General features: G+C 64.4%; 48 protein-coding genes and 1 tRNA gene (1 of these 49 cut by a window edge). 27 read left to right on the top strand and 22 right to left on the bottom strand.

Translation table 11 applies throughout. The features are described 5' to 3' along the window. Positions 1-506 precede the first annotated feature (506 nt). Positions 507-929, bottom strand: a complete 423-nt coding sequence (locus tag TSA1_RS29520) for a response regulator (RefSeq protein ID WP_174719346.1) — start codon at positions 927-929, stop codon at positions 507-509. Between the two features lie 499 nt (positions 930-1,428). Here TSA1_RS29520 and TSA1_RS29515 point away from each other — a divergent pair, with 499 nt between their 5' ends. The 4 genes from TSA1_RS29515 (at position 1,429) to TSA1_RS29500 (ending at position 4,003) form a co-directional block, all read left to right on the top strand. Next, positions 1,429-2,139 carry a Crp/Fnr family transcriptional regulator gene (locus tag TSA1_RS29515; RefSeq protein ID WP_100179395.1) on the top strand — a complete coding sequence of 237 codons (711 nt, stop codon included), beginning with the start codon at positions 1,429-1,431 and terminating at the stop codon, positions 2,137-2,139. Between the two features lie 190 nt (positions 2,140-2,329). Further along, the gene (locus tag TSA1_RS29510; RefSeq protein WP_174719124.1) at positions 2,330-3,028 is read left to right on the top strand and encodes a Crp/Fnr family transcriptional regulator; all 699 of its coding nucleotides are present in this window, start codon (positions 2,330-2,332) and stop codon (positions 3,026-3,028) included. A gap of 130 nt (positions 3,029-3,158) precedes the next feature. Beyond that, entirely contained in the window at positions 3,159-3,563 is a 405-nt protein-coding gene (locus TSA1_RS29505) for an Hpt domain-containing protein (protein ID WP_100179393.1), read from the top strand. A gap of 191 nt (positions 3,564-3,754) precedes the next feature. Further along, positions 3,755-4,003, top strand: coding sequence for a hypothetical protein (locus TSA1_RS29500; protein ID WP_100179392.1), 249 nt, complete (start codon positions 3,755-3,757; stop codon positions 4,001-4,003). A 50-nt stretch (positions 4,004-4,053) separates the two neighbouring features. On the opposite strand, the gene TSA1_RS29495 is transcribed toward TSA1_RS29500, so the two are convergent. Next, a complete protein-coding gene (locus TSA1_RS29495; RefSeq protein WP_100179391.1) occupies positions 4,054-4,677 on the bottom strand; it encodes a helix-turn-helix domain-containing protein in 624 nt (207 codons plus the stop codon). Between the two features lie 335 nt (positions 4,678-5,012). Here TSA1_RS29495 and TSA1_RS29490 point away from each other — a divergent pair, with 335 nt between their 5' ends. Next, positions 5,013-6,176: a hypothetical protein gene (locus TSA1_RS29490; RefSeq protein ID WP_100179390.1), complete on the top strand. Its 1,164-nt coding sequence runs from the start codon at positions 5,013-5,015 to the stop codon at positions 6,174-6,176. Between the two features lie 753 nt (positions 6,177-6,929). Beyond that, positions 6,930-8,135 (top strand): EAL domain-containing response regulator, encoded by a 1,206-nt coding sequence (locus TSA1_RS29485; RefSeq protein ID WP_100179389.1) that lies wholly within the window; start codon positions 6,930-6,932, stop codon positions 8,133-8,135. A gap of 16 nt (positions 8,136-8,151) precedes the next feature. On the opposite strand, the gene TSA1_RS29480 is transcribed toward TSA1_RS29485, so the two are convergent. Further along, a complete protein-coding gene (locus TSA1_RS29480) occupies positions 8,152-9,012 on the bottom strand; it encodes a DMT family transporter (RefSeq protein WP_100179388.1) in 861 nt (286 codons plus the stop codon). Between the two features lie 164 nt (positions 9,013-9,176). Between TSA1_RS29480 and TSA1_RS29475 the strand changes: the two genes are divergently transcribed. The 3 genes from TSA1_RS29475 to TSA1_RS29465 all read left to right on the top strand — a co-directional run bounded on the left by TSA1_RS29475 (position 9,177) and on the right by TSA1_RS29465 (position 12,972). Next, the gene (locus TSA1_RS29475; protein WP_174719123.1) at positions 9,177-10,541 is read left to right on the top strand and encodes an aminotransferase-like domain-containing protein; all 1,365 of its coding nucleotides are present in this window, start codon (positions 9,177-9,179) and stop codon (positions 10,539-10,541) included. 127 nt (positions 10,542-10,668) lie between these two features. Next, on the top strand, positions 10,669-11,334 hold the full coding sequence (locus tag TSA1_RS29470; RefSeq protein ID WP_100179386.1) for a hypothetical protein: 666 nt from the start codon (positions 10,669-10,671) through the stop codon (positions 11,332-11,334). Positions 11,335-11,370: 36 nt separating this feature from the next. Beyond that, positions 11,371-12,972, top strand: coding sequence for an SEC-C metal-binding domain-containing protein (locus tag TSA1_RS29465; protein ID WP_100179385.1), 1,602 nt, complete (start codon positions 11,371-11,373; stop codon positions 12,970-12,972). A 57-nt stretch (positions 12,973-13,029) separates the two neighbouring features. Here the strand turns inward: TSA1_RS29465 and TSA1_RS29460 are convergent, their stop codons facing one another. From TSA1_RS29460 to TSA1_RS29415, 10 genes are all read right to left on the bottom strand, one after another. Continuing rightward, a complete protein-coding gene (locus tag TSA1_RS29460) occupies positions 13,030-13,635 on the bottom strand; it encodes a GDYXXLXY domain-containing protein (protein WP_100179384.1) in 606 nt (201 codons plus the stop codon). After that, positions 13,632-14,903, bottom strand: a complete 1,272-nt coding sequence (locus tag TSA1_RS29455; protein WP_100179383.1) for a DUF2157 domain-containing protein — start codon at positions 14,901-14,903, stop codon at positions 13,632-13,634. The genes TSA1_RS29460 and TSA1_RS29455 overlap by 4 nt, the downstream gene beginning before the upstream one ends. 411 nt (positions 14,904-15,314) lie before the next feature. Continuing rightward, a complete protein-coding gene (locus tag TSA1_RS29450) occupies positions 15,315-18,311 on the bottom strand; it encodes a type I restriction endonuclease subunit R (protein WP_100179382.1) in 2,997 nt (998 codons plus the stop codon). Beyond that, complete coding sequence (darG, locus tag TSA1_RS29445; protein WP_100179381.1) at positions 18,308-19,342, bottom strand: type II toxin-antitoxin system antitoxin DNA ADP-ribosyl glycohydrolase DarG; 1,035 nt, start codon at positions 19,340-19,342, stop codon at positions 18,308-18,310. The genes TSA1_RS29450 and darG overlap by 4 nt, the downstream gene beginning before the upstream one ends. Before the next feature lie 11 nt (positions 19,343-19,353). Further along, positions 19,354-19,998: a type II toxin-antitoxin system toxin DNA ADP-ribosyl transferase DarT gene (gene darT / locus TSA1_RS29440; protein WP_100179380.1), complete on the bottom strand. Its 645-nt coding sequence runs from the start codon at positions 19,996-19,998 to the stop codon at positions 19,354-19,356. Positions 19,999-20,000: 2 nt separating this feature from the next. Next, entirely contained in the window at positions 20,001-21,422 is a 1,422-nt protein-coding gene (locus TSA1_RS29435) for a restriction endonuclease subunit S (protein WP_100179379.1), read from the bottom strand. Beyond that, entirely contained in the window at positions 21,419-23,401 is a 1,983-nt protein-coding gene (locus TSA1_RS29430) for a type I restriction-modification system subunit M (protein ID WP_100179378.1), read from the bottom strand. Before TSA1_RS29430 ends, TSA1_RS29435 begins: the two co-directional genes overlap by 4 nt. Then, complete coding sequence (locus TSA1_RS29425; RefSeq protein WP_245448443.1) at positions 23,398-23,649, bottom strand: type II toxin-antitoxin system Phd/YefM family antitoxin; 252 nt, start codon at positions 23,647-23,649, stop codon at positions 23,398-23,400. The genes TSA1_RS29430 and TSA1_RS29425 overlap by 4 nt, the downstream gene beginning before the upstream one ends. 125 nt (positions 23,650-23,774) lie before the next feature. Next, positions 23,775-23,864 (bottom strand) — tRNA-Ser (locus TSA1_RS29420). Positions 23,865-24,441: 577 nt separating this feature from the next. Then, positions 24,442-25,578 carry an ROK family protein gene (locus tag TSA1_RS29415; protein ID WP_100179377.1) on the bottom strand — a complete coding sequence of 379 codons (1,137 nt, stop codon included), beginning with the start codon at positions 25,576-25,578 and terminating at the stop codon, positions 24,442-24,444. A gap of 331 nt (positions 25,579-25,909) precedes the next feature. Here TSA1_RS29415 and rplU point away from each other — a divergent pair, with 331 nt between their 5' ends. The 3 genes from rplU to TSA1_RS29400 all read left to right on the top strand — a co-directional run bounded on the left by rplU (position 25,910) and on the right by TSA1_RS29400 (position 27,415). After that, positions 25,910-26,296, top strand: a complete 387-nt coding sequence (gene rplU / locus TSA1_RS29410; RefSeq protein WP_100179376.1) for a 50S ribosomal protein L21 — start codon at positions 25,910-25,912, stop codon at positions 26,294-26,296. Positions 26,297-26,399: 103 nt separating this feature from the next. Further along, positions 26,400-26,669 carry a 50S ribosomal protein L27 gene (rpmA, locus tag TSA1_RS29405; RefSeq protein WP_100179375.1) on the top strand — a complete coding sequence of 90 codons (270 nt, stop codon included), beginning with the start codon at positions 26,400-26,402 and terminating at the stop codon, positions 26,667-26,669. Between the two features lie 152 nt (positions 26,670-26,821). Beyond that, positions 26,822-27,415, top strand: coding sequence for a GNAT family N-acetyltransferase (locus tag TSA1_RS29400; RefSeq protein WP_174719122.1), 594 nt, complete (start codon positions 26,822-26,824; stop codon positions 27,413-27,415). A 167-nt stretch (positions 27,416-27,582) separates the two neighbouring features. Here TSA1_RS29400 and TSA1_RS29395 read toward each other — a convergent pair whose 3' ends face one another. Continuing rightward, a complete protein-coding gene (locus TSA1_RS29395; protein WP_100179373.1) occupies positions 27,583-28,497 on the bottom strand; it encodes a DMT family transporter in 915 nt (304 codons plus the stop codon). Between the two features lie 121 nt (positions 28,498-28,618). On the opposite strand from TSA1_RS29395, the gene TSA1_RS29390 reads away from it, so the two are divergent. The 4 genes from TSA1_RS29390 (at position 28,619) to TSA1_RS29375 (ending at position 32,824) form a co-directional block, all read left to right on the top strand. Further along, entirely contained in the window at positions 28,619-29,098 is a 480-nt protein-coding gene (locus tag TSA1_RS29390) for a MaoC family dehydratase (RefSeq protein WP_100181408.1), read from the top strand. 102 nt (positions 29,099-29,200) lie between these two features. Beyond that, positions 29,201-29,899, top strand: a complete 699-nt coding sequence (locus TSA1_RS39045) for an ATP-dependent Clp protease adaptor ClpS (protein ID WP_145984388.1) — start codon at positions 29,201-29,203, stop codon at positions 29,897-29,899. A gap of 164 nt (positions 29,900-30,063) precedes the next feature. Next, the gene (gene obgE, locus TSA1_RS29380) at positions 30,064-31,104 is read left to right on the top strand and encodes a GTPase ObgE (RefSeq protein ID WP_100179372.1); all 1,041 of its coding nucleotides are present in this window, start codon (positions 30,064-30,066) and stop codon (positions 31,102-31,104) included. A gap of 85 nt (positions 31,105-31,189) precedes the next feature. Then, the gene (locus TSA1_RS29375; RefSeq protein ID WP_100179371.1) at positions 31,190-32,824 is read left to right on the top strand and encodes an alkaline phosphatase family protein; all 1,635 of its coding nucleotides are present in this window, start codon (positions 31,190-31,192) and stop codon (positions 32,822-32,824) included. A 137-nt stretch (positions 32,825-32,961) separates the two neighbouring features. Here TSA1_RS29375 and TSA1_RS29370 read toward each other — a convergent pair whose 3' ends face one another. Further along, entirely contained in the window at positions 32,962-33,927 is a 966-nt protein-coding gene (locus tag TSA1_RS29370; protein ID WP_100179370.1) for a Bug family tripartite tricarboxylate transporter substrate binding protein, read from the bottom strand. Between the two features lie 202 nt (positions 33,928-34,129). Between TSA1_RS29370 and proB the strand changes: the two genes are divergently transcribed. Further along, positions 34,130-35,251 (top strand): glutamate 5-kinase, encoded by a 1,122-nt coding sequence (gene proB, locus TSA1_RS29365; protein ID WP_100179369.1) that lies wholly within the window; start codon positions 34,130-34,132, stop codon positions 35,249-35,251. 31 nt (positions 35,252-35,282) lie between these two features. Here the strand turns inward: proB and TSA1_RS29360 are convergent, their stop codons facing one another. Further along, complete coding sequence (locus TSA1_RS29360) at positions 35,283-38,894, bottom strand: autotransporter domain-containing protein (RefSeq protein WP_100179368.1); 3,612 nt, start codon at positions 38,892-38,894, stop codon at positions 35,283-35,285. Between the two features lie 320 nt (positions 38,895-39,214). Between TSA1_RS29360 and TSA1_RS29355 the strand changes: the two genes are divergently transcribed. The 10 genes from TSA1_RS29355 (at position 39,215) to TSA1_RS29310 (ending at position 48,825) form a co-directional block, all read left to right on the top strand. Next, on the top strand, positions 39,215-40,246 hold the full coding sequence (locus TSA1_RS29355) for a helix-turn-helix domain-containing protein (RefSeq protein WP_100179367.1): 1,032 nt from the start codon (positions 39,215-39,217) through the stop codon (positions 40,244-40,246). Positions 40,247-40,388: 142 nt separating this feature from the next. Continuing rightward, positions 40,389-41,696 carry a glutamate-5-semialdehyde dehydrogenase gene (locus tag TSA1_RS29350; RefSeq protein WP_100179366.1) on the top strand — a complete coding sequence of 436 codons (1,308 nt, stop codon included), beginning with the start codon at positions 40,389-40,391 and terminating at the stop codon, positions 41,694-41,696. A 23-nt stretch (positions 41,697-41,719) separates the two neighbouring features. Continuing rightward, positions 41,720-42,364 carry a nicotinate-nucleotide adenylyltransferase gene (locus TSA1_RS29345; protein WP_174719121.1) on the top strand — a complete coding sequence of 215 codons (645 nt, stop codon included), beginning with the start codon at positions 41,720-41,722 and terminating at the stop codon, positions 42,362-42,364. A 195-nt stretch (positions 42,365-42,559) separates the two neighbouring features. Then, positions 42,560-42,916 carry a ribosome silencing factor gene (rsfS, locus tag TSA1_RS29340; protein ID WP_100179365.1) on the top strand — a complete coding sequence of 119 codons (357 nt, stop codon included), beginning with the start codon at positions 42,560-42,562 and terminating at the stop codon, positions 42,914-42,916. A 96-nt stretch (positions 42,917-43,012) separates the two neighbouring features. Beyond that, positions 43,013-43,495 carry a 23S rRNA (pseudouridine(1915)-N(3))-methyltransferase RlmH gene (rlmH, locus tag TSA1_RS29335; protein ID WP_100179364.1) on the top strand — a complete coding sequence of 161 codons (483 nt, stop codon included), beginning with the start codon at positions 43,013-43,015 and terminating at the stop codon, positions 43,493-43,495. A gap of 32 nt (positions 43,496-43,527) precedes the next feature. Next, positions 43,528-44,898 (top strand): murein hydrolase activator EnvC family protein, encoded by a 1,371-nt coding sequence (locus tag TSA1_RS29330; protein WP_100181405.1) that lies wholly within the window; start codon positions 43,528-43,530, stop codon positions 44,896-44,898. Beyond that, the gene (locus TSA1_RS29325) at positions 44,895-46,253 is read left to right on the top strand and encodes a S41 family peptidase (protein WP_100179363.1); all 1,359 of its coding nucleotides are present in this window, start codon (positions 44,895-44,897) and stop codon (positions 46,251-46,253) included. Before TSA1_RS29330 ends, TSA1_RS29325 begins: the two co-directional genes overlap by 4 nt. A gap of 180 nt (positions 46,254-46,433) precedes the next feature. Then, entirely contained in the window at positions 46,434-47,669 is a 1,236-nt protein-coding gene (locus TSA1_RS29320; RefSeq protein WP_100179362.1) for a divergent polysaccharide deacetylase family protein, read from the top strand. Between the two features lie 78 nt (positions 47,670-47,747). Then, positions 47,748-48,254 (top strand): RNA pyrophosphohydrolase, encoded by a 507-nt coding sequence (locus tag TSA1_RS29315; RefSeq protein ID WP_100179361.1) that lies wholly within the window; start codon positions 47,748-47,750, stop codon positions 48,252-48,254. A 61-nt stretch (positions 48,255-48,315) separates the two neighbouring features. After that, positions 48,316-48,825 (top strand): RNA pyrophosphohydrolase, encoded by a 510-nt coding sequence (locus TSA1_RS29310; RefSeq protein WP_100181404.1) that lies wholly within the window; start codon positions 48,316-48,318, stop codon positions 48,823-48,825. Between the two features lie 39 nt (positions 48,826-48,864). Here the strand turns inward: TSA1_RS29310 and TSA1_RS29305 are convergent, their stop codons facing one another. The 6 genes from TSA1_RS29305 to TSA1_RS29280 form a co-directional block, all read right to left on the bottom strand. Further along, complete coding sequence (locus tag TSA1_RS29305; protein ID WP_100179360.1) at positions 48,865-50,139, bottom strand: hypothetical protein; 1,275 nt, start codon at positions 50,137-50,139, stop codon at positions 48,865-48,867. A 16-nt stretch (positions 50,140-50,155) separates the two neighbouring features. Continuing rightward, complete coding sequence (locus TSA1_RS29300; RefSeq protein ID WP_100179359.1) at positions 50,156-50,458, bottom strand: hypothetical protein; 303 nt, start codon at positions 50,456-50,458, stop codon at positions 50,156-50,158. Between the two features lie 510 nt (positions 50,459-50,968). Then, positions 50,969-52,636, bottom strand: a complete 1,668-nt coding sequence (locus TSA1_RS29295) for an adenylate/guanylate cyclase domain-containing protein (RefSeq protein ID WP_100179358.1) — start codon at positions 52,634-52,636, stop codon at positions 50,969-50,971. A gap of 150 nt (positions 52,637-52,786) precedes the next feature. Then, positions 52,787-53,194: a F0F1 ATP synthase subunit epsilon gene (locus TSA1_RS29290; protein WP_100179357.1), complete on the bottom strand. Its 408-nt coding sequence runs from the start codon at positions 53,192-53,194 to the stop codon at positions 52,787-52,789. 137 nt (positions 53,195-53,331) lie between these two features. Continuing rightward, positions 53,332-54,765, bottom strand: a complete 1,434-nt coding sequence (gene atpD, locus TSA1_RS29285; protein WP_100179356.1) for a F0F1 ATP synthase subunit beta — start codon at positions 54,763-54,765, stop codon at positions 53,332-53,334. An 86-nt stretch (positions 54,766-54,851) separates the two neighbouring features. After that, positions 54,852-55,556, bottom strand: partial view of a F0F1 ATP synthase subunit gamma gene (locus tag TSA1_RS29280; RefSeq protein ID WP_100179355.1) — the 3' portion only. It continues 168 nt past the right edge of the window; the window shows 705 of its 873 coding nt (coding positions 169-873); the start codon falls outside the window, past its right edge; its stop codon occupies positions 54,852-54,854.

Genomic DNA, 55,556 nt, shown 5'->3' with positions numbered 1-55,556 from the left:
TCGAACTTCACCAATTGATTGTCCACGGTGTCCAGGCTCTCGCTGGTCTCCGTCAGAAACTCCCGCAACAGATCATCCATGAGCTACGCCTTACTGACCTGAACCTGGACTTCGACGCCTGAGCCAGCCTTGGCACGGACGGAAGTCCCTCCCTGGATCGTTAGACAACCCCTTTCACAGTCCCGTTAATTTCATCCTCCGTGCTAATACGGATATTGAAGAGAGGTTTGCGGTTTGACGGCATGCAGCAGCGCTTTTCGGCAAGACCGGCTCCGCGCGACGGCAGCGGGGAGGCGTAAGGTGAACGGGCCGATAACAACGGGGACGACGCGTGGGAAAGTCTCGCTCGTGAAGCACGATAGACGCGGCACGCGGGACATTGAACCGAGCCGTCCGCAACCGGAGGCGCACTCGCGTCCCTCGTTTCACATTGTCGTTGCGACCTTCAGGGTCTGCGCATTCGGTAAACGAACGGTTACCCCGTCGCCAGGGCGGCGCGCGGCGCGCTAACCCAATCGTGCGGCCGGGCTCATGTCGCCATCGGGACGATGCTCCGCCAGGCAATCGTTGATGGCGGCGAGCAGCGCGTGCGGCGTGAACGGCTTGCGCAGGCAGCGCGCGGCACCGAGCTCCAGCGCCATCCGCAGGAAATCGGGTGCAGGCGAATTCAGGTTGGCAAAAGCGTAGCCGGACATCGCGATCAGCGGAACGACAGGCGCCCGCTCGTGGAAGATCCGAATCGATTCGAATCCGCGCATGTGCGGCATGAAGATGTCGATGATCATCAAATCGAACTGTCCATGCTCGAGGGCGCGCAGCCCGGCTTCACCTCCCTCGGCAATCGTCACCCGAAAGTTGTTGCGCTGAAGATAGACATCGATGGCCATGCACACCATCGGGTCGTCGTCGACGACGAGAATGTGGCGCAGGCTTTTGGTCCCCGTATGAGCTTCCCGTTTCGGCGATTCAATCATCGAACCGTGGGACACGCCGTTCTCCTTTGCTTTCAATCAAGAGAGGGATGGTCACAAACGTCATTGGCGGGACGAGAGAAACGGAGACGGCGGAAGCGAGATCCGCGGTCATCGGGCGCCAAGTTTCAGAGCAATATTGGATACCTGTAAGCGCTCGCCCAATCGACGAGGCGGCGCCGGTCAACCGGCGTCCGATGGCAGCACGGATGCAATGCTTCCGGCTCATGAAGGCCCCCTTACCGCTTTTTCCTGCATGCCCTTGCAGGACAGGCGCCGCTCAAAAGCGAATCAACGCGCCGTTCTTATTTCCGCCGCAAATGAGACAGCCTGTCTGCCCTCCAACGGGTATATGGACGACACTACAACCTTTACAATAGAATTTGTTCGCCGTGCAACTGAACGACGAACCGGGCCCCGCGCCGATCGTCCCATCGAACCCGCCGGATTGACCTGCATGAACGCGAGCGCCCGCCCGCCCAATCAACTGCTGCAGTTGCTCGATACTGCGGACTTCGATCTGCTGCGTCCGCATCTCGCGACGGTCGAAATGGTCAGCAAGTCTGTCTTGGGCGAGGCGGGTGCGGCGCTGAGATATGTCCACTTCCCGCATGGCGGATCGGTTTCGATCACGGTGGGCCTGTCCGAAGGACAGATGATCGAGGTTGCGATGCTGGGCCGCGACAGCGCCATAGGCGGCGGCGCGGCGCTGGCCGACGGCATCGCGCCGTCAGACGTGGTCGTGCTATTCCCCGGCGCTGCTTCCGTGCTTGAAATTGCGGCTTTCCGTGCCGTCGCTGCCGCAAGCGCACCGTTTCGCAAGCTGATGATCCGCCATGAGCAGGTCTTGCTGGCGCATGCGCAGCAGTCGCTGCTCTGCAATACGATCCACCCTGTGGAGGCGCGGCTCGCGCGCTGGCTCTTGCGCGCCAGCGACCTGTCCGACAGTGGAATCCTGCCGCTGACTCAGGAGGCGCTGGCGCAGATGATCGGGGTCCGGCGAAACGCCATCTCGCTGGTCGCGCACGAGCTCCAGCGCGCCGGCATCATCCACTACAGCCGGGGCCACATCGAAATCCTCGATCTGCGGGCGCTGCAGACGACGGCTTGCGAGTGCTATGCCACGGTGAAAGCCTACCATGTCCGCCTGGTGGGGACGGCGCCGTGACGACGGTGCGAGGGCCTCGACTGTGTGCCGGCTTGAATGCTGTATTCCAGGAACGGTCGCCGGGGCGGACATCTTGTCCCAATTGCCAATATATCCCGACATGAACATGATGGAACCTGACCTGCGCCGGACGTGGATCTCGCACATGGCGATTTGATCGCGCAGGAAACGGGAGGCAGCTTTGGAAACGATGGTGCGCCCATCCAACGGTTTCCTGTCCGCATTGCCGGCAGACGATTATGAATTGATCCGCCCGCACCTGCGAACGGTCGATCTGCCCCACGACGCCGTGCTGGTCGAGACCGGCGAGACGCTGAAGCGCGCCTATTTTCCCCACCGCGGCGTCATCTCGCTGGTGGTGAAACTCGCCAAGGGCGAACATGTGCAGGTCGCCATGATCGGCCGCGACAGCCTGCTCGGGGCGTTCTCGACCATGGGCGATGCATGCGCGCTGAATACGGCCATCGTGCTGGTTCCAGGCCTTGCATCGGTGGTAGATCTCGACCGGCTCCGGAGCGCCGCCGACCAGAGCAGCACGGTGCGCACCTCGCTGACGCGCCATGGGCTGGCGGTCTACGCCCAGCTCCAGCAGACCGCGGGCTGCAATGCCGCCCATCCGGTGGAGTCGCGGCTGTCGCGCTGCCTGTTGCACACTCATGACCTGTCGGGCGACTGCCGGCTGCTGCTGACCCAGGAGGCCATGGCGCAGATGATCGGGGCACGACGCAACAGCGTCTCGCTGGTCGCCAATACGTTGCAACAGGCAAATTTCATTCACTACAGCCGCGGACACATCCAGATCCTCAATCTCGACGGCCTGCGTCAGACGGCGTGCGAATGCTACGCCACCGTGAAGGCCCAGTACGACCGGCTGCTCGGCGCGCGCTGACCGCCGCGCTCGCATGGTAAACCGCCGGCTAAGGCCGACGCGCAAACACAGGATGTCCTGCTACCGGAACTGAAATTCGAATGCCGTAGACACGGACCATGCCCTCGCGCCGGAACGTTCCGCGCGACAGATGACCCGCGATCAAGGCAGCAAGACCATGTTTGACGTCACCGTCGCGCCCGCGCAGAAGGCGCTCGATGCCGAACCCGCACGCGAGCCGCGCGCCTACGAAGCGCTGGTGCGCGAGATCGGCGAGGACGGCGCAAGTGAAGTGCGCGACGTGTTCTGGAGCGAGACCTGTGCGCGCCTGGAGCTGTTCCGCACGCTCTCGCTCGCACAGCACGCCGGCAAGATCGCACGCGAAGCGCATTCGCTGAAGAGCGCGGCCGGGACGTTCGGCTATGTCAGGCTCGCGGTGCTGGCGCTGACGCTGGAGAAAGCCGCGGAGATGCTCGACGACGTCGAATTCCGCGATCTCCTGGATCGCATGGATGCAGCTTATGCCGCCGCGCGTGCGCAGGAACCGCAGGCCTGAGACGCGATGCATTTGAGACGAAACGTCGTCACGCTTCGGATACCCTTTCAGGCATAGTGTTTTTCGGAGGACCGCCGCGCAAGGCGCACCGGCCCGGGCCGCGCGAAACCCGCCGTACTTCTACGGCTTGGGATTTTTAGAGATGGCTAATCATAGGTGGTGATAGTCGCGGGAAACCAGGAGGGTTTTCCATGTTCACCTACGAGACCGCGGACCAGAAAGAGGTTCGCCGCTTCCGCATCGCACAGTTCAACGGCCGGATGGCGACGGTGAAGGCCGGAGAATCGACGGTGACCGGCTTCGTTCGTTCGGTGCTGGAGCAGGAATCGACCATGCCGCCCCGCTGGACCATCACGATCATCCCGAACGGGCCGAAGGAAGAGATCAAGCCGCTGCGTCCCGCCTCGCGCGCGCGTCCCTTCGCCGAAGATTATTTCTGAACGCTATCGGTTTTCGGCAAGCGCGCGCCGCCAGCAGCGGCGCCAAGTCCTCAATCGATTGAATGCAGCAGCGCCGCACGGACGAGGTCCGCGGTGTTGCGCGCACCGAGCTTGCGCATCGCCTCGGCACGATGGCTCTCGAACGTGCGCGGACTGATCTGCATCCGAAGCGCGCCCTGCTTGTTCGAGTAACCTTCGCTGATCAGCCTCAGCACCTCGCGCTCGCGCTTGGTCAGGCGCTTCTGCCCCGACAGGCCGACGAGTTCGGCGCTCGGCACGCGCTGGGCCTGCTGTGCGCGTGCGGCCTTCGCATCCGTATCCTCGACGCTGGCCGGGATCGGCAGGCCAGCCTTGTGAGGACCGGCAAGCTGCTTGACCAGACCGCAGACGCGCTCGGTTTGGGCCAGCGCGTTCTCGATCACCCGCTGCAGATAGGCACGATCGCCGGTCACGGGCGCGAGCTGATCGCTGTGATGCTTGATCTCGCCCATGTAGAGCAGCAGCGCAGTCAGGGGGCCGTTGAGCTCACGGGCGATGGCAGCGGCCATTTCGTCGGCGGCCTTGGCCCGGGCGGCGCTCAGGCGGACGAAATCGAGCTCTTCAGTTGGAGCGGCGCTGCTTTCGTACCATTCCGACGGCCGCGAATCGGCGGCCGTATCATTCTGTGACCCCATGTCACTCATTTAGCGGAACCCGGGGCGCTCTGTGGTTAACTTTTTGCTCCGTAAGACTACGGTGATTTTGACAGTTTTGCGCTAAAATAGCGACGCCGGCACAATTTGTGCTTGCGCTGGCCGGCGGGTGACCATGCAAGGGTTGAGTTTCTCGCTGAAGTCTTGGGCTAACGGGCCAAAAACGCCTTGATGGCCGCCTTCGCCCGACGTCGCCCCCCGGCTTTTACGGAATAATTAACGGCGACTTGGTTCTCTTAGGGAGGTTGAGAGCGCGCAAATGCCTCCACGCATTGGGCCCGCACGCCCGCGGGAAACGCTGCGAAAGATTGCGTGCCATGAACGAGATCGATCGGCTGTCGGAATTCTTGCAGAGGCTGACGCCGCTGTCGCGCAGCTGTCTGCTCAGCGAACTGGAGCGGCTCGAGCTGTGCGGCATCGACATGCCCGGTTCGGCCGACATTCAGTCGCGCTTGCGCGCCGAGTTTCGCAAGGACGGATCGACCCAGGCGCGCGCCACGAGCCCTTCGCGTTACTTCTTCGCGCCGCTCGAGCTGCTCCTGATCGACGGCGCCCCCGAGCACGCCAACATGGGGCGGATCTCCCGCAACACCCTCACTCCGATCTGGGAGTGGATCTGCCGCGACCTGCTGCCGACCATGGCACGCGACTACATCAAGGCGATCAACGACCAGGTCGCCGCCAACAACCCGAAGGAAGTCCTGAAGATCGCGTCAAACTTCCAGACCAAGGTCATCAAGGTCCTCGAGAACACCCTGGCATCGGCGGAGAGCGCCGAGTTCGCGCGCGGCAAGCTCGCGCAATACACGGCCTCGCGCAGCGCCTTCGACGACGTCAAGAAGATGCAGCTGGTGCTGCGTGCCGGCAACGCGCTGCCGAAGTTCAACGAAAAGCTGCCCGAGAAGATCGCGAAGTTCGACGACGGCCAGGTCGCTCAGATCACCGCGCAACTCGACGCGTTCAAGAAGGCTCATCCCGAAGCCCTGCCCTTCGCGCTGGCGCTGGTGGCAAGGCGCCTGACGACGTCCTGGCAATTGGTGCGTCTTGCCACCAAGGCCGCCGCGAGCAAGAGCGCGGCTGACGTCGCCGCCACGCCCTATGCCTGCGTCGTTCCCATGGTGCTCGACCGGCTCGACGACAAGCGGCTCGCGCTTCGTGTCGCGCTCCGGCACAACCGGGTGCTGGTCGCACGCGACCTGCTCGCCGAGATCTACGACACCGAATACGCGCTCAAGGTGCGCATCGATGGCATCGAGAGTTGCGAATGGGGCGTCCGCCTGCAGCAATTGATGGACGCGATCGCGGCGCTGGTCTCTGCCGAGATAAGCCGCTTCCCGTCCAATGTCGGCCACATTCTCGGCTCTCGCCGGCTGCGCAGCCACGACACGATCGGCGGCAAGCTGACTTATCTGGCCTGGAAGGGACGCGACGCGGTGCAGGACGGCGCGGCGGCGTTTCGCAAATTGATCGGGCAGACCTGATATCGCGCGGCGCGCCTAAAGCGCGATGACAATCGCGCTTTAGGTTGTTGGCTGCGCATGATCTTCTCGGAAAACCGCGGCGCACTTTTCCGGATCATGCTTTAGTGCGCGCGCGGCAGGCACAGGAAGCGATCGAGAAATCGCCCCGACATCACCACCCTGAACCACCAGTACATCAATCGCCGCGTCGTCATTGTCGCAATCCTCGACAGCCCACCACCGGCTGTGCGGAGCAATAGCGCGGCTGCAGCAAGACGCGTGTGATGCGCTTCACATTCGCCGCGGCAGGCCCGGACGCGTTGTCGCAGAACCGTCACGAGCGAAGGCGAAACTTGCGCGCACCGCGCGAGTGCGAATCCGTCCAGCGTCGCCGCCGCTCGCCCACTGCGGACGACGCCGTCGCGATGACGCCTTCGTCGCACACAAGCGCGTGTGCTTCCTCAAGAAGCCGCCGAAAATTAATCCCGGCTGCTCTCGCCGTTGCCTCATAAGGGCACACAGCTTCATTTGCTCACCTCCATCGGCCGGCGAACAGAACGCAACTTGGATCGCGAGACGCATTTCGCGTGCGTTGGCAGGCGTTGCGCGCGTGGTGCTGGGGTATGCGAATTCTTTGCGAAGAATCTGCCGACAAATTAGCTCGAATTGCAGGGCTTAACGTTACTCAAATAATTCAAGCCTGACGTGAAGCTCTCCTTAGTTGAACCCACACTCGGCGTTTAAGAAACCGTCACGGAACGGGAGTGGTGTACGATGAACGATGGGATGGTCGAACTCGTCGGACGAAGGCCTGTGACCTTCGGACGACGAAAAGTGACGCCGCGCGCCTGCGTGGCCGACAGCAAGCGTCACTTGCGCGCTTTCCTTCGCGAAGTGCTCGAGGACCTCGGATTCGTCACCAGCGAATGCGCCAGCGCAGATGAGCTGCAAGCCGTGCTCGCAACGGAATTGCCGGACCTGATCCTGCTCGGCGTCGCCGCCGACGGCATCGAGCCCGGACGATTTCTCGAGATATTGGTGCGCGAGGCATTTGCCGGCAAGGTTCTCGCCGTCGGCGCCCGCGAGTCGATCATCGTCAGGGCCGTGCGCCAGGTCGGCGAGGAATACGGCCTTGCCATGCTGCCGCCGCTCACTACGCCTTTTGCCGCGGAAACGCTGCGCGACCGCGTCGCCATGCTGCTGCCGGAGGAGCCGGCGCCGAGCCCGGCCGTGCATGTCGGCGAGGCCCTGCACGCCGGCTGGCTCGAGCTCTGGTACCAGCCCAAGATCGACGCGCGCACGCTGATCCGCAGCGGCGCCGAGGCGCTGGTGCGGATGCGGCATCCGACCTGGGGCGTGGTGCCCCCGGCCTATTTCATCCCCGAACCGCATGATCCGCATTTCCGCGACCTCTCGGAATTCGTGATCGATCGCGCCATGCAGGACTGGCACTATCTTCTGGAGCAACAAAGCCCAGTCGAACTGTCGATCAACCTGCCCTCGTCCTATCTGAAGGAGCCGCGGGCGGTGCGCGATCTCTGCCGCCGCGTGCCGACGCATCCGGCCTTTGGACTGACGGTCGAGATCGACAGCGAGGAGGCGATCCGCGACCTCGATCTCCTGACCGAGGTCGCGCGCGAGATCGGCCTGCACAATATCGGCCTGTCGATCGACAATCTCGGGGCCAACTGGCCGTCGCTGATGGAGCTCGACAGGATACCCTTCGTCAAGCTGAAGGCCGACCGGCAATTCGTCGCCGGCAGCGGCAATGACCGGTTGAAACGCACGGTGTGCCGTCACATCGTCGAGCTTGCGCAGGGTTATGGCGCACGTTCGGTGGCGCAGGGAGTCGAGAGCCGCGCCGACCTCGTCGCTGCCAACGAGCTCGGCTTCGACCTGGTGCAGGGCTTCCTGTTCGGCAAGCCGATGCCGCTGAAGAAGTTTGCGAGGAGCGCGCTGACGAAGACGGTGATGGAGTGAACGTGAGGCCAAGGCCTCACGCAAATCGCCGCGCGAAGAACACGCAGGCGACCACGAGGCCGGTTGCGACGATCATGCTCCAGGCGACGGGCTCGTGCAGCAGGAGGCCCGCGAGCGCGAGGCCGAAGAACGGCTGCAGCTGTTGCAATTGGCCGACGCGCGCGATGCCGCCGAGCGCGAGCCCGCGGTACCAGAAGATGAAGCCGACGAACATGCTGAAGATCGAGACGTAAGCGAGCCCGATCCAGGCGGGCACATCGATGCCGCTCCAATCGGCCGGCCAGGTGAGAAACGCGAGCGGCATCATCAGCGGCAGCGCGAGCAGCAGCGCCCAGGAGATCACCTGCCAGCCGCCGAGCCGGCGCGACAATGCGGCGCCTTCGGCATAGCCGAGGCCGCACAGCACGATCGCGGCGACCATCAGGAGATCGCCGGTGAGCGAGGCCGGGCCGCCGCCGGACAGCGCAAAGCCGGCCACCGTGGCGCTGCCGAGGACAGCGAACAGCCAGAACGGCGGCTGCGGCCGCTCGCCGCCGCGCAGCACGGCGAAGATCGCCGTCGACAATGGCAAGAGCCCGATGAAGACGATCGAATGCGCGGACGTGATGTGTTGCAGCGCGAGCGCGGTCAGCAGAGGGAAGCCGACCACGACGCCGATGGCGACGATGGTGAGCGAGGCGAGGTCGCCTCTCCGCGGCCGCGCCTGACTGAGCAGGCCGAGCACGGCGAGACCGATCAGTGCCGCGATGACCGCGCGCGCCGAGGTCAGAAACAGCGCGGGAAAGCCGCCGACCGCAACGCGCGTCGCCGGCAGGGACCCGCTGAAGATGATGACGCCGAGAAGTCCGTTGCCCCAGCCGCCGCTTGCAGATGGCATGTCCGTCCCATGTCTTGTCGAGCCGCGACACTCGGCCTTCCGTGGTGGCGAGACCAGCGACAATCCAGTACAATCCTGCAGAACTGTATGGGTATGGAAGGACATACACTTTGCGAGACGAGGCGCAAAGCGGAGGTCGCGGCGGCACGCGGACCGTCGAGGTGATGAGCGCGATCCGCGCCAAGGTTGCCGGCCGCGCGCTCGGCGCCGGCGACCGCCTGCCGTCGATCCGCAGTCTCGCCTCAGCGATGGACGTCTCGCCCTCCACGGTGGTGGAGGCCTATGATCGCCTGGCCGCCGAAGGCCTGATCCGCGCCCGCCGCGGCTCGGGCTTCTATGTCTCGCAGACGATCATGCCGCCGCTTGCGCTTGCCGAAGCCGGGCCGCGGCGCGACCGCGAGGTCGACCCGTTCTGGGTCTCCAGGCAATCGCTCGATGCCGACGCCGCCGTGCCAAAGCCTGGCTGCGGATGGCTGCCGGCGGGCTGGATGCCGGAGGCGGGCTTGCGCCGCGCCATCCGTGCGCTGGCGCGGACGGACGCGGATCTGTTGACCGACTATGGCAGCACGCGCGGCGGAGTTTCGCTGCGCCGGCTGCTGCTCGCGCGCCTCAGTGAGGATTCGATCCAGGCGTCCGTCGATCAGCTCATGCTGACGGGCTCGGGCACGCAGGCCACCGACCTCGTCTGCCGCTTCCTGCTCCGGCCCGGCGACACGGTGCTGGTCGACGATCCCTGCTACTTCAATTTCCGTGCGCTGCTGCGGGCGCATCAGGCCAGGATCGTCAGCGTGCCCTACACCCCGACGGGCCCCGACCTCGCGCGCTTCGAGCAGATCCTTGGCAGCGAGCGTCCCAGGCTCTACATCACCAATTCGGCCCTGCACAATCCGACCGGCGCGACGATGTCGCTTGCGACCGCGCACCGGCTGCTGACCGTGGCCGCCGCGCACGACCTCACCATCATCGAGGACGACATCTTTGGCGACTTCGAGCCGGAGCGCTCGCCGCGGCTTGCCGCGCTCGACGGACTTTCCCGCGTGATCCGCATCGGCAGCTTCTCCAAGACGCTGTCGGCCTCGGTACGCTGTGGCTACGTCGCCGCACGCGCCGACTGGATCGAGCATCTCGTCGACCTCCAGGTCGCAACCAGCTTTGGCGGCCCCAGCCCGGTCGCGGCGGAAATCATCGCAAGGGTGCTGGCCGGCGGCGGTTATCGCAAGCACATGGACGAGCTCCGGCAGAAACTCACGCGGACACGCCGCGACGTCGCACGAAAGCTTGGGGCGCTCGGCATCGAGCCCTGGCTGATGCCGCGCGGCGGATTCTTCCTCTGGTGCCGCCTCCCAGGCGAACAGGATGCCACCCAGGTCGCGCGCGCCGCGCTCGAGGACAATGTGGTGCTGGCGCCGGGCAACGTGTTCAGCGTGTCGCAGACGTCCCAGCACTTCATGCGCTTCAACGTGGCGCAGATGAACGATCCCCAGACGTGGGAGGTGCTGCGGCGGGCGCTGAAGACGGCGGCGAAATAGCCAGGACGGCGGCTCGCGGCAAGGGGAGAGAAAGAGGTTGCCGTACGATGCCGCTGGATTAAGCTGCGAAGCTGTAGATTTTCATCGCTTCTTGATTCCGATCCCATCATTCAGCTGAACGACGTTCATGCGCCACTTCATTCTCGCTGCAATTGCCGCGCTCGGCACATGCAATTATCCGGCCCAGGCCGAGACCTTGCAGAAGAAGTTCGGACCCAGTTGGAATTGCAGTTACATCTCGGTCGAACTGCAGGGGCTGTATAACAAGTGCATGGAGTGCGAAAGCCGCGGGGAGCACGTCGCTCGAGACGGCTACGATTCCGGCGTATGCATCAACAAGCTCTCGTTGAGAGAGAATCTCACGACCAGGCCGGACTATGAAAGTCCCCAGGAGCAGGCGATGCGCCTGAACAGCGCGGCCGCCGCCGCTCGCGAGCTGCAGGAATTCCAGCGCTGGCGCAACCAGCGCACGCCGCTGGAGTCGGACGTTTCAGGTGACGGCGGCGGGCGCGTGGCTCCTCCCGCTGCCCGGAGGCCGAATGCCTTGCCCAGAGGAGAGCCGGGCCCAACCAGAGAGTCGGGCGTCAGCGGTTCCCGCGAGCCGGGCGGATCGGGCTCGAACTCACCCGCAATCAGCGCAAAGCCATCCGCGTCAAACGTCAGCGGCCCGACCCATTCGTCAGCCTCGGCGCCTGTCGGAGGCGTGCACGTCGGAGCGGCGCCGACAGGGAAAGAAAGCGACCTGAGCGATCTCAGGCGCAAGGTTCTCAATTTGAAGAAGCCGGATACTTAAAGCTCGAAATTTCTCGAAGCGGGGACATAGACCTCCATGATGCACAGAGTGCTTGTCAATCGGCGCGGCTTTCTGGCGTCGGGCGCGAGCGCGCTCCTCGCGCAACAGCCCCTGGCCGCGCTGGCGGCTGACAGCGCGTGCAAGGCTCCGCCCGCGACGGTGACCACAGACATGCGGGCTGAAGTCGCCGTTTCGCTGCGCGAAGCTTTGAAGCAGGCCAAATCAGGCGGCTCAAAGCGGCTTACGGGTTTGACCCGGATTGATACCGTCTGCCAGGATGACGACTACGATATCCTGCTCTGCGGCGTTGCCGAGAGGGGCCAGCCGGATCTTTACCTCGACGACCTCATCGTCGCGATCAGGTCAGCCAACAGGAAGTACGGGAATATCGAGCCAGGCATTTCGCTGGACCCGGACAGAAGCCAGACGCCCGGCCTCGACCAGATTGCCGGACGCGACGCGGCCGCCAAGCAACAATATCTGCGCATGTGCTCCCAGCAGCCGCAAATGGTTCGCGTCGATTCCCTTCCCAGGCATTCCCGCGTGACGAAGGTGCTGGTCGAAGCTGACTATCGCATGAAGCAGGTTTCGCAGGGCACGCTGCAATTGCCTGTCGATCCGCCCCTGCCCGGGACGTTCACGCGGCGACTGAACCAGTCGCGGCAGATGCTCCGGGCCGGCACGTCAACGGGCGATTGGAGCAGTCGGCGCCGGTTCTGGTTCGAGCCCGGCAAGTTCGAATATGCGCACGATTACCAAATCGCGTCCCTGCAGTCGGCCCAGGTGATCCTCAGCGACGCCGACGCCAACGCGGATGCAGGTGCCAAGAACGGGAACGAAGACCCCATCGCGAGGGAGTTCGCCTGCGATTGGACCGCGCGCATGGAGGAGACGATTCGTGCCGAGCCAATCTGGCGCGACATGTACAATATCTACCGGCATTTCGCGATCGCACATATCCTGAAGGAACAGAACCTTCTCACTTATCATATCACGCCGCTGATCGACGCCCATCAGATCGACCACGTCGAGTTGCCGGATTCACTTCCAGGCCTGGGGCGTTGGGAAACCCTCGAAGAAACCAAGGGCAACCGTCGTATCACGCTGGTGTCATCCGTGTGCGGCGGAGTCTCGCTCGGACTCGCGAAACGCGTGACGGGGACCCGAGTCAGCTCTGCAGGCAATTCGCCGTCGCAAATGGCGTTGCTGTCGCGTGCGATCCTTCTCTCGCGGCCTGAAAAGACGTCGGTGAGCTGGACCGTTCCGGCGACGGCGCTTCAAGCCGCGTCAAAGTGGTTTGTGGATCGGGAAGAGAAGCGTTTACGAGACGAGAGAGAGGCCGAGGAGCAGAAGCGCAAGGAGGCGAACGACACCAAGATGGGCGCGATGATCCTGGTCGGTTTCGTGGCGACCGCATCGTTCGTGGGGTGGCTGATGAATCGCCGAAACGCACGGCCCCCGGCAATGGCGGCCACGGGTTCGGACCTGCCATCGGCTCCACTCATGAGGATACCCGACGAAGCCAAGACGCCGACAGCGTTTGCGGGCCTGCGCCGCAACGATCCCTGCCCATGCAATTCAGGAAAGCGCTTCAAGCATTGTCACGGCGCACATGAGACGGCGTCGGATTCCGACTGAGCGCTACAACTGCGTCCGGCTAGAGCATTTTCGGTTCCGACTTCGCTCGAAAACGCTCTAATACAGCGGCTCCTCATACACCGGCTGGCCGTCGAGCAGCAGCCGCTTGATGGCGGCGCGGCCCGAGGGCAGCACGGCGGCGACGATCCGCAGCTTCTGCTGGTTGCGAGCCTGCTCGAGCTTGCCACCCTCGCCTTCCGGCACGAAATAGCTTTCGAGGCCGTATTTGACCGTCAGCCTGTCGCAGAAGGTGCGAACGCTCGATCCGCAGGAATGGCTGACCCGGCCGCGGATCAGCACCTCCGGCGCCGTGACTTGCACGGGCTCGGCATGCACCGAAACGGCGGCGTAAAGCCCGTCGGCATTGGGCGCGAGCTTGACGAACACGGTCGGGTTGCGCGCGTCGGCCGGCTTGCCGGCGAGGCTACCTGCCGGCAGTTGCGAGATGTCGTAGCGCAGCACGACATAGTCGCCGCGCAGCAGATCGCGCGGATCGACCGGTTGCGTCTGCAGCGTGACCTCGGTGCCCTCGCGCAGGATCTGCACGCGGTCGGCGACCATCAGCATCAGCAGCGCGCATTGCACCAGCACGGCGCCGCCGAACAGCACGGCCTTCGGGATGCGTTGCCAGAGCGCGGCGACGGAGGCGGCCATCTTCATCATCGCGCACTCCTCGGCAGCAAGCGATTGAGCGCCGTGGCAAAGGCAACAGTGACGATACCCGCTGCCGCAAGGAAGGCGGAGCGGCGGAGCAGCGATCCCTTCACCGCCCAGGTGATGCCGGCGATGATTCCGGCGATCCCGAGCCAGCCGGCAACGATGCGCGGACGCAAATCATCGAGCACACCGGAGACGACGAGGCACAACATGGCGCAAAGCAGCGCCGCATAAGCCAGCCAGGGCTCGCCGGCCGTGGAGACCGGCCAGACCGGCGCGGCGAGCAGCACGAGCCCGATCGCGCAGGCGGCAAGGATTTCGCCGGCGCTCTTCGTGAACGTGGCGGAGACGAAGGTGAGGATCACCCCTGCGGCCCCGCACAGGATCGCCCACAGCGGCTGGCCGGACGCCGTGCGGGTCCGGAAGAGAAAATTGTCGTCGACCGTCGTCACCTCCAGGACAGCGACAGCGGCCAGCGCAAACGCGCCGTAGATCGACAGAACGCTGCCGAGCCGAAGCGCACGCGGCGAGGGACAAGCTGCGATCGCAAGCCCGGCGCCGAACAGCAGGGCCGCCCCGTTGGCGAGCACGAAGGACGGTTGGACCCCGTCGAATTCGAAGCGAAACGACGTCGCGATCCACCACGGCAGCACCGCGAGCGCGACGAGATGGGCGGCGGCGCGCGAATTCCACGCGAAGGCAAGGCTTGCTGCGATCAGCCAGACCGCCAGAAAAGGAAGATGCAGGACGTCGGGCGTGTCGTAGGTCCGCATGCAGGTCCAGGTGCAGGCGGCGACGAGGCCGACCGCGAGCGCGCCGCGCGAGCCGGTCAGCAGGGCCGCGGCGAATGCGCCGATCGACCACAGCAGCATGCCGCCGGCAAAATCCTCGCCGAGATGATACATCTGGCCGACCAGCGCGATGCCCGCCCCGAAGACGACCGCCCCTAAGCTGGCGCAGAGATCGGCGAGAACATTGCGGCCCGTCGCCGCGAACCAGGCGCCAAGGGCGCCGGTAACGATCATGCCGGCGAGCAGGATTGCGAACCGCACCAGCCGCGCGATCTCGGTCCAATGCGCCGCCACGAAGGCGAGGAACGCGGCCGCGATCAACAGACCGCCGACAATGCCGACGACCACGGCGATGTTGATGCCCGCCGGCAGAGGCGGCAGCGCATTGCGGATGCTGGCGGCCGCCGCCGGCGCAATCACGCCCTCGGCCTCCCATTGCGCGAGGTCGGCTTCGAGGCGGTCGCGGTAGGACTTTTCGAACATTGTCGTGGGTTACCTCGGTGCCGCTGAACGTCGGACCCTGCTAGGTCGGGTCGTGGCGATGGCGGGTTCAAGCCATTACCCTGCGGCAGGCCTTCGCCACGAGGCAACTAAAAAGCGCGAAATCAACCCCATGCACAGTAGACGGGGGCTGGAAGATCAATGGGTTACAAGGGGCGGCGTCGGGCGGGATTCCAGGAGCGAAAAGCCAAGTGATCCTGGTTTGACTCGCCTGCGCGGCGCACCCACGCGAGCCGACGAGAATTGGCCGCGATCGTTGCCGTTCGTTCGGAATGACGCCTGCCCTGTTTTGCTTCGTCGGGCAAAACAGTGGCATAATATCACCATTGCTAAGTTTGATGTGCAGGCGTCCACATTCAAGCTGCTTCTCCCCAACAGAGTGTCTCACGACAACTACGGCGTGGGACGGTCGTACGTCGCTGAGAAAACCGTGTCGGTGAGCCAACGCTTGAATTCGGGATTGTCACTGAATTGCTTAAACAGCTCGGTGTCGTCCTTCATCAAGCCGATGATCACGCTCGCCAGCGCCTTGTCGTGCTCGATCCGGGCGTTCTGCTTGTCTGAGTTTTTCTGCGCATTCTGATAGGCCGGATTCGCGGCCACCTTCTCAGGGATCACGGTGGCAATCAGGCGCCGAATGCGGTCCGTATCAGCCCAGGTGATATTCCCGAACAGGTCGTTGAAGCTGCGGATGATGTTCGACAGACGATCAAGCTCGGGCTCGGCTCTGTGCCCGCCGCCGTCGGTCGGCACCGGATCGATCTCTGCGTCCTCATCGGAGAGCTGAACCCGCTGCGCAGCCTGTTTTTCGACCCGATAGCTGTCCATGTCGATGGCTTCAAGAATCCCCTTTGACAGGTCCTCTTCGCGCGGCGCGGGCAGTTTTGGCACCAGAAAATTCAGGAAGATCGACAGCTTTTCCCAATCCGCGTTGGTGTAGGGCAGAATCGAGGAAATGAAAGCGTAGGTTCGGGTGAACGCTTTGGCCTTGCCCTTGAAGTCGACCTGGCCGTCCTCATCAAGGTCGCTGACATAGGTCGCAACGCAGGCATCCAGGATGGGATCGAGCCGGTCGCGATCAGCACCTGCGAGATAGAGATCGACGAGTTGCTCGATCTGGGCTGTCTCGTAGACCTGATGCCCATCGAGACTGGCCTTGAGATCATGCAGCCGATTCGGATCAGTCTCGTCGCTGAGGATCGTCGTCCGATAGAACGTGTCGAACGCAGCCCGGATCGTCTCGGTATCGTTCATGAAGTCGAGCACGAACGTATCGTGCTTCTGCGGATGCGCACGGTTCAGTCGTGAGAGCGTCTGAACCGCTTTGATCCCCGACAGAGCCTTGTCGACGTACATCGTATGCAGCAGCGGCTGGTCGTACCCGGTCTGGAACTTGTCCGCGCAAATCAGGAAGCGATAGGGATCGGTTTCGATACGCTCGGCAATATCCTTCGAGGGAAAGCCATTGAGGCTGGCCTCAGTAACCTTGGCGCCCTTGAATTCATGCTCACCGGAGAAGGCAACGATCGCCCGGTACGGGCTTTTGCGCGCGATCAGATAGGCGCTTACTGCATGATAGTACTCTATCGCACGCTCGATTCCCGAGGTCACCACCATCGCCCGCGCCTGACCACCGATCTTGTTCAACGACAGCACCTGCTCATGGAAGTGATCGACCATGATCTCGGCCTTGAGACGGATAGCGTGGCTGTTGCTCTCGACATAGCGACGGAGCTTCTTGGTCGCGCGCTTGGTGTCGAATTCGGGGTCGGCTTCGACCGTCTTGACCAACCGATAATAGCTATTGACCGGCGTATAGTCGGCGAGGACGTCGAGAATGAACCCTTCCTGGATCGCCTGCTTCATCGTGTAGCTGTGGAACGGGCGATGCTTGACCTTGTCACCCTCCGGCCAGGGCTCGCCGAATATCTCCAGCGTCTTGTTCTTGGGCGTCGCGGTGAACGCGAAATAGCTCGCATTGGGGAGCATCTTGCGGCCCACCATGATCGCGTTGATCTTGTCCTCGACGGTCTCGTCCTCATCGTCGTCTTCGGTGCCCGAGAGCGCGGTGTTCAGGGCAGCCGCCGACCGGCCGCCTTGGCTCGAATGCGCTTCGTCGATGATGATCGCAAAGCGACGATCCCGGTGCAGCGAGCCGATGTCATCGAGAATGAACGGAAATTTCTGCACAGTGGTAATGATGATTTTCTTGCCGCCGGTGATGAAGCGGCGGAGATCGCCCGAGCGCTCGGCATGGCCTACCGTGGCGCCGACCTGCGCGAACTGCTTGATGGTGTCGCGGATCTGCTGGTCGAGGATACGGCGGTCGGTCACGACGATCACGGAATCGAACACCTGACCGGAGGTATTCGCAAGCCCTACCAGCTGATGCGCCAGCCAGGCGATCGAGTTCGATTTGCCGGACCCGGCCGAGTGCTGGATCAACACCCGCCGGCCTGCTCCCTTGGCCTTGGCGTCCGCGAGCAGCTTGCGGACTACATTCAATTGGTGGAAGCGCGGGAACAGCTGATCCCGCTTGATCCGGTTGGTCTTGGGGTCCTTGCGCTCGACGATCTGCGCGTAATTCTCGATGATGTCGGTGAGGCCCAGGGGCGTCAGGATATCCTTCCAGAGATAGTCGGTCTTGAGTCCTCCGGGGTTCGGTGGATTGCCGGCGCCATCGTTCCAACCCTTGTTGAAGGGAAGAAACCATGAAGCCTTGCCCTTGAGCTGGGTGCAGAACTTGACCTGCGCATCATCGACCGCGAGATGCACGATACAGCGGCCGAATTCGAACAGCTTTTCGCGCGGATCACGGTCACGCTTGTATTGCTCGACCGCGTCCTCGACCGTCTGCTTGGTCAGGCTGTTCTTCAGCTCGAAGGTAGCGATCGGCAGGCCGTTGATGAACAGCGCCAGATCGAGCGCATGGGCGGTGTCGTCGCGGCTGTAGCGCAGTTGGCGGGTGACCGAGAACCGGTTCAGCGCAAATCGCTCGGTTGCCCCCGCATTGCCCGGCGACGGCGTACCGTAGAACAGCTCGACCTCGTGCGCGCCGTGCTTCACGCCCTTGCGCAGCACGTCGATGATGCCGCGCTTGCCGATCTCGCCCTGCAGCCGGGCCAGGAATTTCTGTCTGGTCGGACTGTCGTGGTCGAGATCGAACACTTCTACCAGCGGCGGCTGGGTCGCGCTGATGAAGGCGCGCAATTGCACGAGATCGACCGTCCAGGCGCGGTCATAGGCTTTGGGGTCGCCGAGCAGCCAATTGTGCAGGCCCGCAAAGGGATCGGGATCCTCGGAGAATCCACCGCCGTCCGACGCCTTGCGGCCGGTCATGTCGGCGACGATGAGGGCCTCCAGGCCCTTCTCCGAGATGTCCGTTCTCATGCCGCCGTCAGCCATCCCTTCGCGCGCAGGGTGTCGTAGGCAATACCGATCTGGCGCGGCGAGAAGCGCTGCTTGCGCTCGTTCCAGGCATGAACCTTGGCTACGGCATCCTCCGCAGAGGTCGCGTGCTCGTGCGTCACGACCCAATGCACAGTCGCCAACAATTCGAGGCCGAACGGGGTTTCGAAGCCTTCGACCAAAGCACCCACACGATCGAAGCGCGCTTTGGCGCCGCCGTCATCACTCAGGAACGCTTCTGCCTCCTTCATCGCGCCAGGAACCAGTGCGAGCTGCTTGTCGGGCGCGTCGCCGCCATCGTGATAGCCCGAGACGAAGTGGCCCTCGATCTTGGTCAGCACGTGACGCAGATTGTCGGCGTAGGGACCATAATGATGCTTGATGTAGTTGAGCTTCAGCGGCTCCCCCGCTTCCTGCATGAAGTACATCAGCTTCTGCACCTCGATCAGCGTCACGAACGGGTCCATGAGCCCGCCGAGATAGCGGTGAACCAGCCCGACCAGCGCGGCACGACCCGCGGTCATCTTCGGCACCTCGCGCGACTTGGTCGCCACCGGCGCGCTGATCGGCTCATAGACGAGCACGCTGAGATCTTCGAGCTTCTCCAGCGCAGCGACGATCCGGGGCTTCACGTCGCTCCAGTTCAGCCCACCAAGACCGCTTCCAAGTGGCGGGATCGCGATCGATTTGATACGGCGCGCGCGGATCTCCTCGACCAGCGCCTTAAGTCCGGAGTCGATATCGTCCATCCGGCTCTTGCCCTTCCAGTGCCGCTTGGTCGGGAAGTTGATGATGAACTTCGGGTTGGTCAGCGTGCGTGTTTCGTAGACGAACATCCTGCCCGGCTGCACCTCCTCGCGCGCGCAGGCGGCCTCGTATGCCTTGAAGTTCTCAGGAAACATGTTCTTGAACTGGAGCGCGATGCCACGGCCCATGATGCCGACGCAATTGACAGTGTTCACGAGCGCCTCGACGTCGGCGCTCAGGATGTCTCCGGTACGGAATTCGATCATCGTCGCCTCCCTCAATAGTACCAGTCTTTCATGATCTGGATGGTCGGCCGGTGAGCCGCCCCCTGCATGGCGTTCGAAACCTGCTGGCCGATCCCCTGCGAATGAACGCCGATCCGCTCGACGAGCTGCCACGGAAACGCCTGCTGCAGAAGAAACTCAGCCTGCTTGGCCTCCTTGATGTCGGCGGATCGAAAATCCGTCGCCGTTACAGCGTCCCAATTGACATCCCCCAGTTGATCGAGGCGGGCGCGGAACTGGGTGTAAGCAGCCCGCGCATTTGCCAGGCTGAAGGCCCAGCGCCGATCGTTATTCTCCGCCCAGGCAACGGTCGAATGCAAATCGGCCTCCAGATGTATGATTGGCCCCTGCCCGCCGCGATAGGTCAGATTCGGATGGTTTGCATACCAGATGATATTCAGCATGACAGACCTGGGGCAAAAGTTGAACGGCACATATTCTCCAACGAACGTCCCTTGGTGGCATGGCACCGGCATGGTCAACCGCGCCGCCTTGATGGTCGGCATCCCAATATTGGCCGGCGGTCCGCCGCGCCCCACCATGACCCTGTCCGACCACAGGAAGCCATCCGCAACGATCGACGCCAGATTGTCGACGTGCACGATGTGATAGATCTTGGGCTGGGCCGGAAGGGGCATCGTCAGGCGGCAGCCTCCTGGCTTTCAGCGTCCTCTATTGCTTGGTCGGGATCATCGTCTTCGGCAACATCGTCGATAGATTCGGCCTCGATCGTCTCGGGCAGGCTTGCCGCGAAGGTTCGGACATCGAGCTTGCCGGTGACGACGTCGGAGATCAGACGGGTGCGGAGTTCCTGAATGAGGTCAACCTCCCGCTTTACGGCGTCAGCGACCCGATCAATTTTTCGGCTGGCTTCTCGCAAAAAGGCAAGAATGCTCTTTTGCTCAGAAAGGGGAGGCAAGCCGAACAGAATATTCTTCATCCGACCTAGCCCGAGGTCTTGATTTGTCGCGCCCCTGGTAAGCAGTTGAGCCTGCTCGTAGCAACGAGCCGAATTTAGGGCTGTAGACAGATATTTGGACTCGATCTTTGAATTAAGGACTTTCAAGACTGCGATATGTACCCAGACCTGAAATCGGAATTGCAAATCGACAACACGAGCGACGCCGGTCGTATCTCCCTTCGTGTAGAGAACGTCACCAACTTCGGGCTTAATTCGCCGACAAAATTCTGAATAATCGGCTTCAGAGATGAACTTCACATCATCCAAAAGCCATCGGTCTGCCCTGACGTTTCTAGCAGAGAGAAATGGAATTCCGCCATCGAGATAATTTGGTGAATGGTGAGGACCATCAACTGCGCGCCTGATCACGCGGCGCATCGTGACCACCTCCCAATGCTCAGGCACTTCGTCAATCCATGGCACGCCCGAAGGCTTCCGCTTGACGTTTGGATCGAGCCCACGAGTAACGGCGCGGTGAATGATTGCCTGCTTCTGCTCGTTCAGCAGCGCGATGATCTTCTTCTTGGCGCGAATCAGCTTCGCCGTCTGCGCGCCGTGCCAATCCAGAAACCGCACTATGAGCCGCTGCTCGCCGAGCGGCGGATAGGGAACAGGGATTGGGCCAAAGCGATCTGTGTAGAGTCGCAAGAAGCCAGACTCGCCTGTACCGAGTCCCTTCGACTCGGCCCGGAACACCGCTGACAGAGAAGGCAGCCTGAATGCCTGAAGAAGGTAGGGACTGAACGCGTCGGGCTTGGGCTCGAAGACGGCATAATCCGGGCTCACCAAGCCACGAACACCGGCGACACCAAACAAGCCAGCCGCAGCCCGCATGCGATTCATGACGACCTGCCCGGGCTCAACGATCTTGAAGTTCACGAGCGACTCTGGCGGGATCAACTTGCCGCCTGCATCGATATGATCGACGAGCCCCTGTCGCATTCTCAATGACAGAAGGCGCTCTTCTCCGGTTTTCGTGCGGCTATCGATCTCCTTCAGAAGCGTCTTAATACGCCGCACATCCCAATGCGCAGGCACGTCACCAAGCCAAGCCAGGCCACTCGGCTTCATCTCCGGATAAGAGCGAAGTCCGTCGATCATCGCCCGACCCCAACGATCTCGGCCATCAGGCCCTCGGTCTCGCGCTCCAGCCCAAGGATATCTGCCCGGATCGCCTCCAGCGAACGCAGTGGCTGCGGCTTGTAGAAATAGCGGGTGAAGCTGATCTCGTAGCCAATCGTGGTCTTGTCCCGATCGACCCAGGCATCCGGCGCATGCGGCAGCACCTCGCGGCGGATGAAGGCCTCGATGCCGCCGGGCTCCCTTAGCGGCACCGTCTCGGTGTCGCGCAGATCGCCATCCGGCTCGTATTCGACCACGCACGCTTTGCCGTCTACGGTGAGCGGAAATAGGCCGTGCAGCGGATCGGCCTCGGCCTTGCTCGGCTTGTGAATGCGACGGATTACAGGCACGCCGTCCTCCGAGATGCGTCCCTCCTCCTTCAGCGCCTTGATCTCCTTCGGCGTATAGGCTCGCGTCGCCTCAATGCCTTTGGCGCGCAAGGGCCGCTCGACCGTGACCTTGGAATAGCCGAACTCGGCATTCTCGAAGATGCGCGACTGCTCGCTCTCCGCGAACGCCGTGAAGGCGGCGAGGACTCGTTCGATGTCCGCGTCGGTCAGCTCGCAATTCTTCTTACCGAGATTCTTGCGCAGCGGCCTGGACCACTGGGTGGCGTCGATCAGTTGCACCTTGCCGCGGCGGCGGGCGGGCTTGCGGTTCGACAGCACCCAGACATAGGTGGCGATGCCGGTGTTGTAGAACATGTTCAGCGGCAGCGCGACGATGGCCTCCAGCCAGTCGTTCTCGATGACCCAGCGCCGCACGTTGCTCTCGCCGGAGCCAGCATCGCCGGTGAACAGCGACGAGCCGTTGTGCACCTCGGCGATGCGCGAGCCGAGCGGCGTGTCGTGCTTCATCTTCGACAGCAGGTTGGCCAGGAACATCATCTGACCGTCGCTGGAGCGGGTGACGAGACTATATTCCGCGTCGCCCGCATGTGTGATGACGAAGCGCGGGTCGCGTAAAGCCCCCTTGCCGCCCATGCGCTCCTGATCGCTCTTCCAGCTTTTGCCGTAAGGCGGATTCGACAACATGAAGTCGAATTCCCGGGACGGAAAGGCGTCATTCGCCAGCGTCGACCATTCCGGGCCGCCGACCATGTTGTCGGCTTCCTCGCCTTCGCCCTTGAGCAGCAGATCGGCCTTGGCGATGGCGTAGGTCTCGCCGTTGATTTCCTGCCCGTAGAGATGAGTGGAGACCTGCTTTCCATGTTGCGCAGCGAGTTCCTTCAGCGTCTCCTCGCCGACCGTCAGCATGCCGCCGGTGCCACAGGCGCCGTCATACAGCAGATAGGTGCCGGACTGAATCTGATCCGCGATCGGCACGAAGATCAGCTTCGCCATCAACTTGACTGCGTCGCGCGGCGTCCAGTGCTCGCCGGCCTCCTCGTTGTTGGCTTCGTTGAAGCGGCGGACCAGTTCCTCGAACACCGTTCCCATCGCGTGGTTGTCGAGGCCGGGATGCTTCTCCGAGCCGTCGCCGTTCATCACCGGCTTGGGGCCGAGATTGATCGAGCTGTCGAGGAACTTCTCGATCAGCGTGCCGAGCACGTCGGCCTTCGACAGCTTGGGGATCTGGTTGCGGAATTCGAAATTGTCGAGGATCACCTGCACATTCGGCGAGAAGCCGTCGAGGAAGGCTTCGAAATCTGCCCGCAACTGGGCCTGCGAAGCGCGGTTGCGCAGATCGCGCAGATTGAACGGGGACGTGTTGTAGAAGGCCTGCCCCGCGGCTTGCCGCAGTGCCGCATCCTGGTTCGTCACACCCGCCTTGTCGAGATTGTCTTTCATCGACAGCACGGCAGCCTTGGTCGGCTCCAGCACAGCATCTAGACGACGCAGCACCATCATCGGCAGGATCACATCGCGGTATTTGCCGCGCACATAGAGATCACGCAGGGCATCATCGGCGATGCCCCAGATGAAGTTTGCGATCCAGTTCAGATCACCGTTACTCATGCCTTGACCGATCCCGACTTTCCAGGCCGCCTTACGCGACGCTTCTTTTGCGAACCTGCCCCGTTCGCGCCATCGCGTAACTTCTCGTATTCTTCGATGGACAACACAACGACGACCGGCCGCCCGTGCTTCTCAACCGTCACGGGCGCTGCGCGCGCAAGATCAATGAGGCGCCCAAAGCCATACTTGGCGTCTTTGGCCGATATGTTGTGCAAGTTGCGCCCCCGAATCACGCGACTTTTGGCCATTTTGGCCGCCTTATCAAGGTTGGCACGCGTGATCCGAATTGGTCTAAATGCCTGCCAGTCTAGGGCGGGACGAGCCCGGCGGAACGGAAAGACCGACCAAGAATTTTAGGCGTGTTCTTGAATCATGGCGGAGAGGGAGGGATTCGAACCCCCGATAGGCTTGCACCTATGCCGCATTTCGAGTGCGGTGCATTCAACCACTCTGCCACCTCTCCTGAAGGCGCCATGGTAGGAGCAGGGCCCCTGTGGTTGGGGCGTTAATAGGCGAGGATGACGGGCCAGACAAGGCGCGGAAGAGGAAAATCAGCTCCGTTTTCGGCCGGGCCCTTGGCCTCAGCGGCTGGAGCGGCAGGTTTCGGCGGCATTTCGCGAAATTTGTGCCGGGCAACACGGCGACTGGCATGTGCCGGCTGAGCCGGTGCGCTTCCGAGCCGAATCATCCCTGGCCTCCGTCAGGTGAAGGGGCGTGACGCCTGCGGCTCATGGAGCGGGGGCATTCGTCTTGCGGCCATCCTTCGAGACGCCCGCCTGCGGCGGGCCCTCAGGATGAGGGTCTCGGTCGTGGCGCGATGTCTTGCTGAAGCGATGGGGGCCTTGTCGAGGAGCCCGCGCGAGCGCGCGAAAAAACGGGGTGGGACCGCCAGACGCGGTAAACACTGGCGGTCCCGGTGCCGCTCATTGAAATACTGGCTGGGAAGGGCGGCTTCGCCGGCCAGGTGAGGCGACAATTCGACCGTAGCGTGCAACCTCGGCGCCGCAACGCAATCCGGTCCTTAACCTAACCAGTCAAGGTTACTCCTTGTCGCTTTTGGCGCTGTCCTTGTTGTTTTCCTTGCCCTTTTTCTTGCCGTTCTCCGTAGTGTCCCGGTCCTTGCGGCGGTTGGTGAAGCGGGCATTGCCGAGGCCGGTGCCGATGGTGAGCACACCCCAGCGATCGACGTCCTGCATGAACGGCACCTCGGAGAGGCCCTGAACCACGCCGTCATTGTGCATCAGGATCGCGGTGTCGTGCTCGCCGATCTGCGGAATGCCCTCGATCAGGCTCGCCGGCAGGTTGAACTTGCTGCTCTCCCAATTGCCCGGCAGGTTCTGCGCGCCCTTCTCGATCGAGCCGTCGGCGTTGATCACGCCGGGACAGGCAATGCCGATGAAGGGTGCGAGCTTGAAGCCTTCCTTCTCGGCTTCCGTGATCAGCCCCTTCAGCATCTTGGTGAGCCGCTTCACCGCGCCTTCGCGGGTCGGCTCGTCGTCGGCATGGCGCCACAGCTCGGATGTCACGACCTTGGCCTTCGACAGGTCTTTTGCCTTCTTCCAGCCGGTTTCGACCAGACCGCAGCGGATGTTGGTGCCGCCGATGTCGACGGCGAGGATGCTGTCATGGGCCTCGAAGATCCAGGACGGCGCCAGATGCAGCGCGCCGACCAGGCCGGCTTCATCCGGGTGATGTCGGATCGGCAGCAGGTCGATCTTGAAGTCCTCGGACTTCAGGATGATCTCGGTCCGCGCGATGGCGAGCTCGCCGAGCCGGGAATCGCGGAAACCCCCGCCGACCACGATGCGCTCGGTCTTGGCCCAGGCCTTGGTCTTGAGGAAGCGGCGGGTGACGTAGGCAAGCTCCTGGGCGAAATCCTCGATGGCGCTGTGCACCAGCGCGGAGGCCTCGACGTCGTCGCCGACGAGAATGTCATCCAGCGTCTTCTTGCTGATGTTCTCGGACGGCTCCTTGCCGAACGGATCCTCGCCGCTCTTGCGCACCGGCTTGCGCCAGCGGTCGAGAATCTCGCGGAACGCGCCCTTGCTGGCGCGATCGCCGAGAAAGCCGTCCTCGTCCTTGATCTCGATATTGAAGCTGTCGACGTCCACCGACGGCAGCCGCTCGGCGCCGTGATGGGCGATGCCCGTCGTCTTGACCAGTTCGTCCGTTGCCATTGAAGAGCCCTTGCCCGCTTGCGTGTTCCGGCGGACTAACTGCGAGGGAACCGGTTTGTTGCAAAGCAGCCCGAGATTCCGCTGAAGGCCTCAAGGCGGGCCAAATCCTTCAAATCCGGGCTGTTTTGGGCGGTTTTCCTTGACTTGGCGCAGGCGGCGGCTATAAGTCCCACAGCCGGCGCGGGGCGTTTCTCGCGCCGCTTGTTTTTGCGTGGGTTTTCAATGGGATAACTCCCGCCCGCACAAAACCACATAAACCCATAGCGACTGACAAAAAGCCGGCCCGGACGATTCTGTCGCGAGGCCGGGATTGAACACGGAGAAAAAAACGATGTTCGCAGTCATCAAAACCGGCGGCAAGCAATACCGCGTCGTGCCGGATGATGTTCTCGAAGTTGGCAAGATCGAAGGCGAAGTCGGCTCGATCGTGCAGTTGAATGAAGTTCTGGTGCTCGGCGGCGACACGCCGGTGCTCGGCGTTCCCACGGTGGCCGGCGCCTCCGTTGCGGTCGAGGTGCTCGACCACAAGCGTGGCCCCAAGGTCATCGCGTTCAAGAAGCGCCGCCGCAAGAATTCGCGCCGCAAGCGCGGCTATCGCGACGAGATCACGGTGCTCCGCATCTCCGAGATCCTGACCGACGGCGCCAAGCCCACCAAGGGCCCGCGTCCGAAGCGGGAGAAGGTGGCGAAGGAGCCGGCGGCGGAAGCCGCCGAGTAACGCAAAATCGATCACGCCAGTTCACGAATTGATGCGTGAGAAATTTTGAAATGATTCCGTCAAGGAATTGATCTAGACCTACGCAGGATTTCGGAGACGAGCCATGGCTCACAAAAAAGCAGGCGGTTCATCGCGCAACGGTCGCGATTCCAAGGGTAAGCGCCTCGGCATCAAGGCGTTCGGCGGGGAAGTTGTGATTCCCGGCAACATCATTGCGCGTCAGCGCGGCACCACCTGGCATCCCGGCCTTAATGTCGGCATGGGCACGGACCACACTCTGTTCGCCAAGATCGAGGGTCGCGTCACGTTCCAGGCCAAAGCAGGCGGCCGCACGTTCGTATCGGTCCTCCCGATCGCAGAGGCTGCTGAATAGACGGTGGATCACATTGGAGTCCGCCGGTCCCACTGAACCGGCGGAGTCCTAGAGATCATCGAGATCGAAGGCTCCAAGGGGAGGCGGGAAACCGGCCTCCCCTTTTCTTTTGACTTGCTCACTTTGACTTAGTGACTTTCACGGAGCCGGACATGTTGCAGGATTTCTCGAGCGTGACCTTGGCGGAGGCGAGACCCAGCGTCGTCGCCACCGAACGGCTGACCTTGCGGCGGCCGACGCTGGCCGACGTCAGGACCATCGCCCGGCTCGCCAACGACCGCCGCGTCGCCGAAAACACCCGCCGCCTGCCGCATCCCTATTCGCAGGACGACGCCGTCGAATTCATCCGCGCCACCGCTGCGCTCGGAGCTGAGACCGTGTTCCTGATCGAGCACGACTCGGGGCCGGTCGGCATGGTCGGCATCGACTGTTCCACGCCAGGCAATGCCGAGCTCGGCTACTGGCTCGGCGTCGAGCATTGGGGCCAGGGCTTTGCCACCGAGGCCGCGCGCGGCGCGATCGACTTCTTCTTCGAGGAGTTCGAGGACGATCACCTCCATGCCGGCGCGCGCGTCACCAATCCGGCCTCGCGCAAGGTGCTGGAGAAGTGCGGCTTCCAGTGGAGCGGCGTGCAGCTGCACCGCTTCCTCGCGCTTGGATCGTCGACACCGGTCGACTGCTTCCGGCTGTCCCGCGGCGTGTGGGCCTCGCTGAAGAGCTGGAGCAGTGCGAGAAGGATGAAGTGACTTACCCTCCCCTGGAGGGGGAGGGTCGATCGCGCGTAGCGCGAGCGGGGTGGGGTGATCTCTCCACTCGGGCACCGTGCGACGTGGAGAGACCTTCACCCCACCCCGTCTCACATTTCGCTGCGCTCAACGTGAGCCGACCCTCCCCCTCCAGGGGAGGGTAAGAGCTACGCCGGCGGATTCACTTCCTCGCTCGGACGCCCGAGATCGCGCTCGCGCAAGTAGATGTAGAACCCGGCGCCGATGATGATCGCCGCGCCGACGATCGTCGCGACCGACGGCACGTCGCCAAACACGACGAAGCCGAAGATCACGGCCCAGACGATCATCGAATATTGATAGGGCACCACGACGCTGGCCGGCGCCAGCTTCAGCGACCGGTTGACGCAGAACAGCGCCGTCACCGAAATCAGTCCGGCCGTCGCGAAGATCACGAGGCTGCCCGGCGTCGGCGGCACCCAGTTGAAGGCCGACAACACCGCGCCCAGCGAGAAGGTGCCGACGAATTGAGAGGATGCCATCACGATGTCGGGCGTCTTGCGCAGGCTGCGCGTGATCAGCATCAGGGTCGCGAAGGACAGGCTCCCGCCGAGCGCGATCAGCGCCGGCAGGCTGACGGTCTGCGCCGACGGCCGCAGCGCGATCAGGACGCCACAGAAGCCAATCAGGATCGCGGTCCAGCGCCGCCAGCCGACCTTCTCGCCCAGGAAGATCGCCGACATCGCGGTGACGAAGATGGGCCCGGCGAGATAATAGGTGATGACGTCGGCAAGCGGCAGATAGACGGTCGCGAGGAAGAAGGCGGCGACCTCCAGCGTCGACAGCACGACGCGAAACAGCTGCAGCCCCGGACGCTCCAGCTGCAGGAACTGGTGACGCTGCTTCCAGATCAGCGGCGACAGCAACAGCAGCGCCGCGCAGGCACGCAGGAACAGGAGCTGCCCCACCGAATAGGTGCCGACCAGGAACTTGCCCATGGCGTCGCCGAACGAGAACATGAAGATCGACAGCACCATCAGCCCGATGCCGGCGAGGCGCGCGGAGCGATCGTCATAGGCGGAGAGGTTCTTGAACAGGGGCATCGAGGCGTTTTAGTCGCGTCGACGCGCGGGACAAGCCCAACTCCGGCGAATTGAACGCATTGTCGCACTGCGCCTCACGCGGTACGGATCACTTTCCGAATTCGTCCTGATGGTGCAGCGCATGAGCGACTTCGATCCGACCCGGCATCGCATGATCCCGACGCAACGCTGGTTTGAGGATTTCGTCGTCGGCGAACGCTTCGTGCTGCCGAGCCGGACCCAGACTTCGGCGATATTCGCCGCGTTCCAGACCGCGAGCGGCGATACCCATCCCGTGCATTATGACGTGGAATATTGCCGCAGCCGCGGCATGCCGCATCTGCTTGCGCACGGCTTCCAGACCCTGATCCACACCGCGCCCGGCGCCGGCCTGTTTCCCTTCATGGTCGAGGAATCGCTGGTCGGTTTCCTCGAGCAATCGAGCCGGTTCCTCAAGCCTGTCTACGCCGACGACACCATCTACCCCGCGCTGGAGGTCACCGAGCTCGTGCCGGGACGAACGACCGGCACGGTCACGTTGCGCAGCACCGTATTCAACCAGCGCAAGGAACTGGTGCTGGAGGGGACGCAGAAATTCCTGATCCGGCGGCGACCGGGCTAGCAGAGCCGCCTCGCATCACGAGCAGGCCGGGCGTGAACCGCGGCGGGAAAACCTTCGACAAATACCGTGCACAACCCGACCGCACGATGATGATGGCCCGCGATGGCGCTCCTGCCGCCCTGCTCCGAGACGTTCAAGCGTTCGCTCCAGCGCGCGACTTCGGCCGCCCGGGCGCAAAGCCGCACACATCCCGGCCCGCAGGATTTGCTGATCGCCTTGACCGAGGACGAAGACGCTTCGCCGGTGATGCAGGCCTGCGGCATCGACCTGATGCGCTTGCGGCGGGACGTCGAGGCCGCGGGCGCGACGGAGCCGTCGACGGGCCTCGGTCACCTGCTTCAGCTTGCGTTCAACGAGGCGCAACTGTCCGAACGGACGGTGGTGACGGGCGCCGACATGCTGGTCGAGCTGTTCGCCGAGCCGGTCGGTCGCTTCCTCTCCGCACAGGGCGCCACCCGCTACGATGCCCTTCTCTATCTGAGCCATGGCATCGCCAAGGGTGCAATTGCGGATGTCGAAGCCGATCGTAGCGATGCGCCTTATCTGGAGGTCGTCCTGCTGAATGACCCCTACACGCCGGCGGAGTTCGTGACTTTCGTCCTCGAAAACGTCTTCGGGGTGAGCCGCGAGCGCGCCACCGCGATCATGTTTTCTACCCACGCCCGCAAGCGCGGCTCCTGCGGGATATTTCCCCGGACCGAGGCTGTCGCTTTTCGCGAAAAAATCCAGAATCTTGCGGCGGCCCGCCAGCATCCGCTTCGCTGCGCCCTGCTGCCGGCCGGCGATGCGCCGCCAGCCTGACGGTCTGCACGGAGCGCGCCCCCGGTTCGATGCGGCTGTATCACATCCAAGTCATGCCGGATGGTACCATGGGGTTAAGCAAGGGCCCCAAATCGCGAGAAATTCGGCCGATTTGCGGGTCTATCCGGGTTGCCGCAGGGGGCCGGCTGGCCTACCTATGGCCCATGAAATTCCTCGACGAAGCAAAGGTCTATATCCGTTCCGGTGACGGCGGGAACGGCTGCGTGGCGTTCCGCCGCGAGAAGTTCATCGAATTCGGCGGTCCCTCCGGCGGCAATGGCGGCCGCGGCGGCAATGTCATCATCGAGGTCGCCGACGGGCTGAACACGCTGATCGACTACCGCTACCAGCAGCACTTCAAGGCCCAGAAGGGCGAGAACGGCTCGGGCTCGGACCGCCACGGCGCCAACGGCAAGAACATCGTGCTGAAGGTGCCGATGGGCACGCAGATCTTCGACGAGGATCGCGAGACCCTGATCCACGACTTCACTGAGGTCGGCGAAAAGTTCGTGCTGGCCGAGGGCGGCAATGGCGGCTTCGGCAACGCGCATTTCAAGACCTCGACCAACCGCGCCCCGCGCAACGCCAATCCCGGCCAGCCCGGCGAGGAGCGCTGGATCTGGCTGCGGCTGAAACTCATTGCCGACGCCGGCCTCGTCGGTATGCCCAATGCCGGCAAGTCGACCTTCCTGTCCAAGGTCAGCGCGGCCAAGCCGAAGATCGCCGACTATCCCTTCACCACGCTGCATCCGCAGCTCGGCGTCGTGAATGCCGACGGCCGTGAATTCGTGCTCGCCGATATTCCCGGCCTGATCGAGGGCGCGCATGAAGGCACCGGCCTCGGCGACCGCTTCCTCGGCCATGTCGAGCGCTGCCGCGTGCTGCTGCACCTGGTCGACGCCACCTGCGAGCACGCCGGCAAGGCCTACAAGACGGTGCGCAAGGAGCTCGACGCCTATGGCGGGCTCTTGACCGACAAGATCGAGATCGTCGCGCTGAACAAGATCGACGCGGTCGAGCCGGAGGAATTGAAGAAGCAGAAGGAACGCCTGAAGCGCGCCGCGAAAAAGACGCCGCTGCTGCTGTCAGCGGTTACCGGCCAGGGCGTGAAGGAAGCATTGCGCGCGCTCGTCGAGGTGATCGGCGAGGCCCCGGTCTCGGCCAAGGCGAAGAGCGCGGCCGAAGCGGAGCCGTGGTCGGCTTGATCAGGTCGGCCCTATGGGCCGGCCGCTTGTCTTCGTTCGCGCGATAGCGCAGCATCAAACAATCAAGAAACGACAGGGATGACGCATGGCGCGCGCGAAGAACGTTCTCTGGATCATGTGCGACCAGCTTCGCTACGACTATCTCGGCTGCACCGGCCATCCCACGCTGAAGACGCCCAACATCGACGCCATGGCCAAGCGCGGCGTGCTGTTCAGCAAGGCCTATGTGCAATCGCCGATCTGCGGCCCGTCGCGAATGTCGTTCTACACCGGCCGCTACATGCGTTCGCACGGCTCGCACTGGAACGGCTGGCCGCTTCGCGTCGGCGAGCCGACGCTCGGCGATCACCTGAAAAAGATCGGGGTGCGCAACGTGCTGGTCGGCAAGACCCACATGGCGCCCGACCTCGAAGGCATGAAGGCGCTCGGCATTCCCCCGGAATCCGTCATCGGCGTGCATGTCGCCGAATGCGGCTTCGAGCCCTATGAACGCGACGATGGCTTGCATCCGACCGGACGCCCGCGCCCGAAATACGACGACTATCTGCGCAGCCAAGGTTTCGAGGCCACCAACCCCTGGGAGCACTGGGCCAATTCCGGCGCGGCCGAGGATGGTTCGCTGCAGAACGGCTGGCTATTGGTGCACGCCGACAAGGCCGCGCGCGTGCCGGACGAGCATTCCGAGACGCCCTACATGACGCGGCGCGCGATGGATTTCATCAGCGAGGCCGAGACCGACGGCCGGCCGTGGTGCCTGCATCTGTCCTACATCAAGCCGCACTGGCCCTATATCGCGCCAGAACCCTACGCCAGCATGTATTCGACCGAGGACATGATCCCGGTGATCCGCTCGATGCGCGAGCGGCAGAACCCGCATCCGGTGTTCGGCGCCTATATGGACATGCGCTACTCCCGCAACATGGCGCGCGACGATGCCCGCGAGAAGGTGATTCCGACCTATATGGGCCTGATCACCCAGATCGACGACCAGATGGGCGTGCTGATGAAGTTCTTAGGTGAGCGCGGCCTGCTGGACACGACCATGATCGTGTTCACCTCCGATCACGGCGACTATCTCGGCGATCACTGGATGGGCGAGAAGGACCTGTTCCACGAACAGTCGGCCAAGATCCCGCTGATCATCATCGATCCCTCCAGCGAAGCCGACGCCACCCGCGGCACGCGCAGCGATGCGCTGGTGGAAGGCATCGATCTCGCGCCGACCTTCGTCGATTATTTCGGCGGCAAGGTGCCCGGCCACATCCTCGAAGGACGCTCGCTGCTGCCGCTGCTGCGCGGCCCGACACCGAGCGATTGGCGCAAGGTGGCGTTCTCCGAATACGATTACGCCATGCAGGACGTGCGGCTGAAGCTGAACCAGCCGATCGAGCGCTGCCGCCTGTTCATGGTGTTCGACGGCCGCTGGAAATACATCCACGCCTCCGGCTTCCGCCCGATGCTGTACGATCTCGAAACCGATCCGGAAGAATATCTGGATCGCGGCGACGATCCGGAGTGTGCCGGGATCATCGCGCGGCTGCAGGCCGAGCTGTTCGACTGGGCGCTGCATCCGAACGACCACATCACCACGCCGCGCGAGAAGATCGCGGCCTATGCGGACAACCAGCTGCAGGTGAAGGGCGGCGTCTTGATCGGCATCTGGGATGAAGCGGAGCTTGCCGCAATCAAGGACGGCATCGCGCAGCGCGCGAAGATGTGAGTTAGCGGAGCGAGGCTCTCTCCATTCGTCATGCCCGGGCTTGACCCGGGCATCCACGTCTTACGGCAATCGCGGACGCACGTGGATGGCCGGGTCAAGCCCGGCCATGACGACTGAGTGTGAGGCGCCGAGGGATTTCAATTCTCGATCTTGTATCCCGTCGCCTTCACGATCGGCTGCCACAACGCGATGTTCGCGGCGAGCTCCTTCGACAGCCCGTCCGCATTGCTGCCGACCGGGATCAGCCCGATCGCGGTGAGCTTCTCCTTCACCTCGGGCTTGGCGAGCGCAGCGCTCGCGGCGGCACCGAGCTTGCTGGCGAAATCCGGCGGACTGCCGGCGGGAAGCCACATGCCGTACCAGGCGTCCGCGACGAGATCGATGCCGCTCTCCTTCAGCGTGGGGACCTCGGGCGCGAACGGCGAACGCTCCGCACTCGATGACGCGATGATCTTCACGCCCTTGGCCCGATGCTGCGGCAGTGCGTCCGCCAACGTGACGATCCCAAAGGAGATATGGCCGCCGACGAGATCGTTGAGGATCGGCGCGCTGCCGCGATAGGGCACGCGGGTCAGGGGAATGCCGAGATCCTTCTCCAGCTTGGAGCCCATGAAATGCGGAATCGTGCCGTTGCTCGGCACGCCGAACGAGGTCTTGTCCGGATGCGCCTTCAGCCACGCCACGAATCCCTTGAAGTCAGCGGCTTCGATCGCGGGATTGATGACGACGGCGAATTCAAACCGCGCCAGCAGCGACACCGGCACGAAATCCTTCGCCGTGTCGAAGCTCGGCGTCGTCTCCACCATCGGCAGCAGGTACATGGTCGGCCCCGTCGTCACCAGCACCATGCTGCCGTCGGGGCTTGCCCCCTTCACCGCCTTGATCCCGATCAGGCCGTCACCGCCGGTGCGGTTCTCGACCACGATGGTCCGTTGCAGCACCGGGGCCATCTCCTGCGCGATCAGCCGGCACAGCGTGTCGCCGCCGGCGCCCGCCGCAAACGGAAATATGATCTTGGTCAGCCCGGCCTGCGCCTGCGCCTCACCTGCCTGCGCCAGCAGCGGCAGGCCGAGGCATCCGGCCATGAATTTGCGGCGATCCATTCTTTTCCTCTCCGGCCTCATTTTGGTTGGCCGCAGTTAGGACCAGAGCGGCGTCCCGGACAAGGCCGACCTTCGCCATTTACCACGCCGGCCGCCTTGCGCCGGCCATCGTCCTGCTGCAAAAGCAGGCCTATCGGCGCCGCTCTCTCGCTCCGCCGTTTCCAAGAGCAGATCACCCGAGCGCGCCGACACGCATACAGACATGGCCAGCCCCGAACTCAGTCAATTCCGCCGTATCGTCGTCAAGGTCGGCTCCGCGCTGCTGGTCGATTCCGACAAGGGCGAGGTGCGCTCTTCCTGGCTCGCCGCGCTCGCCGACGACATGGCCAAGCTGCACAAGGAGGGACGCGACGTCCTCGTCGTCTCCTCCGGCTCGATCGCGCTCGGCCGCAGTCGCCTCAAATTGCCGCGCGGTCCGCTGAAGCTGGAAGAGAGCCAGGCCGCCGCCGCCGTGGGCCAGATCGCGCTGGCGCGGATCTGGTCCGAGGTGCTTGGCGCGCATGGCATCGGCGCCGGCCAGATCCTGGTGACGCTGCAGGACACCGAAGAGCGCCGCCGCTATCTCAATGCGCGCTCCACCATCGGCAAGCTGCTGGAATGGCGCGCCATCCCGGTCATCAACGAGAACGACACGGTGGCGACCAACGAGATCCGCTACGGCGACAACGACCGCCTCGCCGCCCGCGTCGCCACGATGGCGAGCGCCGATCTGCTGGTGCTGCTGTCCGACATCGACGGGCTCTACGACGCCCCGCCGAAGAACAACCCGAACGCAAAGCTCATTCCGGTGGTCGAGAGCATCTCTTCGGAGATCGAGGCCGTGGCGGGCGACGCCGAGTCCGAGCTGTCGCGCGGCGGCATGCGCACCAAGGTCGAGGCGGCCAAGATCGCAACGACCGGCGGCACGCATATGCTGATCGCCTCGGGCAAGATCGAGCATCCCCTGCAGGCGATCGCCGATGGCGGCCGCTGCACCTGGTTCCTGACGCCGGCCAATCCCATCACCTCGCGCAAACGCTGGATCGCCGGCACGCTGGAGCCGAAGGGTACGCTGACGATCGATGCCGGCGCGGTGACGGCGCTGCGCGCCGGCGCCAGCCTGCTGCCGGCCGGCGTGATCAAGGTCGAGGGCCAGTTCGCCCGCGGCGACGCCGTGATCGTGCGCGGCCCCGACACCAGCGAGATCGGCCGCGGCCTGATCGCCTACGACGCCGACGAGGCCGAGCGGATCAGGGGCCGTTCCTCTCCAGACGTGATGGCCATCCTCGGCATCAGCGGCCGCGCGGAGATGATCCATCGCGACGATCTGGTGGTAGGCGGATAGAGCCCGACCGATCCCATCCGACGATCGAGGCCTACCACGCGTAGCGGACGCCGCCTTTGCCGGCGTAGCTCCTGACCACGTCCGAGAACGTCCCTTCGAACGACGCCGAGATCGAGACGCCATTGCGCCACGTGATCTCGGCGGACGCACTCGCCAGCGCGGCGTCGGGACCGGGCGATGCGCCGCCGACGACGAAGCTTGCGCCGGGCAAGGTCTGGAAGGTGGCGACGATGCTGCGATCGACGCCGTATTCGTGCGCCCACGCGGCCCGGCCGCGGACAGTCAGCACCGCCTGATCGATCAGGAGCGACTTGTCGGTGCGCAAGCCGATCTCGCTGCGCGTCGCAGTCGCCGTCCTCGCCGCGTAACGCAGTGCAAAGGTGCCGGAGCCGGCCACCGCCTGCTCGGCATAGGCGGGCAGATCGAACGCGGTCACCTGCGCGGCTGCATAAGGCGTGACGCCGAGCCATCGCGCCGCGAAACGGTAGCCGGCCTCGGCGCGTGCGGACAAGGCATTGGCATCGAATTGCGCCCGCAGCCGCTCGCTACCGCTCACGGTGACGGTGCGGTCGGTGGTGACGTCCTGCCAGCCATAGGCAAGCGCCGCGGTGACATAGGCCGGCCCGGCCGCATGCCGCACGAAAGCGCCGGCCTGGAACAGGTCGGAGCGACCGCCGCCGCCCGCGGCGACGTTGAAGCTCGTTCCGCCCCCGGCCAACGCGAAGCCGGCGACCGTGCGCGGCGACAGCCACACATCCGCGCCGACGGCGGTGCCGGCCACGCGACTGGTGGCGGCATTGGAGCCGGTCACCGCATTGCCGTCGGTCATCTGCGACCCACCAAAGCCGGCGGCCCAAACGCTCCAGCGCGAATCGAAGCTCGCGCGCGACGGTGCCTTGGCCATCATGCCGTAGGCCTCGCGCTCGGCGCCGTGGCGCTTGCCGGCCACAGCGGCATAGCCGATCGCACCATCGGCATCCGCGCCGCGCGAACCGCGCCCGTCGACGAAGGGATCGGTGAGCACACCGAGAAACTGGTCCATGGCATCGAAGGTCGTCTGCTGCGCACCGGTTGCGGTCTCGCCGGAAAGCTGGGTCAGTGCGCCCGCCAGCGGCGTGCCGGTCAGCCCGAACAAGGCGACGAAGCCGGGCGGCAGCGTCCCGCCGCCGTTGAAGAAGCCGTTGAGCGCATCGGCGACATTTCGCTGATTGCGGTTCAACCCGCCGGAGGAGAGCGCACCGAGTTGCGCCGTCAAATCGATCAGCACGTCGGTTGCGGTGGTCCGCAGGCCGACGCTGAATCCGGCCGGCAGGGCGACGGTGGAGAAGGCGGTAAAATTGCCGCTGATCGACCCCGCATGCAGGATCGAATAGCTGCGGGTGAGATACGTTCCGGATGCAAACGCCGCGGTCACGCCGCCCGCGAGCGTCGCAGCGCCGGTGACGACGGCGCCGGTCGTCGCGCTCGGATTGAGTTGCACCAGATAGGCCGCCCCCGACTGGAAGGCGAGATTGCCGGCAATCGTCGTTGCGCTGCCCGGCGTCCCCGAGCCGGGCGCGAAAATCGCCCCGCCCTGGATCAGCGTATTGCCGAGCGTGCCGCTGCCGCTGAGGATGGCACCGCTGCCGATCGTGGTCAGGCTCGACGACGCAATCGAGCCATTCACCCGCAGCTCGCCGCCGCCGACGAGGGTTGCGCCGCTGTAGGTGTTGACGCCGGTGAGCACCAGCAGGCCGCTGCCGGCCTTGGTCAAGGCCATCGCTCCCGCGCCGTCCTGGATCGTGCCGGAGAACACCGTCGAGCTGTTGTCCCCGCCGGCGGTCAGGACGGCGGCGCCGCCGCTGTTGGTCACGGTGCCGGCGCCGGCCAGCGATCCCACGGCGTTGGAGAATCCGCCGAGGTCGAGCACCGCGCCGGCGAAAACCGTCATTGCGGAATTGTTGCCGAAGGCGCTGGTCGAGCCGGCCTGCAGCGTGCCGGCCTCGACCATGGTCGGGCCGGTATAGGTGTTCAGGCCCGACAGAACGAGCGTTCCGGCATAGCCGCTCTGGTTGTTGACGACGACATCGCCCGACCCCGACAGCACGCCGCTCAGGTTGACGGTGTTGCCGGTGAGAACGTTGTAGGTCGGATCGCCGGTTGCCGTGATGTCGTTGGCGACAGTGAAGCTGCCGTCGAAGTTCACGGTGACGCCGGTGACGCCGCCGTTGAGCGTCAGCGCGCCGCTGCCGAGCGCGCCGGAATTGCCGACGACGAGCGTCGTGCCCTCGTTGATGGTAGTGCCACCGCTATAGGTGTTGGGGCCGGCAAGCGTGAGAGTGCCGCCGCCGCTCTTGGTGAGCGCGACGCTGCCGCCCTGGTCGGCGGCGTTGGTGCCGCCGCCGGGATTGGTTCCGCCCGAGCCGATGTAGTCGGCAATTCCGTTCGCAATCGACTGGCTGCCGGCGCCAAAGGCGAGTGTGGTCGGGGTGCCGCCGGTGCCCTGGAAGAAGATGCCGGACCCGAAGGCGCTGCCTGGATCGCCGTAGCCGCCGCCACCACCACCGCCGGCAACGCCGTTGCCATTGACGGTCAACGAGCCGGTGACCGTGACGGTGCCGCCGGTCTGGACATAGACCGCGCCGCCGGCACCGAGCCCGCCGCCGCCGCCCGCGCCGCCCGCGACGAGCAGGCTGACATTCGCGGCTCCGGCGCCGAAGCCGCCGGCGCCGCCGATGCGCGTAGTCGAGTAAGCGGCGGCGCCGCCGCCACCGAAACCGCCATTGCCGCCGGCGGCGCTAACTCCGCTGAATGCGCCGCCGCCGCCGCCGCCATACCCGCCCGCGCCGCCGCTAGCCTGGCCACCGATGAAGTTGGAGCCGCCGCCCCCGCCGCCGCCGAATCCTCCGCTGCCGCCCTGCGTGTTGCCCAGCGTATAACTATTGTCGGCGCCGCCGCCGCCACCACCGAACCCTCCGTTCCCCCCGGTGCCGCCGCTGCTGGTTGTGCCTATGCCGCCGTTGGTGCCGCCGCCATTGGTGCCAAGACCGCTCACGCTATCGCTGCCGACGGCCAGCCCGCCGCCGCCGTTACCCGCTGAGCTCGGGCTGCTTCCGCCATTTCCTCCCATCCCGCCGCCGCCACCGGCCAGGTTGTTGGTGAAGGCGCCGCCCGCGCCCCCGCTCGCCTGGTTGTTGCTCAGGCTCACATTGCTGAGCGTCAGCGCGCCGTTGCTCGACACGAACACCGCGCCGCCGAGACCGGCGCCGCCGCCGCCACCGTCGATGCCGAGGCCGCCATGCGCCGCCGCATTGGCGATGGAAAGATTCGCGATCGTGACCGAATAGGTCGAGCCGGTCGTCCCGGCGTCGCCAATGAAGAACGGGCGATAGGTCCCGGCCCCGCTGATGACGGGATTGTTGCCGTTGCCGTCGATGGTCAGGTTCCTGGTGATGACAGGCAGCTCGCTCGCAAGCGTGATGGTGCCGCCGGTCTGGAACATGATGGTGTCGCCATTGCCGGCGCTGGTGATCGCCGCCCGCAGGCTCCCCGCGCCGCTATCTGCCGTGGTCGTCACAAACAGCGTGGCTGCGTTTGCCTGGCAGGCGAGGCCGAGCGTGGCGGCGATAAGCGCGAAGCGCAGCGGCAGTCCGATGGACTTCAATGTCGCGAACCTCAAGCAGAAGCATTGCCGCACCTGCCTGCAAGTCGGGCATTCGCGACGTCGTAAGACGCCGCAGAGGGGTAACAGGTTGTCCATGCGGGCGATGTGCTCAGCGTCTCACGCGAGGATTTCACCGGACGCTGATGCACGCGGAGCACAGAGCCGCTTGGCTGCACCAGCCTCGCACGATCTCACCAGGGTAGTGTTGCTTGCGACGCGGTTTTCGGATCGCTAATGAATGCTGCCGATATCGGCGCCCGCATTGGTCAACGCCGTGTGCGGTCTTGCCGTTGTCGAAACGCGATGTCCACGAGGCACGAATGAGCGAGACCATGTCGGCCGACGAGACCGGGCGCGGCGCGCCAGCGCTCGCACAGTTGCGGGCGGCAACGTCGGGCATCTGCGACGTCATTCCGCTGACCGCCGACGATGACTTCCATGTTTCCACCGCGACAATGGCGTTCGGCAATGCCTTGCTGATCGAATCCTTCGCGACCGCGCTGGAATACAACAGGACACCCGCGCACGTCGCGCGCGGCGGCCTCGATCACTATCAAGTCGTCCTCTGCCTGCACGGCGAAATGCAGTTCGCCTCGGGACGCCGCGAGGTGACGCTGCGGCCTGGCGACATCTGCCTGATCGACATGGCGCAACCGAACCGCACCGTGCTGACGGGGGCGGACGACGCGCGCGCCCATCACATGGCGCTGATCCTGCCGCGCCCGCTGCTGGCGCCCCGGCTGGCCCATCCGGACTCGGCGACGGCGTCATCGCTGCCGGCCGGGCATCTCCACGCCCGCCTTCTGGCAAGCCAGTTTGCCGCGCTTTGGCGGCCGACCGAGCCTGATGCCGGCGCCCCCAACGCCACCATCGAGGCTACGATCGAGGCCATGGCCGATATCGTCGCCGGGGCCGCCGGCAGCGTGGTCGACGTGAACGGCACCATCGAGCGGGCCGAGCGGCATCTGTATCTCGCGATGATCAAGCGCCACATCGCAGCCAATCTCGACATCGAAGCGCTCACGGCCCAGGAGCTCTGCCGCCGCTTCCAGATCTCCCGGGCCAGCCTTTATCGCCTGTTCGAGGACGACGGCGGTCTCGCACGCTACGTGCAGGAGCAAAGGCTCAATCGCGCCTTGATGCTGCTGATCTCGCCGGCGTCGCGGGACCGGCGCCTGATCGATCTTGCCGTCGATCTGCAATTCAGCAGCGACTCCACGTTCGTCCGCGCCTTTCGCCGGCAGTTTGGCCTGACCCCGGGCGAGATCAGGAGCATGTCGGCAGCCTGGATCAGGGATCACGGCCAGGAGCCGGGACCGGACGAGCTGCTTCATCGGCTGGGGCGCCACTGACAGGCGGGTGTTTTCCCGGCCCCACCAAGCGAATTCGTGCCGGCCCGCACGGCCTTGCGGCCCCTGCCGGCGCGATTCCCAGCCTCGCCAAACCCGGGATTTCCGTGCTAGGACACTGCCTTAGCAGAAGGTTGAAACCCCAATGGCCGCCCCCCTCAAAGCCGTCGACGGCAATGCCGATCGTGCCAGCGATCTCTTGGCGCTGATGTCCGATCTCGCCACCCGTGCCCGCGCTGCCGCGCGTGTGCTGGCGCTGGCGCCGCCGGAGCAGAAGAACCGGGCGCTCGAAGCCATGGAGCGGGCGATCCGCGGCAATGCGGCGGCGATCCTCGCCGCCAATGCCGAGGATGTCGCGGAGGCCCGCGCGTCCGGCAATGCCACCTCCTCCTTCATCGACCGCCTGACGCTGACGCTGGCGCGTATCGAGGGCATGGCCGAGGGCATCGGCATCGTGCGCGGCATCGCCGATCCCGTCGGCATCGTCACCGAGAGCTGGCAGCGGCCGAACGGCATGATCATCGAGCGCGTGCGCGTGCCGCTCGGCGTCGTCGGCGTGATCTTCGAGAGCCGCCCGAACGTTGCGGCGGATGCCGGCGTGCTGTGCCTGAAGTCGGGCAATGCCGTGATCCTGCGCGGCGGCTCCGACAGTTTCCGCTCCTGCCGCGCCATCCACGAATGCCTGGTGCAGGGCCTGCGCGACGCGGGCCTCCCCGAAGCCGCCATCACGCTGGTGCCGACGCGCGACCGCGCGGCGGTCGGCATGATGCTGTCGGGGCTGAACGGCGCGATCGATGTCATCGTGCCGCGCGGAGGAAAAAGCCTCGTCGCACGCGTCGAGCAGGAAGCGCGCGTGCCTGTGTTCGCGCATCTCGAAGGCGTCAACCACGTCTATGTCGACGCCAGCGCCGACCTCGCCATGGCGAAGTCGATCGTGCTCAACGCGAAAATGCGCCGCACCGGCGTCTGCGGCGCGGCCGAGACGCTGCTGGTCGATCGCGCCGCTGCTGCGAAGAACCTGAAGCCGCTGGTCGAGATGCTGATCGAGGCCGGCTGCGAAGTACGCGGCGACGATGCCGTGCAAAAGGCCGATGCACGCGTCAAGCCCGCGAACGAAGACGATTGGGACACCGAATATCTCGACGCGATCATCGCCGCAAAAGTGGTGGACGGCGTCGACGGCGCAATCGCGCACATCCAGAGCCACGGCTCGCACCACACCGACGCGATCGTGAGCGCTGACGAGCGTGCGGCGAAGAAATTCCTCAGCGAGGTCGATTCCGCGATCGTGCTGCACAACGCCTCGACACAGTTCGCCGATGGCGGCGAGTTCGGCTTCGGTGCCGAGATCGGCATCGCCACCGGTCGCTTCCACGCCCGCGGCCCTGTCGGCGCCGAGCAATTGACGAGCTTCAAATACCGCGTTCACGGCACCGGGCAGACGCGGCCGTAGGTAACGTTGCAAGGCGCGGGGCATTGAGCAACAATTTCGTCGTGCCGCGCTTCTTCGCGCAGGCCGTACCGCCGTACACCGAAGGCATGCGCATCGGCCTGCTCGGCGGCTCGTTCAATCCGCCGCACCAGGCTCATCGCGCGATCAGCCAGTTCGCACTGAAGCGCCTTCAGCTCGATCGCGTGTGGTGGCTGGTGACGCCGGGCAATCCGCTCAAGGAGAACGGCAATCTGCACGAGCTCGGCGAGCGCATGCAGGCCGCCCGCGACGTCGCCAACGATGCCAGGATCGAGGTGAGCTGTCTCGAATCCGTCATTCGCACCCGCTATACTATCGACACGATCAACACCTTGCGCCGCCGCCTCTCCGGCTTGCGCTTTGTCTGGATCATGGGCGCCGACAACCTCGCTCAATTCCATCGTTGGCAGCACTGGCGGCGCATCGCCGACCAGGTGCCGATTGCGGTCATCGATCGCCCGCCGCAGAGTTTTCGCGCCCTCGCCTCTCCCGCCGCCCAGGCGCTCGCGCGCTACCGCCTGCCCGAGAATAAGGCAACCCTGCTTGCGGATCAGCCGCCGCCGGCCTGGGTTTTCCTGACCGGAATGAAGCTGAATCTCTCCTCGACCGGCCTGCGGAACCCGGACGGAAGCTGGAAAGGTACGAAGTGAGTCAGACTGTGCGGAGGGGGCTCTCTGGCATATTGAAACCCTTAACCCCACATGATGTAGTGTAACCGGTGAGCGCCGGATTCGGCGTTCGCGATACAGTGAAAGGAATGGTCCCTGACCACATCTGTATTGTCCAAGTCTGTTTTACCCAAGGTTGCCAAGCCGACGCGTAAAACATCGACCAAAGCTGCGGCCTTGAAGGCGCAACCCGACGCCGACAAGACGCTGAGCCTGATCCTCTCCCGCCTCGAGGACATGAAGGCGGAAGAGACGGTCACCATCGACCTTCGCGGCAAATCGGCGTATTCCGACTACATGATCGTCACCACCGGCCGGGCCAACCGGCACGTCGGCGCGATCGCGGAAAACGTCACCAAGAGCCTCAAGGAAAACGGCATCAAGAACATCCATGTCGAGGGCTTGCCCAATTGCGACTGGGTGCTGATCGATTCCGGCGACGTGATCGTGCACGTGTTCAGACCCGAGGTCCGCGAATTCTACAATCTCGAGCGGTTGTACACGCAGGGCCCGGGGGCGGCGAAGGCGATCTAGGCTCACCTGAGCCGATTTCGAATCGGCTGACGCGCATGCTAGCGTCGTGCGCGCGCTTATCGCGCGCGATCTCGAAAACGCGACTCTGAAGACATCATGCGTGTTGCTGTCATTGCGGTGGGCCGGCTGAAGCAAGGCCCCGAACGGGAGCTTGCCGACCGCTATTTCGAGCGGTTCGACGAGGCCGGCCGCAAGCTCGGATTCCGCGAGCTCCTGATCCACGAGATCCCCGAAAGCCGCGCGCGCGACACCGCCACGCGGATGGCTGAAGAGGCCGCGGCGATCTCGGCCCATGTTCCGGACAAGGCGATCCTGGTGGCGATGGACGAGCGCGGCCAGAATCTCGATTCCACCGTATTCGCACGGAATCTCGGCCGCTGGCGCGACGAGGGGGCCGGACATACTATCTTCGTGATCGGAGGGGCGGACGGACTTTCGCCCGAATTGCGCCGTAAGGCCAAGCTCGCGATCGCGTTCGGCTCTGCGACCTGGCCGCATCAAATGGTCCGCGTCATGCTTCTGGAACAGCTTTACCGGGCCGCCACCATCCTGGCCGGCCACCCCTATCACCGCGCGTGATGCGCGCCACAACGAGCACCTTTGCCGACACGATGCGAGCGCCGCTCCTCAACCTGCTGCTGATCACTGGCGTTGCCGGCGCAAGCCTCGCGCAAGCGAACATAAGCCTCGCGCAAGCTCAGACGCAGGGTCAGACGATTGCGCCGGCGCCGCAGACCGCAGCCGTCTCGCCCGATGCCATCAAGCAGCGCGAGCAGGAGCTGGAAGCCGCCCGCGCCAGGCAAAAGAGCGCCGAGGAAGCGCAGGCCAAGCTCAAGGCCGAGATCACATCGCTTGGCAAGGACCGCACGCAGCTCAATCAACAGCTGATCGACACCGCCGCCAATGTGCGCGCGGTCGAGACCAAGATCGACGACACCGAAGCGCGGCTGCGAAACCTGAACGGCCGCGAGCAGGAGATGCGCGCTTCACTGGATTCGCGCCGCGCCGACATCGTCGAGGTGCTGGCGGCGTTGCAGCGGGCCGGACGGCGCACGCCGCCGGCGCTGCTGGTGCGCCCCGAGGATGCGCTGCAATCGCTGCGCACCGCGATGCTGCTCGGCGCCGTCGTCCCCGAATTGCGCGGCCGCGCCGAGAAGATCGCAAGCGAGCTCGGCGAGCTCGTCGCCTTGCGCAAGACCATCGCCACCGAGCGTGACCAGCTCGCCGCCGACCGCGACAAGGTCAGGAGCGACCAGACCCGCCTCACTGCCCTCGTCGACGAGCGGCAGCGCCAGCAGGCGGCGCGCGAAAAGGATCTCGACGCCGAGAACTCGCGCGCGATCATGCTTTCAAAGCAGGTCGGCGATCTCCAGGGCCTGATCACCAAGATGGAGCAGGACCTGCAAAGCGCCGCCAAGGCCGCCGAGAAGGCGGCCGAAGCTGCAAGGCAGGCCGAGGCCAAGGAAGCCAAGCTGGCAGCCGCCAGTGCCAAGGCCGGGCCGGGCGCCTTCAAGGACCGCTCCCGCACCACCCCGGCCATCGCGTTCGCCTCGGCCAAGGGTCTGCTCCCGCTTCCGGTTAACGGTAACAAGATCAGGGATTTTGGCGGTTCCGACGGGGTCGGTGGGGTCCAGAAGGGCATTTCGCTGGCAACCAAGCCCGGCTCCCAGGTCACGACACCGTGTGACGGCTGGGTGGTCTATTCCGGCCCGTTCCGCAGCTATGGACAACTCTTGATCCTCAACGCCGGGGGCGGGTATCATGTCCTGATCGCCGGGATGGAGCGCATTTCGGTCAACATCGGACAGTTTGTGCTCACGGGGGAGCCGGTCGCGACCATGGGGTCGACATCTCAAGTCGCCTCCATTCTCGCGACCAACGCGAGTCAACCTGTGCTGTATGTCGAGTTCCGTAAGGACGGCACTCCAATCGATCCAGGCCCATGGTGGGCCGCAAATGAAGGCGAGAAGGTTCGCGGATGATGCGCAAGACTTCAGTAATCCTCCTCAGCGCAGCCACCGGTGCGGCGCTGACGCTGTTCGTGACCCAGCCGCGCGCGGTGTTCATGGGCTCCAGCGCGCGAGCCGCCACCGCGGACACCTATCGCCAGCTCAATCTGTTCGGCGACGTCTTCGAGCGCGTGCGCTCGGACTATGTCGAGAAGCCCGACGACACCAAGCTGATCGAATCCGCGATCAGCGGCATGCTCACCGGCCTCGATCCGCATTCGAGCTACATGGACGCCAAGAGCTTCCGCGACATGCAGGTGCAGACCCGCGGTGAGTTCGGCGGTCTCGGCATCGAGGTCACGATGGAAGACGGCCTGATCAAGGTGGTCTCGCCGATCGACGACACGCCGGCCTCGCGCGCCGGCATCATGGCCAACGACATCATCACCAATCTCGACGACGAGGCGGTGCAGGGCCTGACCCTGAACCAGGCGGTCGAGAAGATGCGCGGCCCGGTCAACACCAAGATCAAGCTGAAGATCATCCGCAAGGGCCAGGACAATCCGCTCGACGTCACGCTGGTGCGCGACAACATCCGCGTCCGTTCGGTGCGCGCGCGCATCGAGCAGGACGACATCGCCTATATCCGCATCACCACCTTCAACGAGCAGACCACCGAAGGCCTGAAGCGCGAGGTCGCCAACCTCTCGAATCAGATCGGCGACAAGCTCAAGGGCTACATCATCGACCTCCGCAACAACCCGGGCGGCCTGCTCGAGGAAGCGGTTACCGTCTCCGACTCCTTCCTGGAGAAGGGCGAGATCGTCTCGACCCGTGGCCGCAATGCCGAGGAGACCCAGCGCCGCACCGCGCATGCCGGCGACCTCACCAAGGGCAAGCCGGTCATCGTGCTGGTCAATGGCGGCTCGGCCTCGGCGTCGGAAATCGTCGCCGGCGCGCTGCAGGACCACAAGCGCGCGACCATCGTCGGCACGCGCTCGTTCGGCAAGGGCTCGGTGCAGACCATCATCCCGCTCGGAAGCGGCAACGGCGCGCTGCGCCTGACCACGGCGCGCTATTACACGCCGTCGGGCAAGTCGATCCAGGCCAAGGGCATCGTGCCCGACATCGAAGTGCTGCAGGACGTGCCGGACGAGCTGAAGGCGCGCACCGACACCAAGGGCGAGGCTTCGCTGCGCGGCCATCTCAAGAACGACGGCGACGAGAAGACCGGCTCGCAGTCCTATGTCCCGCCGGACGCCAAGGACGACAAGGCGCTCAAGCTCGCCGGCGACCTGCTCCACGGCATCAAGAACAGCGCCTCGGCCGCGCCCGCCCCGGGCGGCGACACCAAGGCCACGACCGACAAGCCCAAGGCGGCGAACTAAGGCCGCGAACTAAGGCGGCCAACGAAGTCGGCGTCTCACGCGATCCCACAAAGGGCGGCTCCAGGAGCCGCCCTTTTCGTTTGGAACTCTCGTTGTCCTGCTGGCATCCCCGGCCTATCCCGGCCTGCCGCCGCTTGACCTCGGCGTGGTATCGTCGGCACGAGTGATTCGGGATCGCGCATGACTGAAACGGCCGATGATCTGAGCGCCCCGCTCGGACAGGACAAGCCGCGCCGGAAACGCCGGCTGCGGCTGCCGTTCTCGGCCATGCAGCTGCTCGCCGTGCTGCTCGGCCTGTTCCTGCTCACCTTTGCCGGCTTCGCCATCTTCAACAAGGATCCGCTCGGCGGAGAGCCGATGACGCGGATCGCGATCCGGGATCCCAAGGCGACCGACGAGAAGCCCGCGGCCTCCGGTCACGGCCAGGACGGCAAGCACGAGAGCAAGCCGGACAGCAAGCTCGAGACCAAGGACGCGCCGAAACCGCCGGGCGAGCAGAAGACCGTCACCATGATCGACGGCTCGACCGGCGCGCGCCACGACGTGGTGATCGGCGCCGGCGATGCCGCCGAGAAGAGCGAAGCCGCGGCCGCTTCAGCCCCGCCGCCGGTCATGGCCGGAATCGATCCGAAGCTGCTGGAGAAGTCGCGCTACGGCATGATCCCCGTGGTCGCCGGCGACCTGAAGCCGTTCAACGTCTATGCCGCGGATGCCGACCGTGCCAAGGCCGCCAAGATGCCGGTGGTTGCCATTGTGATCGGCGGCCTCGGCGTCGGCGCCGCCAAGACCCTAGATGCCATCATGAAGCTGCCGCCGGCGGTGACGCTGGCCTTCACGCCCTACGGCGCCGATCCCGGCAAGCTCGCCGAGCGCGCCCGCGCGCAGCGCCACGAGATCTTCCTGCAGATCCCGATGGAGCCCTACGACTTTCCCGACAACGACCCGGGCCCGCAGACGCTGCTGACCTCGCTCAGCGCCGACCAGAACATGGACCGCCTGTACTGGCATCTGAGCCGGATGCAGGGCTATGCCGGCATCACCAATTTCATGGGCGCGCGCTTCATCGCGACGGAGCCGGCGATGCAGCCGATCATCCGCGAGGCGGCCAAGCGCGGCCTCGGCTTCTTCGACGACGGCTCCTCGCCCCGCAGCATCGCGTCCCAGGCAGCAAGCAGCGCGGCGATGCCGTTCGGCAGAGGCGACATCGCGATCGACGCGGTGCCGACCCCGACCGAGATCGACCGCGCCCTGAACAAGCTCGAATCGGCGGCACGCGAGCGCGGCGCGGCCGTCGGCACGGCCTCCGCCCTTCCCGTCTCGATCGATCGCATCAGCGCCTGGACCAAGACATTGGGCGACCGGGGTATTCTTTTGGTGCCATTGACAACCGCGATGCTGAAATCAAAATCCAGCTAAATCAACGAATTGGTGCGGCACGGATCCTGGCAGGGACCCGGTCAAGCCGTACCGGCAGCATGCGAGAGGTCTGGCGGAATGGCGCGTTACGAGGATCTGCCCTACCGGACCTGTGTCGGCGTGATGCTGATCAACACGAAGGGACTGGTGTTCATCGGTCGCCGCGCTGGCGGCATCGAGCATGTCGACGACACCCATGTCTGGCAGATGCCGCAGGGCGGCGTCGATCCCGGCGAGGACACCTGGGAGGCCGCCAAGCGCGAGCTCTATGAGGAGACCAGCGTGCGCTCGGTCGAGCGGCTCGGCGAGGTCCCCGACTGGCTCACTTACGACATCCCGCGCACGGTCGCCGGACGCGCCTGGAAGGGCCGCTACCGCGGCCAGCGCCAGAAATGGTACGCGGTGCGCTTCACCGGCAAGGACAGCGAGATCAACGTCGAGAAGCCCGGCGGCGGCGGCCACAAGGCCGAGTTCGTGAGCTGGCGCTGGGAACCGATGAAGAACCTGACCGGGCTGATCATCCCCTTCAAGCGCCCGGTCTATGAGCGCGTGGTGCAGGAATTTTCCGCGCTGGCGGATGAATAAATCGAATTGTCGTCCCGCTTCGGTGCTAATGCACCCGGGAATGACGATGAGAGATTTGCGCGTGACGAATGAAAAGCCCTACCGTCCCAATGTCGGGATCGCGCTGTTCAATGCCGATGGCCATGTCCTGATCGGCCACCGCTTCAAGGGCGACGGGCCCGAGATCATCCTGCCCGGCCTCGACTGGCAGATGCCGCAGGGCGGCGTCGACGAGGGCGAGAATTTGCGCGATGCGGCGATGCGCGAGCTCTGGGAGGAGACCAACGTCGTCAGCGCAAACTTCCTCGGCGAGACCGACTGGTTCACTTACGAATTCCCGCCTTACGACGGACCGCAGACGCACCGCCTCGCAAAATTCCGCGGCCAGCGCCAGAAATGGTTCGCGCTGCGCTTCACCGGCAAGGACGACGAGATCGATCCGCTGACGCCGCAAAACGGCCAGCCCGCGGAGTTCGATGCCTGGCGCTGGGAGCGCCTCGACCGTGTTGCCGACCTCGTGGTGCCGTTCCGGCGGGAAGTCTATCGCGCGGTGGCAAGCGAGTTTGCGGCCTTCGCGCGATCGTCGGTTTGAGGCGCCGCTGCGCCGGTATTGGGCTGCAATTCATCTTCTTCAGCACGGCAATCCCCCGCGGCACCTCTCCAAATAGAGATCACTCAGGAATGTGCTGGTCCGGATATGGGCCGGATAGCCTATGGCGATCATCATTTTGTAGAGATCCAGCATCAGCTCCGGATGCGCTTCGGCCGCCGCTAAGAGCTCGGCGAAACGGTCCTCGGAGCCCGGCTGCTCGCGGAGACGCGCAGATTTCAGGTAGCTCAGGGCGGCGTGCAAGACTTCGTCCAAGGCTACCCGGAATGGGACACTGGCGGCGAACATTGCGTCAATCCGCGGGACATAGCGATTGACCTTGTCCGCCGTGACGGGCTTGTCCGGCTCGGACCATTGCGCCAACAAGATGCCGGCCCGCCGCATCACGCATTTGGCTCTGACGTGAATCTGGGCGGCATTCAGCCAATCATCGACTGCAGATTGATCGTCGGCAGCGTCGTCCTCGACCTTCGGAAGCAATGAGCACGAGAACCGCGCCGCGTTCAGGAAACTCTGCGCCTCGATTGCAACGGTCGCCGCCTCAACCGCCTGAACCGGCGTGACATGGAACGTCTTCTGCAAGAACAACCCCACCGCGTGCAGGGCGCGCAGGTCGGCATCGACCTCGCGCAACAACACCCTTGCGTCAATCTGCTCCGTGAGCTGCAGCATGGCGCTGATGTCAGCTGAGGAATGGCCTTCTTCCCGGAGTGCCCCCTCGATATGGGCCAGCATCGTCATTCCATCGATCGAGGCGGAGAGCGAGTCGCGGACGATATGGTCCTGATGAATGTGAGCGAATTCATGCGCAAGGTTGCAGCATTGAAGAGCGGCGCGCATCACCTCGTCGACGCTCGCCAAGCTTTCGTCGCGCAGGGGACTAAACTCGCGCCGCGCACCCGTATGATATGCCGCAACCGCCGCATGCAGAGCCGTGACGGGTAATTTGTCGGCCAGGCAGAACTCCGCGACCCAGCGAAAGATGGCGGCCCGCAGTTTCGCTTCGATCGACCTTTGGCCGCCCTGAGCGGCCTCCGCCTTCAACCTCACATATTCGACCAGCAGAGTGTCGAAGCGCTCGCTTCGCACGAGAACGGTCGTCGGCCCCGACAACAGGATGAAAGGTGACGGAGGACAGCACCAGGATACGAACATCCTGGGGCTCACCTTCAGCTCGCTCGCCAACAGGTCGCAGAATTCCCTGACGAGGGCATCGCCTGCGAAATTGTCTTCGGCGAAGCGTGCGCCGAAGGGAAGGGTCGCCGAGACCATGAGGTGTGCGGTGTCGAGGCTCATAAGCCCTCTCGCGAGCCTACTCGCCGCCCCGGCTCAGATCACGAAACTGCTGCTCGGTTGGATTTGCGATCTCACCTTGGGGCGTCCTGACCTTGGCGAGGCGCCTCTGCTTGATGAGTTCGACAATGATGGGCGCGAGCGCAGTCAGCAGTGGGGCGCTGGCCTGTAGAATCGCCACGACGGACTGGACGCCGTCGTTGTTGCGCTTGTCCAGAAATGAAATCGGCTCGGGCGTGAGCGACGTCAGGCGAGACCTGATCTCGGCGTCCGCCGGGCCGTCCGAGGACAAGATTTCGAGAACAATTGTTTCTGCTGACATGGCTAGCTCCAGACAAACCAGGAATTCACCAAGGACTGGACCGCAGCGAACAAGCCGAGCCATTACAGCCTGGAATTGCGCAGCGCGCAACCAGAGGTGCAGGTCTTGTCGTCCGTTCCGCCGTGAGGGCCTGCGTACGGTCGCCCCGCAATTGCCGGCCTGGAAGTGCGAAACTGCGAAAACAACCCCATGCACAGTAGAATGGGGTTGAAATCATTCGAGAATTTTTCGCCGGAGATTGGCGCGTGAGGGGCGCACCATTCTCTCGCTCCCTCGCCCGCTTGCGGGAGAGGGGTGGGGAGAGGGTGTCTCCCCGGTGGGATTCCCCCAGAGGTTAGAATCCTCACCCGGCGCGCGGGACGATGCTTGGCATCGCCCGGACCGAGTCAATCAAAAGCCATCCGGCTCGAGAGCATTTTCGGTTCTGATTGAATCAGAACCGAAGCTCTAGATTCTTGATTTGACGCGTTTTCTTCACGCGAACCGGTGTCCACTTCGCTCGAAAACGTTCTAATTGATCGGACCCACCGTGAACGGGCCGATCGCGATGACGTGGCAATCGCTGTCGCGCTTGGCGCAGTCGGCCAGCGCGGACTTGACGGCGGCCTGCTCGTCGGCGGCCTTGAGGCCAAGACCTGCCCGGCCGGCGGTGCCGACGGCGACCGCATTCCAGCCCATGGCGTCGCCGAGCTTGCGCACCACCTCACCCCGCGCATCCGCCACGATCGAGGCGTTGCTCGCCGCATTGAAGAAGCCGGTGATCCTGAACAGGGTCGGGATCGGCACGACGAAATTGTCGTCGATCGCAACCACGAGGCACGCCACGCCGGCGATCGCGCCGCACGATTCCAGCGACCGCCGCGCCGCATCCTCCGCGGACGAGGCGCCGAGCACCATGAAATATTGTCCGCCCGGACCGAGCGCGACCGAGCGGGATTTCGCCGCGGGCACGAAGATGTTCTCGAGCCGGACCTTCTGCGGCTCACGCACGATCGGAAAATCCTTCGATGCGAAGGCCCGCTCGATCATCGCATCATGCCGGAAGTAGGGCGGCGGCGGCATCGGCGGCTTGCCATGCGCGTACACGACGGTGTTGCCGAGCGCATAGAGCTCGCATCGCCGCGGCGATTGCGCGGCGTCGGCGCGCTTCTGGCACTGCTCGATCGCCATGTTGCGCGCGGCTTCCTCGTTCGGCTGGTTCATCGCCGAGCCGGTGAAGCCGCCGACATTGAGCGCGAAGGCCTTGTAGTCGCCGGAGCTCGCATAATCGCCGGCGAGGAAGCTGCGAACGCGCTCGTTGATGAAGGGTACGCTGTCGGCTGAAAGCTGGCCTGATGTCGGCGATGCGGACGGCGACGGCGATGGCATCGGCGCCATCGCGGCGCCCGCATTCGGCGGCGCCATCGGCGCCTTTGCCATTTGGGTCGGCATCGGCGTCGGCGACGCGGCCATTGCAGTCGGCGTTGGGCTCGGCGCAGCACTGGGCGTCACGGCCGGAGCTGCGATGCTCGCGGTCTGCTTGAGCTTGGTGTTGTAGAGGAAGCCGGTGACGACGATGCCGACGATCGAGACCACGGCCACCACCAGCGGCCACATCCACACCGGTGCGGCGGCCACCTTCGCAGCCGCCTTCTTCAGCTGCGGCTTGGAATAGCTGCCGTCCTCGCGCCGCATCGCCACCATGTAGGCATGCACCGGCGTCGGGATGTTCTTCACCTCCTGCGCACCGATATCGGCGAATTGCACCGAGAGCTTGTTGGCGACCTGCTCGTGCACCGCACGGGAGACGCAGATGCCGCCGACCTCGGCGAGGCCCTCCAGCCTTGCTGCGATGTTGACGCCGTCGCCCAAGAGATCGCCGTCGCGCTCGACCACGTCGCCGATGGTGATGCCGATGCGGAACGACATCTGCCGGCTCGGCGGATAGGCCATGTTGCGGGTACGCAGGCTCTCCTGGATGTCGATCGCGCAGCGCACCGCATCGACCGCGCTCGGGAATTCCGCGAGCACGGCATCGCCTGCGGTATTGAAGATGCGGCCACTGGCCTTGGCGATGAAATCGTCGACGACCTCGCGGTAGGAGGCCAGACGCCGCAGCGTCTCCTCCTCGTCTTCCGCGACCAGTCTCGAGTAACCGGCAATATCGGCTGCGAAGATCGCCGCGATCTTGCGTTTCATCTGCACCCTGCCCCGGGGACAAAATATGCGGGCAGAATGCCGCGATCCCCAGCACGGTGCAACAAAGTTTCAGCGCCCGCCACGGTCGGTGACGAGCGCTGAACCTGTTCAGAAATACTGAGCTTGAGCCCCGGAGCGGTGCCCCGGGGCTTAGTGCATAGCCGTGGAGGTGAGCTGCTGCTGAATGCTCTTGTAGTGGTCGAGCCGTTCGATGGCGTGATCGAGCTCGCCGCCTTCGTGCTCCTTCAGGCTTTCTTCCATCTCCGCGATGGTCTCGGCGAACTGGGCGCGGTCGAGCTCGGCCAGCGACGTCGCGACGTCGGCGAGCACGGTCAGGCCCTTTTCGGAGACTTCAGCGAGGCCGCCGAGCACGATGACCTTCTCGTGCTTGCCGCCAGTGGTGATGGTGAGAATGCCGGGCCGGATCGCCGCCACGACCGGCGCGTGTCCTGCCAATACGCCGAAGTCACCTTCGACGCCGGGGATGTCGACCTGGTCGACCTCGCCCGAGAAGGCGAGCTTTTCCGGAGAGACGAGATCGAAGTGGAAGGTGGCCATGGGCTATCCGTTGTTTTCCGCTTGTCACCCGCGGGCCTGACCCGCGGGTCCATCCATCGAATTTTTCGTTCGATGGATCGCCGGGACTTTAGCTTGAAGACGTGCTTCGCACTTTCGCCCGGCAATGACACCTAGAATCAGGCCGCTTCCGCCGCCAGCTTCTTGCCCTTCTCGACCGCCTCTTCGATGGTGCCGACCATGTAGAAGGCGGCTTCCGGCAGGTGATCGTACTTGCCTTCCACCAGGCCCTTGAAGCCCTTGATGGTGTCGGCGAGGTCGACGAACTTGCCCGGCGAGCCGGTGAAGATTTCGGCGACGTGGAACGGCTGCGACATGAAGCGCTCGACCTTGCGGGCGCGGGCCACGGTCAGCTTGTCCTCTTCCGAAAGCTCGTCCATGCCGAGAATGGCGATGATGTCCTGGAGCGCCTTGTAGCGCTGCAGCACCTGCTGGACCTGACGGGCGACCGCGTAGTGCTCCTCGCCGACGACCAGCGGGGAGAGCATGCGCGAGGTCGAGTCGAGCGGGTCCACCGCCGGATAGATGCCCTTTTCGGCGATCGAGCGCGACAGCGTGGTGGTCGCGTCGAGATGCGCGAACGAGGTGGCCGGCGCCGGGTCGGTCAAGTCGTCGGCCGGAACGTAGATGGCCTGCACCGAGGTGATCGAGCCCTTCTGGGTGGTGGTAATGCGCTCCTGCAGCGCGCCCATGTCGGTTGCGAGCGTCGGCTGATAACCCACGGCGCTCGGAATACGACCGAGCAGCGCCGACACTTCCGAGCCGGCCTGGGTGAAGCGGAAGATGTTGTCGACGAAGAACAGCACGTCCTGGCCCTTGTCGCGGAAGTCTTCCGCGATGGTCAGACCCGTGAGCGCGACGCGAGCGCGGGCGCCGGGCGGCTCGTTCATCTGGCCGAACACCAGCGCGCACTTCGACTTCACGCTCGGATCCGGATTCTTCGGGTCGGCGTTGACCTTGGACTCGATGAACTCGTGATAGAGGTCGTTGCCCTCGCGGGTCCGCTCGCCGACGCCGGCGAACACGGAGTAACCGCCGTGCGCCTTCGCGACGTTGTTGATCAGCTCCTGAATCAGCACGGTCTTGCCGACGCCGGCGCCGCCGAACAGGCCGATCTTGCCGCCCTTGGCGTACGGAGCCAGGAGGTCGACGACCTTGATGCCGGTGACGAGAATTTCGGCTTCGGTGGACTGGTCGGTGTAGCTCGGCGCTTCCTGATGGATGGCGCGCAGTCCTTCGGTCTTGACCGGGCCGGCTTCGTCGATCGGCTCGCCGATGACGTTGATGATGCGGCCGAGCGTGCCTTCACCGACGGGAACGCGGATCGGAGCGCCGGTGTCGGTCACTTCCTGGCCGCGGACCAGACCCTCGGTGGTGTCCATCGCAATGGTGCGGACGGTCGATTCGCCGAGATGCTGGGCGACCTCGAGCACCAGGCGATTGCCGCCGTTCTTGGTCTCGAGCGAGTTGAGAATGGCCGGGAGGTGGCCTTCGAACTGCACGTCGACGACGGCGCCGATGACCTGGGTGACGCGACCGACCTGGGCTGCCATTGAATGTCTCCTTCGATCCGAATTTTTAGACCACGGTCAGCTTGTCGACCGGGAAGTTGAGTTTGACGGGTACTGAAGCGCCTTGATCAGACGGCCTCGGCACCCGAGATGATTTCGATCAGTTCCTTGGTGATCTGCGCCTGACGCGTGCGGTTGTAGACCAGCGTCTGCTTGCGGATCATCTCACCGGCGTTGCGCGTCGCGTTGTCCATCGCGCTCATCTGCGCGCCGTAGAACGAGGCGTTGTTCTCGAGCAGCGCGCGGAAGATCTGGACCGCGAGATTGCGCGGCAGCAGGCGCGTGAGGATCTCGTCCTCTTCCGGCTCGTAGTCGTAGGACGTGGTGTTGGCGGCAGCGCCCGCCTCGACGACCAGCGGGATGACCTGCTGGGCGGTCGGGATCTGCGCAATCACCGAGCGGAAGCGCGAATAGAACAGCGTGCAGACGTCGAACTCGCCGTTGTCGAAACGGGCCAGCACCTTCTTGGCGATGTCCTCGGCGTTGACGAAGCCGAGTTGGCGAACGCTGCGCAGGTCGAGATGCTCGACGATCTGCTTGTCGAACAGGCGGCGCAGCTGCTCATAGCCCTTGCGGCCGACGCAGAAGAATTTCACTTCCTTGCCCTGCGCCATCAGCGACTGGGCGCGCTCGCGGGCGAGACGCACGATCGAGGAGTTGAAGGCGCCGGACAGGCCGCGCTCGCCGGTGCAGACCAGCAGCAGGTGAACCTGGTCCCTGCCGGTGCCGGCCAGCAGCGCCGGCGCGCCGGGCGATCCCGCCGCGGCGCTGGC

The sequence above is a fragment of the Bradyrhizobium nitroreducens genome (assembly GCF_002776695.1).
In the GTDB taxonomy this organism is placed as follows: Bacteria; Pseudomonadota; Alphaproteobacteria; order Rhizobiales; family Xanthobacteraceae; genus Bradyrhizobium; species Bradyrhizobium nitroreducens.
The sequence above is the reverse complement of the archived record's forward strand: the minus strand, read 5'-3'. Positions and strand labels throughout refer to the sequence as shown.

Coding starts and splice junctions, on each gene's coding strand:
- TSA1_RS29515 (WP_100179395.1), top strand. CDS start 1,429: ATGAACGCGAGCGCCCGCCCGCCCAATCAACTGCTGCAGTTGCTCGAT.
- TSA1_RS29510 (WP_174719124.1), top strand. CDS start 2,330: ATGGTGCGCCCATCCAACGGTTTCCTGTCCGCATTGCCGGCAGACGAT.
- TSA1_RS29505 (WP_100179393.1), top strand. CDS start 3,159: ATGACCCGCGATCAAGGCAGCAAGACCATGTTTGACGTCACCGTCGCG.
- TSA1_RS29500 (WP_100179392.1), top strand. CDS start 3,755: ATGTTCACCTACGAGACCGCGGACCAGAAAGAGGTTCGCCGCTTCCGC.
- TSA1_RS29495 (WP_100179391.1), bottom strand. CDS start 4,677: ATGGGGTCACAGAATGATACGGCCGCCGATTCGCGGCCGTCGGAATGG.
- TSA1_RS29490 (WP_100179390.1), top strand. CDS start 5,013: ATGAACGAGATCGATCGGCTGTCGGAATTCTTGCAGAGGCTGACGCCG.
- TSA1_RS29485 (WP_100179389.1), top strand. CDS start 6,930: ATGAACGATGGGATGGTCGAACTCGTCGGACGAAGGCCTGTGACCTTC.
- TSA1_RS29480 (WP_100179388.1), bottom strand. CDS start 9,012: ATGCCATCTGCAAGCGGCGGCTGGGGCAACGGACTTCTCGGCGTCATC.
- TSA1_RS29475 (WP_174719123.1), top strand. CDS start 9,177: ATGAGCGCGATCCGCGCCAAGGTTGCCGGCCGCGCGCTCGGCGCCGGC.
- TSA1_RS29470 (WP_100179386.1), top strand. CDS start 10,669: ATGCGCCACTTCATTCTCGCTGCAATTGCCGCGCTCGGCACATGCAAT.
- TSA1_RS29465 (WP_100179385.1), top strand. CDS start 11,371: ATGATGCACAGAGTGCTTGTCAATCGGCGCGGCTTTCTGGCGTCGGGC.
- TSA1_RS29460 (WP_100179384.1), bottom strand. CDS start 13,635: ATGATGAAGATGGCCGCCTCCGTCGCCGCGCTCTGGCAACGCATCCCG.
- TSA1_RS29455 (WP_100179383.1), bottom strand. CDS start 14,903: ATGTTCGAAAAGTCCTACCGCGACCGCCTCGAAGCCGACCTCGCGCAA.
- TSA1_RS29450 (WP_100179382.1), bottom strand. CDS start 18,311: ATGAGAACGGACATCTCGGAGAAGGGCCTGGAGGCCCTCATCGTCGCC.
- darG (WP_100179381.1), bottom strand. CDS start 19,342: ATGATCGAATTCCGTACCGGAGACATCCTGAGCGCCGACGTCGAGGCG.
- darT (WP_100179380.1), bottom strand. CDS start 19,998: ATGCCCCTTCCGGCCCAGCCCAAGATCTATCACATCGTGCACGTCGAC.
- TSA1_RS29435 (WP_100179379.1), bottom strand. CDS start 21,422: ATGATCGACGGACTTCGCTCTTATCCGGAGATGAAGCCGAGTGGCCTG.
- TSA1_RS29430 (WP_100179378.1), bottom strand. CDS start 23,401: ATGAGTAACGGTGATCTGAACTGGATCGCAAACTTCATCTGGGGCATC.
- TSA1_RS29425 (WP_245448443.1), bottom strand. CDS start 23,649: ATGGCCAAAAGTCGCGTGATTCGGGGGCGCAACTTGCACAACATATCG.
- TSA1_RS29415 (WP_100179377.1), bottom strand. CDS start 25,578: ATGGCAACGGACGAACTGGTCAAGACGACGGGCATCGCCCATCACGGC.
- rplU (WP_100179376.1), top strand. CDS start 25,910: ATGTTCGCAGTCATCAAAACCGGCGGCAAGCAATACCGCGTCGTGCCG.
- rpmA (WP_100179375.1), top strand. CDS start 26,400: ATGGCTCACAAAAAAGCAGGCGGTTCATCGCGCAACGGTCGCGATTCC.
- TSA1_RS29400 (WP_174719122.1), top strand. CDS start 26,822: ATGTTGCAGGATTTCTCGAGCGTGACCTTGGCGGAGGCGAGACCCAGC.
- TSA1_RS29395 (WP_100179373.1), bottom strand. CDS start 28,497: ATGCCCCTGTTCAAGAACCTCTCCGCCTATGACGATCGCTCCGCGCGC.
- TSA1_RS29390 (WP_100181408.1), top strand. CDS start 28,619: ATGAGCGACTTCGATCCGACCCGGCATCGCATGATCCCGACGCAACGC.
- TSA1_RS39045 (WP_145984388.1), top strand. CDS start 29,201: ATGGCGCTCCTGCCGCCCTGCTCCGAGACGTTCAAGCGTTCGCTCCAG.
- obgE (WP_100179372.1), top strand. CDS start 30,064: ATGAAATTCCTCGACGAAGCAAAGGTCTATATCCGTTCCGGTGACGGC.
- TSA1_RS29375 (WP_100179371.1), top strand. CDS start 31,190: ATGGCGCGCGCGAAGAACGTTCTCTGGATCATGTGCGACCAGCTTCGC.
- TSA1_RS29370 (WP_100179370.1), bottom strand. CDS start 33,927: ATGGATCGCCGCAAATTCATGGCCGGATGCCTCGGCCTGCCGCTGCTG.
- proB (WP_100179369.1), top strand. CDS start 34,130: ATGGCCAGCCCCGAACTCAGTCAATTCCGCCGTATCGTCGTCAAGGTC.
- TSA1_RS29355 (WP_100179367.1), top strand. CDS start 39,215: ATGAGCGAGACCATGTCGGCCGACGAGACCGGGCGCGGCGCGCCAGCG.
- TSA1_RS29350 (WP_100179366.1), top strand. CDS start 40,389: ATGGCCGCCCCCCTCAAAGCCGTCGACGGCAATGCCGATCGTGCCAGC.
- rlmH (WP_100179364.1), top strand. CDS start 43,013: ATGCGTGTTGCTGTCATTGCGGTGGGCCGGCTGAAGCAAGGCCCCGAA.
- TSA1_RS29330 (WP_100181405.1), top strand. CDS start 43,528: ATGCGAGCGCCGCTCCTCAACCTGCTGCTGATCACTGGCGTTGCCGGC.
- TSA1_RS29325 (WP_100179363.1), top strand. CDS start 44,895: ATGATGCGCAAGACTTCAGTAATCCTCCTCAGCGCAGCCACCGGTGCG.
- TSA1_RS29320 (WP_100179362.1), top strand. CDS start 46,434: ATGACTGAAACGGCCGATGATCTGAGCGCCCCGCTCGGACAGGACAAG.
- TSA1_RS29315 (WP_100179361.1), top strand. CDS start 47,748: ATGGCGCGTTACGAGGATCTGCCCTACCGGACCTGTGTCGGCGTGATG.
- TSA1_RS29305 (WP_100179360.1), bottom strand. CDS start 50,139: ATGAGCCTCGACACCGCACACCTCATGGTCTCGGCGACCCTTCCCTTC.
- TSA1_RS29300 (WP_100179359.1), bottom strand. CDS start 50,458: ATGTCAGCAGAAACAATTGTTCTCGAAATCTTGTCCTCGGACGGCCCG.
- TSA1_RS29295 (WP_100179358.1), bottom strand. CDS start 52,636: ATGAAACGCAAGATCGCGGCGATCTTCGCAGCCGATATTGCCGGTTAC.
- TSA1_RS29290 (WP_100179357.1), bottom strand. CDS start 53,194: ATGGCCACCTTCCACTTCGATCTCGTCTCTCCGGAAAAGCTCGCCTTC.
- atpD (WP_100179356.1), bottom strand. CDS start 54,765: ATGGCAGCCCAGGTCGGTCGCGTCACCCAGGTCATCGGCGCCGTCGTC.